Here is a 57,671-nt window from a genome sequence, read left to right as displayed (position 1 = left end):
CTCTATGCCGTTAAAGCAGAGATGGATGCTTTGTATGCCGATTACAATGATTCGAATGCCGACAAAATTGGAGAATTGCAAGTGCAGTTTGAAGAAATGAATGGTTGGAATGCCGATTCTGATGCCGCTGCAATGCTATCAAATTTAGGAATTACAGCCGATTATCATTATAATTTGATGGGCGAATTGGAAGGAAAACTAAAAGTTCGTGTCCTTTTAGCACAAGCTCTTTTTGGAAATCCTGATGTGTTGATTATGGATGAGCCTACCAACGATTTGGATTTTGAAACCATTGGTTGGTTAGAAAATTTCTTAGCTAATTATGAAAACACCGTTTTAGTTGTATCGCATGACCGTCACTTTTTAGATGCGGTTTGTACGCATGTTTCGGATATCGATTTTGGAAAAATTACGCATTATTCTGGAAATTATACATTTTGGTACGAAAGTAGCCAATTAGCCGCCAAACAACGTGCTCAACAAAACAAAAAAGCTGAAGAAAAGAAAGCAGAATTAGAAGAATTTATTCGTCGTTTTAGTGCCAACGTAGCCAAATCAAAACAAGCTACTTCCCGTAAAAAAATGATTGAAAAGTTAAATTTAGATGAAATAAAGCCTTCCAGCAGAAGATATCCTGCCATTATTTTTGACCAAGAGCGTGAAGCGGGTGATCAAATTTTGAATGTAGTAGGTTTGAGTGCATCGATGGAAGGTGAAATACTTTTCAAAAATGTAGATTTAAACATGGCAAAAGGAGACAAAGTCGTTGTTTTTTCTAAAGATTCAAGAGCTACCACCGCTTTTTATGAAATTTTAAACGGAAATTTAAAAGCTGATGCAGGAACTTTTGATTGGGGAATTACTACAAATCAATCCTATTTGCCAGCCGATAATCATGCTTTTTTTGAAAATGATTACACCTTAGTTGATTGGTTACGCCAATGGGCAAAAACGGAAGAAGAACGTGACGAAGTTTATGTTCGTGGGTTTTTAGGGAAAATGATTTTCTCAGGAGAAGAAGCTCTTAAAACCGGACGAGTTTTATCCGGTGGAGAAAAAGTACGTTGTATGATTTCTCGAATGATGATGCTTCGTGCCAACGTTTTAATGCTTGACGAACCAACCAATCACTTGGATTTGGAATCAATTCAAGCGTTCAATAACTCATTAAAAAACTTTAAAGGTTCGGTTTTATTTACGACACACGATCACGAATTTGCTCAAACTGTTGCCAATCGCGTTGTTGAAATTACACCAAATGGCGTGATCGATCGTTATATGACATTTGATGAATATTTGGAAGATGATAAAATCAAAGAATTAAGAAAGAAAATGTATAGCTAATTATAATTTGAATCCTGAGACTTTGTTTCGGGATTTTTTTTAAAATAAATCGTAAAAAATTATATCTTTACACACCAAACAACACAACCATGAGTCAAAAAGTATTGCTCACTTCCAAAGAAGTCAATATCATTCTCCATCGTTTGGCCTGTCAGCTGATTGAAAAACACCTTGATTTTTCGAATACTATTATAATTGGATTACAGCCTCGCGGATCTTTTCTAGCCAAAAGAATTGTTCAACTTTTACAAGAAGAATATCAAGTTAAAAATATAAAATTCGGATTATTAGACATCACTTTTTTTAGAGATGATTTCCGTCGTGGTGAAAAGCCATTAGAAGCCAATAAAACAGAAATTGATTTTATAGTGGAAGATAAAAAAGTCATATTTATTGATGATGTTTTATACACCGGAAGAAGTATTCGATCAGCTTTAACCGCCATTCAATCTTTCGGAAGACCAAGCGAAATTGAGCTTTTAGTGCTCATTGATAGACGATTTAGCCGTCACTTGCCCATTCAACCCGATTATCGTGGAAGACAGGTGGATGCTATTAATAACGAAAAAGTAAAAGTCTGCTGGACTGAAAATGAAGGCGAAGATACTGTATATTTAGTTTAAAAGGATATTAGATTACTGGATTTTTGGATTCTTAGAAAGTTCAAAAAATCTAACAATCCAAAAATCCAACAATCTCAAAATCGAACAATCGAATAATCCAACAATCGAAAAATCGAACAATCTAGAATGAAAGAATTAAGTGTTAACCATTTATTAGGCATCAAATACCTTCAACCCGAGGATATTCAACTTATTTTTGAAACAGCCGATCATTTTAAAGAAGTGATTAACCGTCCGATTAAAAAAGTTCCGTCTTTGCGGGATATTACAATTGCTAACATCTTTTTCGAAAACAGTACACGAACAAAATTATCATTCGAACTCGCTCAAAAAAGACTTTCTGCAGATGTGATAAGTTTTTCAGCAGCTCAATCATCCGTTAAAAAAGGGGAAACACTAATCGATACAGTCAATAATATTTTGGCCATGAAAGTGGATATGGTTGTGATGCGTCATGCTAATCCGGGAGCTGCTTATTTTCTTTCAAAAAATGTAAACGCGAGTATAATCAATGCTGGTGACGGAGCACACGAACATCCTACACAAGCGTTATTAGACAGTTATTCAATCAGAGAACGATTAGGCGAAGTAAGAGGGAAGAAGGTCGTAATTGTTGGTGATATCCTGCATTCCAGAGTGGCACTTTCTAACATTTTTGCCCTTCAAATGCAAGGAGCTGAAGTAAAAGTGTGCGGACCAAAAACGTTGATTCCAAAACACATTGAAAGTCTAGGTGTTTCGGTTGAACCAAATTTACGAAAAGCATTAGAATGGTGCGATGTAGCTAATATGCTTCGTGTTCAAAATGAACGAATGGATGTCAATTATTTTCCGTCAACAAGAGAATATGCTCAGCAATACGGTGTAGATAAAGCACTTCTTGATTCATTAAATAAAGAAATCGTCATTATGCATCCCGGACCAATTAATCGCGGAGTGGAAATTACAAGTGATGTAGCCGACTCCAAACAATCAGTTATTTTAGAACAAGTTGAAAACGGCGTAGCGATCAGAATGGCGGTTATTTATCTTTTGGCGTCAAAAATTAAGTAATGATAAAATCAAATGGTTTAAAATATTTTTTATCTTTTTTGATCCTAATTATTACCGCTATATTTTTACTTTTTTTTGAATTTCTTCGAGATGGTTCAGGTCCAGGTTTACTGATTTTTTCAATTTATATGCTGATTTTAATTACACTTTGTTTGATTTCAAATAGTGTTTATTTTTTTTCTCTCAGTAGTAAAAAAAAGCTTTCAATAGTTTCTTTTATTTATTTAATTTTTTGTTGTTTTTCATTTCTCAATGATGAATTTATTATTTTACCATTAATTATAATTGGCTTAATTAATGTTGCTATTTGTTATTTTTTTTATAAATTTAAATTTTATTAAAATAAATTATTCAAAATCTCAGACACTCAGACACTCAGACACTCAGAATCTCAGCAACTCAAAAAAAAATGAAAGTTGATCAAAAAGGACATACAACCATTCTAAAAAATACCCAAGGCGATTGTTTAGCTTTTCTTGAAAAAGTCACCACGCAGCACAATAGTTTTAAAAATCAGAATTTAATTTTAGACATGTCGATGGATAAAGAAGTAAAACTGAAACAAATAAAATTGTTCAGTGATTTATCTAAAACGCATAAAAAAGGAAAAAAGTCATTTGTCATGGTGGTTCAAGATATCGATTTTAATGATGTTCCAACCAAATTAACCGTTGTTCCCACACTTTTAGAAGCTCACGACATTATTGAAATGGAAGAAATTGAACGCGATTTAGGTTTTTAACCGATAACAGACAACAGACAACGGACAACTTCCTCATGAAACTAACCATCCTCGGCTGTTACGCCGCCACACCTCGCACCATTACCAATCCAACTTCACAAGTTTTAGAAATTAAAAACCGTATGTTTTTGATTGATTGTGGAGAAGGAACACAGGTTCAATTGCGGAAAAACAAAATAAAATTCTCAAAAATCAATCACATCTTTATTTCGCATTTACACGGTGATCATTTTTTTGGTTTGGTGGGATTGATTTCTACGTTTATGCTACTCAATCGTGAAAGTGATTTACATATTTACGGTCCAAAAGGCGTGAAAGAAATTATTTTGTTGCAATTACGGGCCGGAAATTCATATACAGGTTACAATCTTTATTTCCATGAATTAGAATCGAAAGAAAGTCAAGTTTTGTTTGAAGATGAAAGAGTGATCGTAAAAACCATTCCGCTCAAACATCGCATTTACACGAACGGATTTTTATTCCAAGAAAAAAATAAAGAACGCAAACTCAACATCGATAAAATTCAAAATCTCGGAATAGATGTCGTTTATTACCAAAAAATAAAATACGGTGGCGATATTACATTAGATAACGGAACAATAATTCCGAATCACGAAATTACTTTTAATCCTGAACACGAAAAAAGTTATGCTTTTTGTTCGGATACTATTTATAATGAAGATTTAATTCCGATAATTGAAAATGTAGATGTTTTGTATCACGAATCTACCTTCTTAGAAAAAGAATCGCATTTAGCCGAAAAAACAATGCATACAACCGCCAAACAAGCTGCCGAAATCGCTTTGAAAGCCAATGTCAAACATCTTGTGCTCGGTCATTATTCCACTCGCTACGAATCGATTGAACTATTTAAAACAGAAGCAGAAACTATTTTTCCAAATATTCTTTTAGCGGAGGATGGTAAAGAATTTGAGTTTTAAATTTTACTCAAAAGCAAAATTTAAACGAAACGCGAAACCTCAATCTTAATAAAATGTTATAACTGACAATTATCATTTCAAATTTCATTCATATTGATTAACTTTACTTGTGAGATGATGGGTGATGTATGATGGTCAGCCGAAAACCAACAACAGACAACCAATAGCAGAAAACCGAATAAAACTAAATATCATGAAACGTATACTATTCCCAACCGATTTTTCAGAGGCATCCAACAATGCTTTTGTTTACGCATTAAAATTAGCCGATGCAATGAAGGCAGAGTTAATAACCCTTCATGCTTATGAACTCCCGCAGTTACACATGGGAGGCATGCCTAACACACTCAAAGACGTATATGATAGTATCGAATTAGAAAACTTTGAAAACTTCAAAGATCAAATCCCACTACTTCGTGATATAGCAGAAAAATATAATTTAAGCCATGTCAAAATCAGTAACATTCTCAAACACGGCGATTTAATCTGGACCATCAAAAAAGTTACCAAAGACGAGAATATCGACTATGTGGTCATGGGTACAAAAGGAGCAACCGGCCTCAAAGAAACCTTTTTGGGCTCTAATACCGGAAGCGTAATGACAGAATTAGAAGCCTATGTCATAGGTGTACCACAAAATTCAGAATATGCTGGAATTCATAACATTGTCTTCACTACAAGATTCCGCGAAAAAGATTTAATAGCACTCCGAAAAGTAATAGAATTAGCAAAACTGTTAAATGCCAAAGTACATTGCCTTTACATACAAACCAAAAAAACAGATGTAAATCCGGTTGTAATTCAAGACTGGAAATTTCTATTTAAAGACGAAAAAGTAGTTTTTCACATTTTTGAAGATGAAAATGTTCAGCAAACCATACTCAATTTTGTCGATTCATATAATGTTGATATGTTGGCCATGCTTAATTATAAACGCGGATTTTTTGAAGAATTATTCAAACAAAGTCTCACACAAAAATTATCCTATCACGTTCAAGTGCCTTTGTTAGCCATTCATGAAAGTCGATTAGTTTAGGGCGTTCGGGCGGGCTTTCCGTTCCAACTCCTCACGAATAGACCTATTTTTTATCGGATTTTGTTGGGCTTCCGTTGGTCGCCCACAAACCCCGTAAAAAATTAGGCCTATTCGTTGCGGGGTTTCCACTTCAATCCCTAACGCAAATTCAGTGGCATTTAGTAGATTTCAGTCACAGTTCACCCCAATCTTGTCCTGAAGGAAGGATATTATAATAGCAAGTACATTAAATTCTACTTCACCTCTTTTTGGTTCCAAACCCTATGACCTTCAACCCCAAAACTTTGTGGCTTCCTTTCTTTGTGGCAAATCCTTAGTGGTTCTTTTCCATCACCAAGCAGTCAAACAACAGAAAACCAATAACAGCTTACTGATTACAAAAAAATTACTACATTAGTGCCATAAACAAACTAACTATATGGAAGAAAACTTACCTGTAAAAAAGGGTTTTGTAAACAAAGCCCTCGACTTTATTGAAAAAAAAGGAAATAAATTGCCCGATCCGGCCATTTTGTTTTTCAGCCTCATGATTGGAATTTGGATCATCTCAGCCATTTTATCCAATTTTACTTTTGATGTAATTGATCCCCGTTCGCAAGCACCAATACAAGTAATTAATTTACTAAGCGGAACTTCACTTGCAGCATTCTTGTCCAACATGGTCACCACCTTTACCGGATTCGCTCCATTAGGAATAGTTTTAGTAGCTATGCTTGGAGTTGGAGTTGCAGAACATGCAGGTTTCATCAACGCCGGACTTAAATCAATGTTGAGTATTACACCAAAAGCTTTATTAACACCAATGCTTATATTGGTAGCTATCGTGTCTCACACCGCTACTGATGCGGGTTACGTGTTAGTTATTCCACTTGGAGGGGTAATTTTCTATGCCGCTGGCCGTCATCCTTTATCGGGAATTGCAGCTGCTTTTGCCGGAGTTTCCGGTGGATTCAGTGCCAATTTTGTACCTTCCGGTATCGATCCGTTGTTGCAAGGATTCACTCAATCGGCAGCACAAATTATTAATCCTGCAATTGAGTTAAATCCACTTAACAACTGGTTTTTTACATCAGCTTCAACCTTATTAATTGTAATCATTGGTTGGTATATCACAGATAAAATAGTTGAACCTCGATTAAAATCGGTTTCTGTAGAAGTTAATGCAGACGAACAACCCACAATGGACAAGCTTTTACCAAAAGAGAAAAAAGCGTTCTGGGCAGCTTGTTTAGTCATGATTGTTTGTCTGTTAGCGTTATTTTTATGGGCAGCTCCTGCAGACTCTTCGTTGCGATCGGAGTCAGGTGATTTAGCAGCTCTTTCTGCACCTTTAATGCGTTCAATTGTACCATTAATATTCATTATTTTCTTAATTCCCGGAGTGGTTTATGGCTTAATGTCTGGAACTTTCAAAAAGTCAAAAGACATTATTGATAGCATGACAAAATCCATGAGCGGAATGAGTTATTATATCGTGATGGCTTTTTTCTGTGCTCTATTTATAGATGCTTTCACTAAATCAAATTTAGGAGCTTTGTTAGCCATCAAAGGAGCTTCTGGTTTAAAAGCATTGGCTCTAGCACCTGAAATTACAATCGTTGGAATTATTCTGCTGACAGCATTTGTAAATTTATTTATAGGATCTGCTTCTGCAAAATGGGCTTTGTTGGCTCCAATTATGGTACCAATGTTAATGCAATTAGGTATTTCTCCAGACTTAACACAAGCTTCTTATAGAGTAGGAGATTCGGTTTCAAATATTGTAACTCCGTTAATGCCTTATTTTCCTTTGGTTGTTGTGTATTGTCAAAAATATGTCAAGAGCACTGGAATTGGAACTTTGGTTTCAATGATGATTCCATACTCTATTGCTTTTATGGTTTTATGGACAATATTCCTTTTGATTTATTGGGCTTTAGGCATACCGCTTGGTTTGCAAGCTTCCTATGAGTATATTGCACCTTAATTTAATAAAAAAATCGCCAAACGTAGTTGGCGATTTTTTTATTATTATGACCTTGACTGGATTTTGCAAACAACATCCAACAAAGCTCTTCTTTGAAAATAGCAAAAACAAAAAAAACGCTCAAGCAAGCTTGGCGTTTTTTCTTTTTGTTACTATTTATTCGTGACCTCGACTGGATTCAAACCAGTAACCTTCTGAGCCGTAATCAGATGCGCTATTCAGTTGCGCCACGAGGCCTTAATGCGGGTGCAAATATAGTAATTTTTGCGTAACTTGCAAATCAAATTTACTTTAAAAATCACTTTTTTATGGCTTTAGAAAAATATATTCGTGACATTGTTGACTTTCCGAAAAAGGGTATTGTTTTTAAGGACATTACGCCGTTACTTGCAAGTTCAGAAGCGACTTCAGAATGCTTACAAGTTCTTTTAGAGAGTTTAAATAAACAAAAAATTGATAAAGTTGTCGGAGTTGAAAGTCGAGGTTTCTTCTTCGCAACACTGTTAGCACAAGAATTAAATGCCGGTTTTATTCCTGTGCGAAAACCGAAAAAACTTCCTTTTAATACGATTTCTGCTTCCTACGAATTAGAATATGGTTCAGATTCATTAGAAATTCACATTGATGCAATTCAAAAAGGAGATAAAGTTTTAATTCACGATGATGTTTTAGCTACCGGAGGAACAGCTAAAGCCGTTTGTGAATTAGTAGAAAAATTAGGGGGTGAAATTGTTCAGCTCAATTTTATAATGGAATTATCCTTTTTAAACGGAAGAGGAAAAGTAAAAGAATATCCTGTTTTTGCAGTGATAACATACTAATTATTTTTATCCAACGCTCTAGTTGTCACAAAATATCGCCAACCTATAATTGCCATTTGCCATTTTTTTGCTTTGGCTAAATCTAAACGTTGTTTGGTAAAACTAGGAAGTATAGCTTTGTTTAGTTTTTAAAAAAAATTATACTTTTTTAAAATTTTTATAAATGATAAAAGAAGCTTTCTCAATACTAAAATGTGAGACTGTTTTTTTTATTTGATTAAATTTTCATCAAAACTTAGTAATTTAAAAAAGTGTAAAATACCTATAAGCGGCAATTTTCTTTCTTAAATTGTGTGCTAAAGCCATTAATCCGAACTCTAATTCTGTTTTTTCGATTCCTTTTAATGAAAATCGTAAAAAAAAATGTTGTTATGTTTGAGTTGAGCGAATACGAGTTCTACATTGGCTGTGCGTTGTTCTCATTTTTGTAATCCTGTCTAGCTTGTTAGGAGTTCTCTTATTTTTTGTTTGTGTCTCTCAAGATTGAGGCTTCTCTCTATACTCCGATTTCCTTTTTTCGTTAAAGCATTGACCTTGTAGAGTACAACCATCGCAGTTTTTGGCTTGGCAATACGATAAATGTTGTACATATCAAGCTTCGGTAGTTTTTTTACTTTCGTTAATTATGTGTATTTTCTCACCCATCGAGCATGCATAATAATCTTCTTCTTGATTGTAATGAAGGTTTCTTTACTAAATGGTTTGTGTTTTTTTGATAATTTTTGTCTTGTCCTTTGTCAAAAGTATTGTATTCACATAAGCTGTTAAGCCTTGTTGTTTTAAATAATCAATCATTACAAAACCATATTGAACTATTTTGACAATAGAAGTACTATTGCTTAAGCAGGATCTTTTAATGCGAAAACAAGAGCCTTTACAAGCAAATTTACAGGGGACAGAAGTATAGAATTTTTCCTCTTTAGACTAACTAATTTATATGCTTAATAAGAGAGAAGTATTAAAAAGAAAAAAGCCTTGTATATCAAAAAGATTACAAGGCTTCTGCGGAGAAAGAGGGATTCGAACCCCCGGACCTGTTACAGTCAACAGTTTTCAAGACTGCCGCAATCGACCACTCTGCCATTTCTCCAATAAGCACAACCATTTTCTGATTGCGAGTGCAAATATAGAACGATTTTTGGTTTAAACAAACCTTTTTTTACTAAAAATCTATACTATTTAAAAAGTATCAACTAATCGTTTCATTATCTATGATTTAGATAGAAAGTTTATTTCAGAAAGACTTTAAAATCGGCAATTAATACTGTACGTATTCCATAATTTCCAAACCATAACCAATCATTCCGACTCTTTTTGTTTGTTCGGAATTTGAAAGTAATCGGATTTTTGAAATATCAATATCGTGCAGAATTTGGGCACCAATACCAAAATCTTTGGCATCCATTCTAATAGGTGGAGCTTTCATTTGTCCTTCTTCTTGTAATACTTTGAGTTCACCTAAGCGATTGAGCAATTCTATCGATGGAATTTCTTGGTTGATAAAAATTATCGCACCTTCACCTTCTTCATTAATACGATTGAACATGCTTTCCAAACGTTTATCTGAATTGTTGGTTAACGTTTCTAAAATATCATTATTCACTTGTTTCGAATTGATTCGTGTTAAAACAGCATCGCCATTATTCCAACTACCTTTCGTTAAAGCCAAATGTACTTGTTTATTGGTGGTTTGAAGATAAGCTCTCAATCGAAATGAACCAAAGCGAGTGTTGATTTCAAAATCTTCTTTTTTCTGAATCAAGCTGTCATGTTGCATTCTGTAAGCGACCAAGTCTTCAATAGAAACTAATTTTAAATCAAATTTTTTGGCAACTTCAACTAATTGCGGTAAACGAGACATCGAACCGTCTTCGTTCATAATTTCACAAATAACACCGGCGGGAGTAAATCCGGCAAGTCTAGCAAAATCGATAGCGGCTTCTGTATGGCCGGTTCTTCGTAAAACGCCACCTTGCTTAGCAATTAACGGAAAAATATGTCCTGGTCTTGCTAAATCAAACGGTTTTGTGTTTTCATCCACTAGAGCTAAAATGGTTTTTGCTCTGTCTGCTGCAGAAATGCCGGTAGAAACGCCATGCCCTTTTAAATCAATAGAAACCGTAAAAGCTGTTTCCATGTGATCGGTGTTGTTACTCACCATGGTATGAAGTTCTAATTCTTTGCATCGTCTTTCGGTTAGCGGAGCACAAATGAGACCGCGACCGTGTGTTGCCATAAAATTGATCATTTCCGGAGTTACTTTTTCGGCTGCCGCCAAAAAATCGCCTTCGTTTTCACGATCTTCATCATCTACTACAATGATTACTTTTCCTTGACGGATGTCTTCTATGGCTTCTTCAATCGTATTTAGTTGTATTTTTTGAGACATGATTAATTTTAGTTTTGTTCAGAAGAACGCTTTTTAAATAATTTTAAGATTGGCTGTAAAATAACATCCATATTAACCAATCCAATATCGTTAGTAGCTCTGTAGGTTAGTAAAATGGCAACCGGTGTAAGTATAATGGATGACATCCAAGCACCAAAGAAAGGTGTAATTGCATCTTCTTGGGCTAGTTTTTTTCCAAAAACATTAATAAAATGGTAAACAATAAAAACGACCATTGCAAAGACAATTGGTAAGCCTAATCCTCCTTTTCTAATGATGGCACCAATTGGTGCTCCGATAAAAAACATTAGCAAGCAAGCATAAGCAATCACAAATTTATCATACAAGGCTAACCAATGGTTGTTAATATTTTTTATTTTTCCTTCTAATTCAAATTTTGAACCTTCAATAGAAAATTTTGTATTTGCAATATTTGCTTTAGCAATATCATAAACACTGCTTTTTTGATTTGGTTGTAGTATAGTTATTAAATCTTTCACGTTACCATTTTTTTTAACTTTTTCTGCAACTGTCGTGTCTTTTCTACTGTATTTTGTAGGTTGAGCATAAAATGAAACATAACGTTGTTTCATATTTTCAGTATAAGAAATGATATCTTTTTTATGATTAATTTCTAATGAATCAAGCGTGTATCTCAGTTCATTGATATTAAGCATGTTATTGGTATTAGCAATTTGGTCGGCATCCATGTCTGTTTTTTGTAATGGAGCCAAATCAAAATTAATAATGTATTTTTTAAAGGCACTTTTTGCAAATGGAACTTTGTTCTTTTCCGCATAATTTTTTACAGGTACATCTTCATAATAATTTCCATCAAACAAAATTAATTGAAGAAAATTAGAGTTTTCGGTGCTAATTAACTCTCCTCGTTTTGCTTTGATAACCACATTTGTGCCTACTCCCAAATTAGATAATTTATGTATGGTAACATCGCGTAATAAATTATCGTTATCGCCATATTTTTCTGCTACTTTTATAGTATGATTTCCAACAGTGCTAAATTGACCTTCCGCAATTGCCATGGAAGGTTTTTGCTGAACAATGCTTTTACGAAGGTTAATGAATTTGAATTGAGCTTGAGGAATGATATTATTGGCAAATAAAAAAGCTACAAAGCTCAACCCTAAAATAAAAATAGTCAAAGAGTGCATAGCACGTCTCAGCGATATTCCGGAAGATTTCATTGCAGCAAATTCATAATTTTCGGCAAAATTACCGAAAGTCATTATGGAAGCCAATAATACCGAAAGTGGTAATACTAACGGAACTACGGTAGGAGAATAAAAGGTGAGAAATTTAATAATCAAATAGCTATCTAAATCTTTTCCGGCTAAATCGGCAATAAAAAGCCATATTCCCTGAAGTATAAAGATAAAAAAGAGGATAACAAATACCGTAGCAAATGTACTCAAAAATGAAGTCAGGATATAGCGATCGAGAATTTTCACCGTAAAAATTAGTCTATTCTATTGATGTAGTAATTTTTGAATTTACTCTCGTCAAAGGTAAACTGATTTTTTGATAATGGCTGATTGGTTTTGAAAGAATTAACAGTGAGTGTTGTTTTAGTTCCTTTTTTGCCTACTTCAATCAAATTGTAGATGTTTTTTGTTTGAACATCAATTCCCAAAAGAATTTCTTTTCGTTGATCTTTTGAACTAATTGGTACTAATTTGATGTATTGAATTTTTCTGCCTTTTATATCTTGAGGAATATCCCAATAATATTTATATCCTTCATTAAAAAAGGTTAACATTTTGGAGGGTGTAATGGCATTTTCATCTTTTTCATCCACTTTAGAAATTGTTACTTCTTCATCTTCCGGAACTATTGTGTAGGTTTTTTTTCCATCAAAAATCTTCGTTGTTCCCATGAAATTCAAGTGGTAAAGATTTCCTTTTAAAATTACATTTCCTTTACTACCCTGATTGATGTTTTCTTTGGTATTTTGAAGACTGTATTTAAAATCGATTGAAATGTTTTCGTAGCTTTTTACTTTAGCAGTTACTTCATCCAATAAATCTTTTGCTTTTTTATCCTGTGCTTGTACACTAAATACAGATAAAAACAGAATTGAAATCCAGATAAATTTTTTCATTTTAAGCATTGTTTTGTTCGTTGTTAAAAAATTCGTTTAACGAATTCAAGTCAGGAATATTCACCGATCGGGCTTTGCTTCCTTCAAAAGGTCCTACAATTCCGGCAGCTTCCAATTGATCTATCAATCTTCCGGCACGATTGTAACCTAGTTTTAACTTTCGTTGCAATAATGAGGCAGAACCTTGTTGTGCGGTTACAATCACCTCGGCAGCATCCCTAAACATTGAATCACGTTCGGATATATCTATATCAAGCATTGTGCCACTTTCTTCGCCAACGTATTCAGGAAGCAGATAGGCATTTGGATACGCTTTTTGCGAACCTATGAATTCAGTGATGCGTTCAACTTCCGGAGTATCAACAAAAGCACATTGCACACGAACCAAATCATTGCCATTTGTATATAGCATATCACCACGACCAATTAACTGATCGGCTCCTTGTGTATCTAAAATTGTTCGTGAATCGATTTTGGAAGTTACTCTAAACGCAATACGTGCAGGGAAGTTAGCTTTAATTAAACCTGTAATTACATTCACCGAAGGGCGTTGTGTAGCAATAATTAAATGAATTCCGATTGCACGAGCTAATTGTGCCAAACGGGCGATTGGTGTTTCAACTTCTTTTCCGGCGGTCATAATCAAATCGGCAAACTCATCAACCACCAATATAATGTAAGGTAAAAAGCGATGACCTTCGTTTGGATTTAGTTTTCGAGCTTTAAACTTATCATTGTATTCCTTGATATTTCTAACCATCGCATCTTTTAAAAGCGTATAACGGTTATCCATTTCAATACACAACGAATTTAAAGTATTGATAACCTTTGTGTTATCTGTAATTATGGCATCTGAATTATCTGGTAATTTGGCCAAATAATGACGTTCAATTTTATTAAAAAGTGTTAGCTCTACTTTTTTGGGATCTACCAACACGAATTTTACTTCAGCAGGATGTTTTTTGTATAATAAAGAAGTCAACACCGCATTTAATCCAACCGATTTTCCTTGTCCTGTAGCACCGGCCATCAAAAGGTGAGGCATCTTAGCTAAATCAACCACAAACGTTTCGTTGGAAATTGTTTTACCTAAGGCTAAAGGCAGTTCCATTTCGGCTTCTTGAAAACGAGAAGAACCAATGACCGATTTCATCGGAACCATCGTAGGATTTTTGTTTGGCACTTCAATACCAATTGTTCCTTTTCCGGGAATTGGAGCAATAATACGAATACCTAAAGCTGAAAGTGATAAGGCGATATCATCTTCTAAACTTTTAATTTTTGAAATACGAATACCGGCTTCAGGAACAATTTCATATAAAGTAACAGACGGACCAACAGTGGCTTTGATTTGAGCAATATCGATTTTATAGTTACGAAGTGTTTCTAAAATTCTGTTTTTATTTTCTTCTAATTCTTCTTGATTAATTGTAATTCCGCTTGAGCCATAGTCTTTTAATAAATCTAATGTTGGGAATTTGTATTTTGATAATTCTAATGTTGGATCAAATTCTCCAAAATCGGCCACTAATTTAGCAGCTAAATTTTCTTCAATTTGTTCTTCCTCAGGAGCTTTTTCTATTACAAACTGTTCATCATCCGTTTTTATGATTTCCGGTTCTCTGGAAATTGGAAGAGGATTTGGTTCTAATGTTTTAATCTTTGGTTCGAGATTAATTTCAGAAGCATTTTCAATAGTTGGTTTGAGATTTTCTTTATTTATTTCGAAGGATGAAGCAGGTTTTTTGATTGAAATTACACCATCTTCTAATTCTTCTTCCTTTTTAGTTTCAATAGGTTGATCAAATGGATTGATAGCAGCGGCTTCTTCTAAATCTTCTTTAATTTCATTTTTCTTTCTTTCAAATAATTTTTGAAACGTTTCAGGCGAAACATTTACTTTAAAAATCAAATAAATTAGAAAACTGAAAACCAAGACTAAAAGCGTTCCTGGTTTTCCCATGAAATCTTGAATATAGGAATTCATTTCAAACCCGACAATTCCGCCTAATTCAGGAATATAATTTGAAAAGAATCCAAACATTAAGGAGAAATTTACCATCGCAAATAAATCCCAAAACCATAAATTCTTTAATTTTTTTAGAGGAAGGCTCAGAATCATGTAGATTCCCGACATAAAAAACAGACGAACGAGTAGGAAGGAAGCTATTCCAAAACCTCTATAAAGAAACAAATCAGCTAAGTAAGCACCCACTTTTCCCAACCAATTTTTCACATCAACAGAACGGTTACTTATGCTGCTAACGGCACTCTGGTCTTCTTGCCAATGAATAAAAAAGGAAACCATCGACAGAAACAAAGCTACTGAAAAAAGCACCAAAAAACAGCCAAACAAGAATCGATGTTGTTTGGAAAATTTGAATATTTTTTTATTTTCAGATTTTGCTTCTGCTTCTTTTTTGGCAGAATTTGTCGAAGATGTTTTAGCCATTAACTCCCTTAATTTGTTGTAAAAGTAACTATTTTTAGATTATTTTCAATATAATTTGACAAGGTAAGGAACATAAATTATCATTCCTACAGCAATTGCCGTTAAAGCTGCAAAAAATACCGCACCGGCTGCAATATCTTTGATAAATCCGATTTTTTCATGATAATTGGGATGAACAAAATCAGCTACTTTTTCAACCGCAGTATTCAATCCTTCAATAGATAAAACCAAACCGATGCAAAGGGTTTGAATTAACCATTCGCTTTTTGAAATATCAAAATAAAATCCGGCAAGCGTAACAATAATTCCTAAAGAAAACTGAACCATTACGCTGTGCTCTGTTGACAAAAGTTTATATGCACCTTTAAAAGCGTAAACGATACTTTTTAAACGTCCGATAAAAAAACTATTGTCTTTTTGAAATTCCATAATTTATTTAAAGTGCAGCTAATGCCGTTTCATAATTTGGCTCGTCTGCAATTTCAGGAACTTGTTGAGAATGAGTCACCACTCCGTTTTCATCTACTACAATTACTACTCTTGAGTGAAGCCCGGCCAATGGTCCGTCTGTCATGGTTAAACCGTAATTTTTCCCAAAATCTCCTTCTTTGAAATCGGATAAATTTTCAACATTTTCAATTCCTTCTGCACCGCAAAAACGTTTTTGAGCAAATGGCAAATCGCGAGAAATGCAAAGCACTTTTGTATTCTCTAAAGTTGATGCTTTTTGGTTAAAAGTTCTAACGGAAGTTGCACAAACTCCGGTATCAACGCTTGGAAAAATATTTAGAACTAATTTACTTCCTGCAAAATCACTTAATGAAGCGACTGATAAATCTGTTTTTACTAATTGAAAGTCAGGTGCTTTTGAACCAACTTTTGGTAATTCACCATTGGTATGAATAGGATTTCCTCCTAAAGTAATTGTTGCCATGTTTTTACATTTTTTAAGATTTCAAAAATAGGAATTATTTAATAAAGTTTCTCTTATACCACCAACAAAAAAACGCTTCCCGAAAGAAGCGTCTTTAATAGGTATTTGTATGGAAATTATTTGTCTATTGAACCCAAAACCCGTTGCATGAAACTGTTTAATGCCTCTTTTTTCTCCATTCCGTTTTGTATGGATTTGTGCACTTCAAGAGCTCCGTACATATTTGAAATTAATTCACCAATTACATCCAATTCTTCGTCTTTTAGTGAAGGAACTTCGGTTAAAGCTTCCAAAACTTCGATGGTTTCAACGAGATAATCTTGATCGTTTTCCTCAATAAATTGAGTTAACTGTTTGATAACGGGTAGTTTCATTAGTTTGCTGAAATTTCTGAAACTAATTCAGCTAAAACTTCTGCTTTGTTGGTTTGGGTTTGATTCATTAATTTGCCATTTACAAATGTGGCAAATGTTGGTAAATTGGAAACATTTGCTAATTTTCTTGATTCTGGAGAATTTTCCGCATCAACCAGAACAAATGTAATTCCGTCGTTTTCTGAAGCCAATTTTTTAAATTTTGGTTTCATAATTCTACAATTTCCACACCAAGAAGCAGAATATTGAACCACTACTTTGTTGTTTTGATTGACTAAATCTTGAAGTGTATCTTCGGTTAAATCGATTAACATAAAAATTAGAATTTAGAGTTTAGAATTCAGAATTTTTAGTTTTGACTTAAATAAGCAGCAGTGCTTAAACGGTCAGCAGCCATTGCTTCTTTTCCTTCTTCCCAGTTGGCAGGACAAACTTCACCTTTGGTTTGAACGTGCGTATAAGCATCAATTAAACGCAAATATTCGTTTACATTTCTTCCTAACGGCATATCGTTTACACTTTCGTGGAAAATTTTTCCGGTTTCATCAATTAAATAAGTAGCTCTGTAGGTTACATTAGAACCTGAAATCAAATAAGTTTCAGTATCTTCATTATATTCTCCGGCTTCGATATCTAAAATTCCTAAAGCAGAAGATAAATTTCTCGTTGTATCTGCAATTAAAGGATACGTTACACCTTCAATTCCACCATTATTTTTTGCTGTATTTAACCACGCAAAATGTACTTCATTTGTATCGCAAGAAGCACCAATTACAATTGTATTTCTTTTTTCAAATTCAGGTAAAGCTGTCTGAAAAGCGTGTAATTCAGTTGGACAAACAAAGGTGAAATCTTTTGGATACCAAAACAAGATCACTTTTTTGTTGTTTTTAACCGCTTCGTCCAACACGTTGATTCTCAAATTGTCTCCCATTTCTGAAATTGCATCAACTGTAATGTTTGGAAATTTTTTACCTACTAATGACATAATTATTTATTTTTTTTAATTGTTAAATTCTGATGCAAATTTACGCTATTAAACGGGTGTGAACTATGATAAATGTCATTCAAAATTTTAATGAAGCCATTGATTTTATTGATGCTGACAGAGGATTGTATCTAAATCTTGCAAGTGTGCAATTTTAGTTTGCTTTTATTTATGTATTCGTAATTTTCTTATTAAACTATTGTATAATTAACAATTGTTAAAGTTAAATTAAAATAAAAAACTGCCGATTAAAGCAGTTTTTATGATTTATGATAGACAAACCTTATTTAGAAGTTAATTGTTTAATTTTAATGTTAAACGCAGCAAACAACAAAGTCATAAACGGACTAATGATGTTGAAGAAAGCATAAGGTAAATATGCCCAAGTTGAAACACCTAAAACACCTGCTTGATATGCTCCACAAGTATTCCATGGAATTAAAACGGAGGTTACAGTTCCTGAATCTTCTAATGTTCTACTCAGATTCTCAGGAGCTAAACCTTTATCTTTATAAGCTTTAGCAAACATTTTTCCAGGAACAACAATGGCTAAATATTGATCGGAAGCAGTTAGATTTAAAGCTAAACAACTGGCAACTGTACTGGCAAATAATCCCAATGTGGTATGAAAAAGTTTTAATAACGAATCTGTAATTCTTGTTAAGGCTCCAATAGCTTCCATAACGCCACCAAAAACCATAGCACAAAGAATCAACCAAATAGTTCCCAACATCCCTTTCATTCCTTTAGAAGAAAATAGATTTGAAAGCATTTCGTTTGTTGTTTCTATTGAAGTTTCTACTGTTATTGCATTCATAACTCCTCTGTAACCGGAAATGAAAGATAATTTATCACTTCCACCAATTTTCGCTACTAATTCCGGTTGAAAAACTAAAGCGAAAACTCCACCTAATAATGTTCCTATTAAAAGTGCAATAAGTGGCTCTGTTTTTTTTACAATTAAAAAAATAACGATTCCCGGAACCAAAAATAACCAAGGTGAAATGTTAAACGTTTCTTTTATAGAGCTTAATGTTTCAGCGGTATCGCCTCCGCCATTTGTGGTCTGGGCTAATCCTAGAAATATAAAAAGGATTAGTGATAAAATCATAGTAGGAACTGTCGTTAAAGTCATATACCGAATATGTGTAAACAAATCGGTTCCGGCCATGGCAGGGGCAAGGTTAGTTGTGTCTGATAAAGGAGAAAGCTTATCACCAAAATAAGCTCCTGAAACGACTGCTCCGGCAACCATTCCGAGTGGCATTCCAATTGTTGATCCAATACCAATTAGAGCAATTCCTACTGTAGCAGAAGTTGTCCACGAGCTTCCTGTTGCAATTGAAATTACAGCACATATAACCAAACAAGCCGGTAAAAATATTGCAGGATGAAGGATTTGAAGACCGTAATAAATCATCGTTGGAATTACACCACTCAATAACCAAGTTCCCGAAAGTGCTCCAACCATTAGTAGAATTAAAATTGCCCCTGAAGTAGATTTTACGTTTTTTGAAATGTCTTCCATCATAGCTCCATAAGAAACTTTGTTTCTAAACCCTACTATTGCGGCAATGGCAGCACCAATGATTAAAGCAAATTGATTAGGACCAGAAGTAGCACTGTCGCCGTAGGCATAAACATTATAACCTAAAATTCCAATTAATAAAAAAATAGGGAGAAGGGCTTCAAAAAGCGATAAATTTTTATTCTCAATAAGTTGTTCGTCTTTGGGATCGAATGGTTTGATGTCTTGACTTTCCATGTATTTTGTTTGTGGATGCAATATATAAAAAAATCATGAAAACAGAATTAAATTAAAAATCCGACTCGTTAGAGTCGGATTCAAAGTGTTTATACTTCTTGAAGTTCTTTTAAAACCCCTATTTCTTTCATGCAGGCTTTCATCATTTGATAGGTTCGCTCAATATCGTTATCTAAACCAATTGAAAAGCGAATTAAACCATCGGTTAAACCCATTTCTTTTTGTTCGTCAAGCGGAATTTCAGAAGAAGTGGAAGTTCCTGGAGCACTGAATAATGTTTTATAAAATCCTAAACTTACGGCTAAGTAACCTAAGTTTCTATTTTGCATTAATTCCATTAATTCGTTGGCTTTGTCTAGTGAACCCACATCAACCGTCATCATCCCACCAAAACCATATTCTTTATTAATCATTTTGGAATAAATTTCGTGACTTGGATGACTTTTCAAACCCGGATAAACCACTTTTAAGCCATCATTTTCAAATTTTTCAGCTAAATAATTGGCGTTGTGACTGTGTTGTTTCATTCGAATATGAAGCGTTCTCAAATTCTTTAAAATACTAGCCGAACGAAGACTATCCATTGTTGGTCCAAGTAACATACTTGCTCCGTTATTTACATTTTTTAAATCATTGATGAATTCTTGCGAAGCACAAACCACTCCACCAACTGTATCGCTACTTCCGTTGATGAATTTAGTTAAACTATGGATCACCACATCAGCACCCAATTTTGCAGGAGCTACAGAAAGTGGCGAAAAAGTATTATCAACAACCAATTTAATATTGTGCTTTTTTGCCAATTTAGCTAAGCTTTCAATATCAGCGACTTCTAATAAAGGATTACTTACGGTTTCACAATATAACACTTTGGTATTCTTTGTGATAGCTGCTTCAACTAAATCTAATTTTGTGATGTCAACAAAGTTGGTTTTGATGTTCCATTTTGGCAACATATTTTTCATAAAAGCATAGGTTCCGCCATAAATAGTTCTACTTGAAACAATTTCATCACCAGCAGCACACAATTGCATTAAAACCGGAGTAATTGCTCCCATTCCGGAAGCGGCAACATTGGCACTTTCTGTTCCTTCCATAGCGGCTAAAGCTTCACCTAAATATAAATTCATTGGCGAAGAATGACGAGAGTAGAGGTAACAACCTTCGGCATTTCCTTCAAACGTATCAAACATCGTTTTGGCAGAAAGAAAAGTATAGGTTGAACTATCAGAAATAGATGGATTTACACCACCAAATTCACCAAAATACTGCAGGTCTTGAATGTGATCTGCCGGATTAAATTGATTGTTTTTCATGTTTTTAGTTATACTATTAATAGTACAAATGAATAAATTAATAGTAAAAAAATCAACCTTATGAATAAAATTTAGATTATTTGTCTATTTAATTTAAATAATTTAGATTTTATTGTTATTTTTGATGTGATAAAGTAAATGATTTAGAAAAATATAAAATTTGAAAAAATGAGTTTAGATTCAATCGACAAAAAATTATTGATGCTATTGCAAGCAGATAGTAAAAAAACTACTAAAGAATTATCGATGAAATTGAATCTTTCCGTAACTGCAGTTTACGAAAGAATCAAGAAATTAGAACGTGAAGGAATCATCGAAAATTATGTTGCACTTTTGAATCGTTCAAAAATAAACAAAAGTTTTGTTGTTTTTTGTCATGTAAAATTAATTCAGCATACAAAAGAATATTTGAATACTTTTGAAAATGAAGTGATTCAGCTTCAGGAAGTTTTAGAATGTTTTCATGTGAGTGGGGATTATGATTATATATTGAAAGTTTGTTTGAGCAGTATGGAAGAATACCGAGAGTTCATGGTAACCAAACTCACTAATTTAAAACATATTGGTAGTACTCATAGTTCGTTTATGATTAGCGAATTAAAAAATAGTACACAATACGAATTGCTATAATGAATTGTAAAATCAATTTTTTAACGATTTCTTACCAAAAGCAAATGCTAAACGCAGTAACTTTGTTACACTAATTTTTATACATGAAAATAGCAATAGTTTGTTATCCAACGTTTGGAGGAAGTGGCGTGGTCGCTACAGAATTGGGGTTAGAATTGGCACAACGTGGTCATGAAATTCACTTCATAACCTACAAGCAACCGGTTCGATTAGCGTTACTTAATCCAAATTTACATTATCACGAAGTAAATGTTCCCGAATATCCACTATTTCATTATCAACCTTATGAATTGGCACTTTCGAGTAAGTTGGTTGATATGGTAAAACTGCACAAAATTGAATTATTGCACGTGCATTATGCCATTCCGCATGCTTATGCAGGTTACATGGCCAAACAAATGTTGAAAGCGGAAGGTATTTATATTCCAATGGTGACAACTTTGCACGGCACAGATATTACGTTAGTTGGAAAACATCCTTTCTATAAATCGGCAGTAACTTTTAGCATTAATCAATCGGATGTAGTGACTTCGGTTTCTCAAAGTTTAAAAGATGATACCTATAAACACTTTGCTGTTTCAAAAGATATTGAAGTCATTCCTAATTTTATCGAAATAAATAAAATCAAAATAGAAGAAGGAACGCCTTGTTACAGATCGCTCATGGCGAATGACGGAGAGCGTATCATTACCCACATAAGTAATTTTAGAAAAGTAAAACGAATTCCGGATATTATTAAGATTTTTTATAAAATTCAACAACAAATTCCTGCCAAACTAATGATGGTGGGCGAGGGGCCGGAAAAGGAAAATGCTGAATTATTATGTGAAGAACTAGGTATTTCTAACAAAGTTATCTTTTTTGGAAACAGCAATGAAATTGATAAAATTTTGTGTTTCACCGATTTATTTTTACTTCCATCTGAAACTGAAAGCTTTGGATTGGCAGCCTTAGAAGCCATGGCTTGCCATGTTCCTGTTATTTCCACCAATACTGGTGGCTTGCCGGAGGTTAATAGTGATGGTTTTTCCGGTTATTTAAGCAATGTAGGCGATATTGATGCAATGGCTGCCAATGCAATTAAAATAATTCAAGATGATTCAACGTTATCTACCTTTAAAAAGAATGCTTTTTCGATTGCAAAACAATTTGATATAATCAATATACTTCCGCTTTATGAGGCTGTTTATGAAAAAGCGATCAAAAATCAATTTAATTCTATTTCTAATTAAGATGAAAAAAATTATTGCCTTAACTTCTGTTTGTTTGTTATTGTTTTCATGTTCTACACAAAAAAATACAGATGAAAAACCACCACTTTATGAAATTTTAAAACAAAAGGAGATTGGCGGAGCAAATTTTCGTTTTTTTGAAATTATTACAGAGCAAAAAGAATTTAAAATGTTGTTGAATGATTCGGATTTGAAAAATAAAATCAAACCTTCGGATATCTACACAAGTAATTTTTTATTGTTAAATATGGGAGAGAAAAATTCCGGAGGTTATTCATTTTCAATTGAAAATGTAGAAGAAACCGAAAATGACATCATTATAACGATCAAAGAAAATGCACCAAAAGGAATGGCGACAACAGTAATGACTTATCCAATTTCAATAGTCAAGATTAATTCTAAAAAGAATATCATTATAAAATAAAAAAAAACGTCCCAAATTTGGGACGTTTTTAGTATACTAATTTTTAGAATTGATAACGAACACCTAAAGCGATATCCGGACCAAAATTTCTATCTCTATATCCATCTCCAACATAAACCTCAGGTCTAAAATCTAAAGATAATAATAGTGGAAAATCAAAATTATATTCAATTCCAATATCACCGGCTGCTAAAACATACGTTCCGCTATCTTTAAATTCATTGTTACCTGGACCTCTGTAATTATGGTTCCAACTTCCAACTCCGGCACCAACACCGGCATACCAATTAAATCCACCTTCAATGTTCCAAACCCATTGATAAAGACCAACTAATTTATAACCATCCCAATCTCTGCTGTTACGCCAGCCTAAATCGAATTCCAAACGATTGTTTTTCGAAAGTCCTCTTTGATAGGATATCTCACCGCCAAAACCATCGTTGTCACCAAGTCGTAAACCAATTGCATTTTTTGAGATTTCTTGAGCATTAGTACTCAAGACGAAGCCAAAAACCATGATGGCTGATAAAAGTACTTTTTTCATTTTTTGTTAATTTAAGATTTCTACAAAGATAACGCTCAATTTATAAAAATCGTATTTTAACAAGTTAAAGTATGTTAACAGAAACTTCTGTTAATGAAGCTATTTTTTTGAAAATAGCAATGAAGCAATAAGTTGTTCGCTAAGTTTGGTTTCCATTTCAAAGAAATCTTCTTCAATCATGTTAGAATCTTTGTCGTAGCGATATAATTTCCAACGCTTTTTGTTGTATTCCAAAGCGGTTAAATTTTCAACCCAATCACCTGAATTTAAATAGAAAGTAGTTCCTTTTTTATTGACTTTTCTAGTCATTTTTGGTTCATGAATGTGTCCGCAAATTACATAATCATAATGATTTTCAATGGCTAATTCTGATGCGGTTACTTCAAAATCTGAAATAAATTTCACAGCTTTTTTTACATTCGCTTTTATTTTTTTTGAGAAGGAGTAAGGCTCTTTACCCATTTTTTGAAGAATCCAATTCACAAATCGATTGGCAACGATTAATAAATCATAGCCCCAACCGCCTAATTTGGCAATCCATTTAGAATGTTGCACCGAAGCATCAAAAACATCACCATGAAAAATCCATGCTTTTTTTTCGTCTAATTCTAATACCAATTTATCAAGAATAGAAAAGTTTCCAATTTTTGTATCACTGAATTTCCGTAACATTTCATCATGATTTCCTGTGATGTAATATACTTCGGTTCCTTTGGAAGCTAAATCAATAATTTTTTTGATAACTTTTAAATGCGATTTTGGAAAATAAGATTTGCGAAACTGCCAAATATCAATGATATCACCATTTAAAACAAGAATCTTCGGTTTGATAGTAGAAAGATAGTGATAAAGTTCTTTTGCGTGGCAACCAAACGTTCCGAGATGTACATCGGAAATAACAACCACTTCAACTTTTCTCTTTTTAAGCATACATAAATGAGGTTTAGCAAATTAACATCCATTTTTTCGAGTTTGTTTTATCTAAAAGTTAACGAATTGAGGTTTCATATTATATTAATGTGAATTCAAATTAATTTTAATGACAATGTTTTATTGAAAAAACTTATTTTTGTTGAAACATCATCACACAATGGCAGGAAATAGCTATGGAACTTTATTCAGACTCACCACTTTTGGAGAATCGCACGGCGAAGCTTTAGGCGGTGTAATCGATGGTTGTCCTCCCGGAATTTCGTTAGATTTTGAAGCTATTCAACAAGAAATGATTCGGCGAAAACCAGGACAATCAGCAATTGTAACCCAACGAAAAGAACCAGACGAAGTTCAGTTTTTATCCGGAATTTTTGAAGGAAAAACAACCGGAACACCAATTGGTTTTATTATTCCAAATACGAATCAAAAATCGGATGATTATAGCCATATTAAAGAAGCATTCAGACCAAGTCATGCTGATTTTACGTATGAAAGAAAATACGGGATCAGAGATTATCGCGGTGGCGGAAGAAGTTCTGCACGCGAAACAGCCAGTAGAGTAGTGGCAGGAGCAATTGCAAAACAAATGCTTTCGGATGTAAAAATCAATGCGTTTGTTTCTTCTGTGGGTGATATTTTTATTGATAAACCCTATCAAGACTTAGATTTTTCTAAAATTGAAAATAATCCGGTTCGTTGTCCGGATGAAGTTACGGCAGCCAAAATGGAAGAATTAATTCGTTCTATAAGAAAAGACGGTGACACAGTTGGCGGAACGATAACCTGCGTGATTCAAAATGTTCCAATTGGTTTAGGTGAACCTGTTTTTGATAAATTGCATGCTGAATTAGGAAAAGCCATGTTGTCCATCAATGCAGTAAAAGGTTTTGAATTTGGAAGCGGCTTTTGTGGAGCAAGAATGAAAGGAAGCGAGCACAACGATTTATTTAATGAAAACGGAACTACAAAATCCAATTTATCTGGAGGAATTCAGGGCGGAATTTCTAACGGAATGGATATCTATTTTAGAGTAGCATTCAAACCTGTTGCCACCATCATGCAGAAACAAACAACAATTGATAAAGAAGGAAATTCTGTTGATTTAGAAGGAAAGGGAAGACATGATCCGTGTGTGGTGCCAAGAGCTGTTCCCATCGTGGAGGCAATGGCAGCTATCGTATTAGCAGATTTTTACTTATTACAAAAAACTTATAAATAAAACTATGAAACTAGCTTTACATTGGAAGATTCTTATCGGAATGATTCTTGGATTGGTCTTTGGGTATCTAATGAAAAACATGGAACTCAAAGAAATTGTTGTCGATTGGATAAAGCCTTTCGGAACAATTTTTATCAATTTATTAAAAATGATAGCAGTTCCGTTGATTGTTGTTTCATTGATAGTCGGACTTTCTGACTTAAAAGACATTTCAAAATTATCTAAACTTGGAGGAAGAACGGTTGCTTTGTATTTATTTTCAACTATTTGTGCCGTTTCTATTGGATTAGTTTTAGCAAATTTAATTAGACCTGGTGATTATATTAATGATGAATCTAGAAAAAGTTTATTAGATAATTTTGCCGGTGATGCAGCTCAAAAAATTGAATTGGCAGAAAAAGCAAAAAACAGTGGTCCTTTACAACCTTTGGTAGATGTGGTACCGGATAATTTTTTTATGGCGATGACAGACAATGCCTCAATGTTACAAGTCATTCTTTTTGTAATTTTAATTGGAATAGGTTTAATTTTAATCGACGAAAACAAAGCCAAGCCTGTTGTAGATTTTTTCAAGGGTTTGAACGATGTAATCTTAAAAATAATAGACATCATCATGCTTGGAGCTCCAATAGGTGTGTTTGCTCTAATGGCCGCATTAATGGTAGAGATTCCTGATTTTTCTACTCTAAATGCACTTTTGATTTATGCGTTAACAGTTGTGCTTGGACTTTCTGTGATGGTTTTTGTTTTATATCCAACTTTGTTGATTGTTTTGGCGAAATATTCTCCGGTTAAATTTTTTAAAGCTATTTCTCCAGCTCAATTATTAGCATTTTCAACGAGTTCAAGTGCTGCAACTTTGCCTGTTACAATGGAGAGAGTGACTGAACATGTAGGTGTTGATGAAGAGGTTTCCAGTTTTGTTTTACCATTAGGAGCCACTGTAAATATGGACGGAACTAGTTTATATCAAGCTGTCGCCGCTGTATTTATTGCTCAAGCAATGGGAATTCCGTTGGATTTACAAACACAATTAATGATTGTGGTTACAGCCACTTTGGCATCCATTGGTTCTGCTGCTGTGCCAAGTGCCGGAATGGTAATGCTCGTAATTGTTTTGGGACAAGCCGGAATTCCTGAAGCTGGATTGGCTTTGGTTTTTGCAATTGACAGACCTTTAGATATGTGTAGAACCGTAGTAAATGTAACGAGTGACGCAACAGTTGCTACGGTTGTTGCAAGTTCAGTTGGGAAAATTAATACATAAAAATATAATAATTAAAAAATAAATGTTATTTTCGTGGAATAATTTTTAAATAAATAATCTTATGAAAAAACTACTACTTACATTTTCTTTGTTGTTTTCATTAACAACTTTTTCTCAAATAACTATTTTTGAGGACAGTTTTGAAGCTTATGATGATTTTTCTACAAATGCTTTTGGCAACTGGACTGGATTGGATTTAGATTTACTAAACACATATCTTCCTTCTGGAATGCCTGATGGTGTTGAGTTATGGGGTACTGCTGGAGATCCTCAATCATTTATGGTATTTAATCCTACAGCAGCACAAGTAACTAATTCTACAGAAGCTTGTGCGACCGACACTGAAGACAGAAATTTTAACCCAAGAACAGGTAGCAAATATGCTGGATGTTGGGCTGGAATTCCAAATTCAAACGATCAAGTGGGTGTTGGAGCTAATGATGATTGGTTGGTGAGTCCGGCTATTCAACTTGGTAGTGCTGGTAACGTTTTGAGATTTTGGATTAAAGGACTTTCAACTTGTTATGGTAATGAAAAATATAGAGTTGGTATTTACGTTGGAAATGGTACACCAACATCAAGTAGTGATTTTACTGTGATATCAGGAATTCCTATTTTGCAAACTACTACTGATTGGACAGAGCGTATTATTAACATTAATCAAACTTATGCTGGTCAAGTTGTTAGATTTGGTATTAGATGTATATCTGATGACAGATACTTTTTTATGGTTGATGATTTCAAAGTAACTGCAACAACTTTAGGAGTTAATGATGTATTAAGCTCTAAATTTGCCGTTTATCCAAATCCTTCAAATTCTTTCGTAACAATTACCAACAACGATTCAATTTTATTAAGTAATGTATCGTTTACAGATTTAAATGGAAGAACAGTTAAGAACCAAGATTTCACTGGCGTTAGTTCTGCAGAAATTAATGTGTCTGACTTAACAACTGGAATTTATTTCATGAATGTTAACACTGATCAAGGTATGGTAACTAAAAAGTTTGTTAAAAACTAAACAAGTTAGTATAAAATATAAAGCCTTTCTAAATTATTAGAAAGGCTTTTTTATTTTGAGTTATTTTTTTTCTATTCAATTCTAAAACCATCCGGTAAAACAGCACCTTTTTTAACCACAATAATACCTTCTTTAATTGTGTACAATGGTGTGTTACTATCTTCTAAATGTTTTCCACCGTTTAAGTAAACATCATTGCCAATTCTACAATTTTTATCCACTATGGTGTTGTTGATGTAGCAACGCTTTCCAATCCCAATATTTTTGATGTTACTAGCAATATTTTGATTCAATTCATCTAAGTTTTGATAATAATCGCTACCCATTACATACGAATTTTTGATTATTGTACCTTCATCCACACGAGCACGAATTCCAATAACAGAATGTTCGATAATGGCTGAATTCAAAATACAACCTTCTGCTACAATAGATTTTTCAATAGTTGTTTTTCCTAATGTTTTTCCAGGAGGTAAAACCCTTGCACGAGTGTAAATTTTACTATTATTATCAAATAAATTAAACTTCGGAATATCATCGGTTAAACCTAAATTGGCTTCAAAAAACGAATCTATATTTCCAATATCTGTCCAATATCCTTCGTATTGATAACTTAGTATTCGTTGATTTCCAATAGCTTGAGGAATAATTTCTTTGCCAAAATCTTTCGTGTCCGGATTTTTCATCAAGTCAATCAATAAATCACGATTGAAGATGTAAATTCCCATTGAAGCCAAATAATGTCTACCTTCATTTTTCATTTCATCACTCACATCAGAAGTCCATTGTGGTAGTAATTCTGCAGAAGGTTTTTCTATAAAAGATGAAATAAAACTGTTTTCATCGGTTTTTAAAATTCCAAATTCAGGAGCTTCTTTAGCTGAAACCGGTAAAGTAGCAATCGTAATTGATGCACCACTTTTTTGATGAGCATTAATCATTTCATTAAAATCCATTTGATACAATTGATCGCCGGATAAAATCAGAGCATAATCGAATTCATGATTCAAAAAGTGCTGCATACATTGACGAACCGCATCGGCCGTTCCTTGAAACCAAGTAGGATTATCCGGAGTTTGTTCAGCGGCCAAAATATCGACAAAAGCAGTACTGAAATAACTAAAATGATAGGTATTTTTGATGTGTTGATTTAAGGAAGCCGAGTTAAATTGCGTCAATACAAACATTCGTTTAATGTCTGAATTAATACAATTTGAAATAGGAATATCCACTAAACGATATTTTCCTGCAATCGGAACAGCCGGTTTCGAACGACTTTCGGTTAATGGATACAATCGTGAGCCTTGTCCTCCTCCTAAAATAATGGCTAATACTTCTTTTTTCATGTTTTAATTTTTTAATGATTGGTAAACATCGATATATTCTTGTGCAACTTTATCCCATGAATGGTCAATTTGCATGATCGTTTTTCTGGTTGAGTCAAAAAGTTTCGTATAATTATATAGATCAATCGCTCTCGTTATCGAATGATTAACGTCGTAAACGCTGGTTTTATCGTGGCAAATTCCAAATCCGCCATCACCAATGTCTACTACGGTATCTTTGAGTCCGCCTGTTCTTCTCACAATCGGAATTGTGCCGTATCGTAAAGCATACAACTGATTTAATCCACACGGTTCAACTCTCGAAGGCATCAATAAATAATCTGCTCCGGCATAAATAATGTGAGCTAATTTTTCGTTGTAACCAATATAAGCATTGTAATTTCCGCTGTAAAAATGGGTTAGTTGCGTCAAACTGTTTTCCACATTCGAATCGCCTGAACCTAAAATTAAAATGTTGATTTCGTTTGGATTTCGACTTAATGCAATGCTACAAATTTCGGGCAATAAATCAGCTCCTTTTTCGCCAACTAATCTTCCAATAAATGTGAAAAGTGGTTTGGTTGGATCTAAATTAAATTGTTCGCAAAGGAACTTTTTGTTCTTCTCTTTTCCTGCTTTTAGATTTTTTACATCATAATTAAATTCAAGCATTTCGTCAGTTTTCGGATTCCAAACTTCATTGTCAATTCCGTTTAAAATTCCGAGGCATTTTGGTCGTTCAAAACGTAATAAATTTTCTAAACCATTTGCTTTTTCGCTCATTTCATCTAAATAACTTGGCGAAACGGTGGTGACTTTCCAAGCACATTTTATCGCTGAAGCAAGCGGATTGATGATTCCATTCCATTCTAAAAATCCTAAACGAGAAGAACTCACTTGCGGCAAATAATGCAATTTATCAAAACCAAACCATCCTTGGTATTGGCCGTTATGAATAGTTAAAACCGTTGGAACACGATTCAAATGTTGATAAATTGGTGCATGCGACATCATAAACGGAATCAATCCAGTGTGATGATCGTGGCAATGAATGATATCAGGAACTTGATTGGTTTCTGTTAGCCAATTTAGAAATGCCACTTGAAACGCTGTAAATCGTTCCGTATCATCTTGATAGGAATAAACATTAGGTCGGTCAAATAATTCAGGAATGGCTATCAAATACAATTCAAATCCAAGTTTATTGGTTTTTTCTTTTAGAATTGTATATGAAAATTGAAACCATCCCAATCGCAATTGACCTTGATGAATAGTTTCAAATTCGTTTTCATTGGTAAATTTATTATCATAACCAGGTACAACCACTTTGGCATGTTGACCTAATTTGTTTAAATATTTTGGTAAAGCACCCACCACATCGGCTAAACCGCCCACTTTTGCCACCGGATAACATTCGGCACTAATATGAATAATTTCCATTTATTTTTTCCATTTAATATTACATCCGATACTTGGCTTTTGATTCGGGTTGACGGTTCTGTTATACAAAACACTATCAATAGCTCCCCTTAAATCGTTTCCGCTTAATGGGATGCCGTTGCCGGGACGTGAATCGTCTAATTGTCCGCGGTAAACCAATTTGTCCTGATTGTCAAAAAGAAAGAAATCGGGCGTGCAAGCTGCTCCGAAAGCTTTGGCAACTTCTTGTGTTTCATCATACAAATACGGAAATTCAAATTTATTTTCAAAAGCAAATTCAGTCATTAATTCCGGACTATCTTCCGGATATTGTGTCGCATCATTGCTTGAAATGGCTACGATTCCGATGCCTTGTACACGGTAATCATTGGCAACCAAAATAATTTCATCTATCACATGATGCACAAACGGACAATGATTGCAGATAAAAAAAACTAACGTTCCTTTTTCGCCTTTGCAATCTGAAAACGTGAAAAAATCATTGGAATTGGTGTCTTTTAAATGAAAGTTTGGAGCTAAAGTTCCTAAAGAAATCATGCTTGATTCTGTTCTTGCCATTACTGCGGATAATTTTTTTAAGTTAATGCTTAAAGTTAAGAATTTTTAGATTGATATTCTTATTTTTGAGTTTAAATTTTTAAGAATAAATTATTATGTTGAGTTGGGAAGAATTTGAAAAGATAGAAATGCGAATTGGAACTATTTTAGAAGTAAATGATTTTCCTGAAGCTCGAAAACCTGCCTATCAGTTAACAATTGATTTTGGAGATGAAATTGGAATTAGAAAAACATCTGCTCAAATTACGAAACGATATAGTAAAGAAGAATTAATAGGAAAGCAAATTGTAGCCGTCGTGAACTTTCCAAAAAAACAAATCGGGAAATTTATGAGTGAGTGTTTGGTACTCGGTTCTGTAGGAGCAGAGAATGATATTATCTTGCTTTCTTCTGACAAGAAAGTTGAAAATGGCTTACGAATTGGATAAAAAAAATCCCTTCGAAAAGAAGGGATTTAAGTTTTAAATATCGTCGAAATCAATGTCGGTAAAACTCGCTTTTGGAGCATCTTCACTTTCAACTGTTTCAGAAGTATATTCTTTTTTGAAATCTTTTTGATGTCTTTCTGAAATAACTTCTTCACCTTTATGGTCTAAAACATAGGCAGTCATATCGTCTAGAATTTCTTTAAAAGCGACAAAATCTTCTTTGTATAAATAAATTTTGTGTTTTTTAAAGTGGAAAGAACCATCTTCTTCTGTAAATTTTTTACTTTCTGTGATGGTAATGTAATAGTCGTCTGCTTTGGTTGCTCTAACATCGAAGAAATAGGTTCTTCTGCCTGCTCTTAAAACTTTAGAAAAAATTTCGTCTTTTTCTAACATTTCGTTTTCTCTCATAATCTTTCTGTCAAATTTAGTGTTGAATGTAGTAACCAAAAATCTAAAAAATAATTGAATTATCAAAAAATTACGACAATTCTTTTTCAGAAAGTTGTTTCAAATACAATTCTTTATAATAACCTTCTTGATTTAATAATTGAAAATGAGTGCCTTGTTGTATAATTTCTCCTTCTTCGAGGATGATAATTTTATCTGCATTTTTAGCTGATGAAACACGATGGCTGACAATTAGTGTAGTTTTATTTTTACAAATCTCAAATAAGTTATTCAGAATTTGTTCTTCCGTTTCTGTATCAACGGCAGATAAGCAATCATCAAAAAGCAAAATTTCAGGATCTTTTATAATTGCTCTGGCAATTGAAACCCGCTGTTTTTGTCCTCCGGAAAGTGTGATTCCTCTTTCACCTAAAACAGTATCATATTTATTTTTAAAGTTGATGATATTGTCGTGAACGATGGCTTGTTTAGCCGCTTCAATAACTTCCTCATCTGTGGCATCTTCTTTTCCGAATTTGATATTATTTTTGATGCTATCCGAAAACAAAAAGGCATCTTGCGGAACAATTCCAATGCTGTTTCGTAAATCATGCAGATTTAAATCGGCCAATTTTTTTCCATCCATAGTAATCGAACCTTTTTCCACATCATATAATCTGCAAATCAAAGAAAGAAGTGTAGATTTTCCTGAACCTGTTTTTCCTAAAATAGCTAAGGTTTCACCTTTCTTCACTTCAAATGAAATATCTTTTAAAGCTTGAATATTAGTGTCTTCATAAGTAAAACTCACATTTTTAAAAGCTATGGAACCTTGAATCGTATCGTTATTTGGATTATGGTTTTTAATTTCCGGTTCAATTTTTAAAAATTCGTTGATACGTTTTTGAGAGGCTTCGGCTTCCTGAACCAATGACGAAACCCATCCGATAGATGCAACTGGCCAAGTAAGCATGTTGACATACAAAATAAATTCGGCTATAGTACCAATGTTTTCAATAGTTCCGTCTACATACATCATTCCGCCGAAATAAATCACAACTAAGTTGCTCAATCCAATCAACAAAATCATTAATGGTCCAAATAATGAATTTACTAATGCTAAACTCATATTCTTATCACGACTTTCTTGTGCTAAACCGTTAAATTCTTTTTTGTTTTGTCCTTCCAAAGCATAGGCTTTTATCACTCTAATTCCGGAAAACATTTCCTGTGAAAAACTGGAAAGTGTAGATAGATTTTCTTGATAAATGCGACTTCTGTTATTGATTTCCACACTCAATTTAAAAATGAAGTAGGAGAGAAGCGGCAATGGGAGAATAGTATATAAGGTCAGTTTAGGTGAAACATTATACATATATATAATCACAATGGCAAAGCGGATGAAGGTGTTGATGGTGTACATAACGGCCGGACCAACATACATACGGACTTTACCCACATCTTCCGAAATCCGGTTCATTAAATCTCCCGTTCGGTTTCTTTTGTAAAAACTTTGCGATAAACGTTCATATTGTTGAAAAACTTCATTCTTCAGGTCGAATTCAACATGGCGAGACATTACTATCAAAGTTTGTCGCATTAAAAACGTCAAAAATCCTGCAATTACAGTTGCTCCAATGATTAATCCTAAACTAATGAGCAGTTCTTTTTTGATTAAACTGGTGTCGCTAATTGGGTTTTTAATATACGCATCAATAATATTCATTGATTTACTTACTAGTTTTGGAATAAATAGTGAGAATATTTGTGCAACAATTGTAATGATAATACCTAACAAAAAACGGTATTTATATTTTATGAAATATTTATTTAAATAATGTAGTTCTTTCATGTTATTTAATTCAGATGAGAGGCTATGGGTTAAAAAGTGTTAAAAAATTGAGAATTGTGTTATTTTAAAATTATCTTCAATTCGTGTTTGTTATTAACAGATTGCTAAAATTATTAAATTTTATTGCGTTCTTTTGATTTTAGTGCTACTTTTGTTATGTCTTTTTGACAAAGTCATAATTTTACCAATTAAATATTCAACTATGATAGCAGAAGTAACAACTCCTAAAGAACTTCAAAAAATGGATCCGGTTTTTGGACAAGTATCCTTTGATAATCATGAGCAAATTGTTTTTTGCAATGACAAAGATACTGGTTTAAAGGCAATAATTGGAATTCATAACACAGTTTTAGGACCAGCATTGGGTGGAACAAGAATGTGGAACTACACCAATGAATGGGAAGCTTTGAACGATGTTTTACGTTTATCACGCGGAATGACTTTTAAATCTGCTATCACAGGATTAAACCTTGGCGGAGGAAAAGCAGTGATTATTGGTGATGCTAAAACGCAAAAAACACCGGAATTAATGCGAAAGTTTGGTGAATTCGTTCATTCATTAAGCGGAAAGTATATTACTGCAGAGGATGTAGGAATGCAGACCGAAGATATGGATACTGTGAGAGATGTAACACCTTACGTAACCGGAATTTCTGAATCAAGAGGTGGATCAGGAAACCCCTCTCCCGTAACTGCTTTTGGTGTTTACATGGGAATGAAAGCAGCTGCAAAATATAAATTTGGTTCAGAATCATTAGCCGGAATCAAAGTTTTGGTGCAAGGAATTGGCCATGTTGGCGAAACTTTGGTTGATTATTTAACAAAAGAAGGTGCAATTGTGACCATTTCTGATATAAATGAAGCTCGTTTGAAAGAAGTTGGTGCTCATTATGGTGCAAAAGTTTTCAATGGTTCTGATCTATATGCAGCCGATGTTGACATTTATGCTCCTTGTGCATTAGGAGCTACCATCAATGATGATACAGTTTATAAATTGAATGCCTCTATTGTAGCCGGTGCAGCCAATAATCAATTAGCAAATGAAAACATTCACGGAAAAATTCTTCAAGAAAGAGGAATTTTGTATGCTCCCGATTTCTTAATCAACGCCGGTGGAATCATAAATGTTTATGCAGAAATTGAACATTATGACAAAGCAGAAGCAATGAGAAGAACGGAAAACATCTACAATACAACGTTGGAAATCTTTGATTATGCTGTGAAAAACAATATCACAACGCATCAAGCAGCTTTAACAATTGCTCAAAATAGAATAAATCTACGTAAAAAAGAAAGCGGGAAATAAATTTTTCCGATAAATAATACTATTTTTGTGACGTCCTACGGGGCGTCACTAATTTTTTAAAAAGTTCTTACAACGTGTTAAACAGGAGACATATTCGGGTAAAAGTATTGCAAACCATTTATGCAATGCATCAGAGCGGTTCTGATCAATTGGAAAAAGAAGAAAAATTCTTATTCGCAAGTATCGAAAGTATTCAGGATTTATATTTGATTGTGGTTTCTGCCTTAGTTGAAATCAGAAAAAAAGAAGAAGATTTTTTGGAGAAAGCTTCCAAGAAACATTTAGCCACTGAAAAGGACTTAAAGCCAAACAGAAAATTTATTACAAATCGTGTCTTACTTGCTTTGGAAGAGAATAATTCGCTTTCCATCGCTTTAGAAAAACGAAAAATCAACAATTGGAGTCAAAATGATGACCTTATTTTGATTCTATTGGAAGACATCAAAAAGAGTTCGCTTTATCAAAATTATTTGTCAGACAAGACAGATTCGTTTGAAAACGATAAAAAATTCTTGGCAGATATGTTCACTGAGTTAGTTGCATCTAACGAAAAATTGTATGATTATTTAGAAGATTATAAACTCACTTGGGTGGATGATATTCCGTTGGTAAACACAATGATTCTTAAGCAATTGAAACATATTGACGAGGGTGTTGAAAAATCGTTTGCTGTTTTACCATTATATAAAGATGCCGAAGACAAAGATTTTGCTCGCGATTTATTCAGAAAAACAGTTTTAAACGAAAATGAATTAGCTAAAGAATATATCGATAGAACGCCAAATTGGGATCCGGATCGTATTTCTGAAGTTGATACTATCATGTTGAAAATGGCTATTTGTGAGTTTTTGCGATTTCCATCTATTCCCGTTAAAGTAACTATAAACGAGTATTTGGAGATAGCGAAAGAATATGCCACACCAAAAAGCAGTATTTTTATAAACGGAGTTTTAGACAACTTAGTCAAAGATTTCCAAAAAGCAGATAAATTAAAGAAAACCGGAAGAGGTTTAATGTAATTTTTAAATTCAACTAACTATGTTAAGAAAATCAATTTTTGCGATGTTCGTTTTTGCATCATTACTTTCTTGTAAAAAAGAAGATGCACTTTCTAAAATCGATCCAAACAGTAAAGATATTCCAATCAATGAATATGTTGGAAATCCACAAGCAACACCAGCACAAGAAAATCCGGTTAAACAAAATACAAATCCGGAGACAAATCAAGTAACTCCACCACCGGCAGACGGTAAATATCCGGTAATGACGTTCAACAAAAAAGAACATGATTTTGGTGTAATAAATGAAGGTGCTAAAGTAGAAACAACTTTTACTTTTACCAATACAGGAGAAGCCGACTTAATTATTGCTAATGCTTCAGGATCATGTGGTTGTACTGTTCCTGAATTCCCAAAAGAACCAATTAAACCAGGCAAAACAGGAAAAATGAAAGTATCTTTCGACAGTAACGGAAAACCTGGAATGCAACAAAAATCGGTTAACATCACAGCTAATACAGCTTCCGGAAAAGATGTTTTAACCATCAAAGCAAACGTAACACCAAAACCAAAAGCAGATGCTCCTGCTGTAACTAATCAATAATATGGAAAATATTCAATCGTTATTACCGTTTTTATTAATGTTTGTGGTCATTTATTTTTTTATGATCAGACCGCAACAAAAACGTGCAAAACAAGAAAAAGAATTTGAAAGCAGTTTAAAAGTAGGCGATAGAATTATCACCAAAAGCGGACTTCACGGAAAAATTGCAGAAGTATCAGAAGGTACAGTGGTGATTGAAACCATGTCCGGAAAATTAAAAATGGAACGCTCAGCTATTTCTATGGAAATGAGTGCCAAATTAGTAGAAAAGAAATAATTATTTTCGATACTTATCATTTAAACCGATGTTTGCCAAAAGCATCGGTTTTATTTTTTCAAAACGGTCGTGTTTTGTTTTTTCCTGTTTGGCAGAATCAATGTATTCGATGAATTCTTTTTGTTTAAAGGGTGAAAAAGCATTGAATTTTTCAACCAAAGTGGTATCTTCATTCAATTTTGAAAGAAAAAAATCAGACGGTTTTACTTCTTTTTTTTCCGGCTTAATCGAAAGTCCGTTTTTTTCATTTTCAATGGCTTGATTGACGTAGTGAAGAACTAATTTTTCGTTTACTTCTTCTTTTGATGTAAATCGCCATTGTCGTAATCCTTTCGTAACACCTTCTCCGGCATTCACCAACACATTTTTTTCATCTGAAAGAAAGACACCATTAAAAAACCAAATCGTAAAATAGTCTTTAAATCCGCCAATTCCAATGATGTTGCGGTTGTTCCAAGTATAAACAATTCCGCCCCATTTGGTGGTTTCTACTAAATCGGTTTTCACGATGATGGATTTGAGTAATTCAATTTCTTCAAGCCATTTTTGATTTCTGTTCCAAGTTTTTTTGTCTTCCATAATTGTAAAAATAAAAAGCCTCTGATTTACAGATTAAAAATAAATAAAATCAGCAAATCAGCGGCAACTTAAAATTCGATTTATCTATGATAATTTTTTTTCTAAAAATTCGTGAGATTCGTGAAATTCGTGGCAAAAAAAAAGCCACTGATTACTTCGTCTGTTCAACCTTCGGTTTCGGGTCACAGATTAAAATAAATAGAATCAGCAGATCAGCGGCAACTTGAAATTAGTAGCAAAAAAATAGCCACTGATTCGCTGATTAAAAATAAAAATAATCAGCGAATCAGCGGCTATAAAAAGTATAATTTATTTCTTCTCCGCAGTTAATTCCGCAATTTTCACAATTACTTCCACCGCTTTTTGCATACTTTCCACCGGAACATATTCATATTTCCCGTGAAAGTTGTGTCCGCCCGCAAAAATATTCGGACAAGGCAAACCTTTATAGGATAGTTGACAACCATCTGTTCCGCCACGAATAGGTTTGATAAGCGGTTTGATGTCTAACTTTTTCATTGCTTTTTCGGCAATTTTTACAATATGAAAAACCGGTTCTACCTTTTCTTTCATATTATAATATTGGTCTTTGATTTCGATAATGGCGATATCATCACCAAATTGTTTTTTAAATTTTTTATTGAATTTAGCCGTTAAATCATGCAAAAACTCTTTTCTTTTTTTGAATAATTTTTTGTCATGGTCGCGAATAATTAACAAAACCGTGCTTTCTTCAATGCTTCCTGTAATTCCGGTTACGTGAAAAAATCCTTCATAACCTTTGGTTTCTTCCGGCACTTCTTTTTTTGGTAATTTGGATATGAATTTGGAAGCCAACAACATCGAATTAATCATTTTTCCTTTCGCATAACCCGGGTGAACGCTTTTTCCTTTGAAGATAATTTTTGCTCCGGCAGCATTAAAGTTTTCATATTCCAATTCGCCAATCTGACTGCCATCCATCGTATAAGCCCAGTCGGCTCCAAATTTTTCTACATCAAAATGATGAGCACCACGACCAATTTCTTCATCGGGCGTAAAACCAACCCGAATTTTTCCGTGTTTGATTTGAGGATTCTTGATTAGAAATTCCATTGCGGTAACAATTTCGGTAATTCCGGCTTTGTCATCGGCACCTAAAAGAGTAGTTCCGTCTGTTGTAATGATGGTTTGTCCTTTGTACTGCAACAAATCGCTAAAATAGGAGGGAGACAACACAATATTTTGCTCGGCATTCAACACAATATCTTTGCCATCATAATTTTGGATGATTTGCGGTTTCACATTTGCACCCGTAAAATCCGGCGTAGTGTCATAATGCGAAATAAAACCAATCACCGGAACTTCATGTTCTACATTGCTTGGTAAAGTAGCCATGATATAGCCTTTTTCGTCCATCGTTACATCATCCATGCCAATGTCTTTCAGTTCTTTGACTAAATTATTGGCTAATACTAATTGTTTTTTTGAACTTGGAGTGGTTTCTGAATTCGGATCAGATTCGGTGTCAATCGTTACATAGCTGATGAACCGGTCGATGATATGTTGCATAAAAATAAATAATTTGTGGTCATTAATGGATAGCAAAGATACGGATTGATTTAAAAAGAGGGCGATAAGATTTAGAAACGTAGTTGTTCTATTTTTTTGCGGGTGGGAGAATACTCCGTACGGTTAGAAGAATACAGCGTGCAGGTGGAGTAATACTCCGTGCGGATGGGAGAATTTAAAAGGCGGGTGAAAGAATTTTATTTGCTAAGAAATAGAGATATTTTGTAGAGGGGGGGGGTATTTTTTGGATGATTACTGCCAACGTTTGGCCGCTAACCGAAGTTGCCGATGAAAGCGAACTGAGTTCTCTCTGCCAAGATAATGTTTCTTCATGAAAAGCTTCCGGCTGCCGAAAATCGGCAATTTTGGTTAGCGGCGGTTGTGCTACGTTCATATATTTTTTCTAACTATTATTTCGTGTTTATAGTTGCCTTTTAAAATATTCATAATACGTTTTTCAGTGTAATTACTAATATTTCTGCCAAGGATAATTTCTTGCAAAGATTCTTTATTAAATCTTATTCCGCCCGATTGAAGTTTAATTAATCTTAATTCTTCTTCAAATTTATATTTTGAAAGTTTGCTTAGAAAATTGATTTCTAATTCTTTTTCCAAAATGGGATTTGAATAATCAGGTTTTGGAAGTTCTTTATAATATTTTACTTCCTCCAATTCTCTAAAAAATGCATTATCATTTTCAGTTTCAAATCCTAAACAAAACCCAGTTTCATTCTCAGCAAATTCATTCCACATTTTTTTATTGCTAGGCTTTCCTGTGAAACAAGTTATTCCGATACAATTTTGTTTGAAGTTTTTAAACAAATTTTCAAAACTTCGATCGTCTGGATTTTGCATGGGCAAGATAAGACCTTTTGGAGGAGTTAAATGTTTTATTACTTCGATGGAATAATTATTTAAGTCAGTTTCAAATTGATTGACGATTTGAATAGTTGGAATTTGTTTATGAGGTAAATTAGAATCTAAGTTATCATCGAAATTATTTGGCGATCTAAACCATAATTCACTTTTTACAAGATTTGTCAGATGATTTCTTTTAGGCGGACAGTATTTGTAGATTTTCATTTGGACGATAATTTTGACGAATGTCGCACAACTTATTTATATGTCTGACAAAATCAGACTTATCTACCCCAAATTGGGTGTATATGTCTGATGATCGTTAGATTTATTTTCTCAAATTTAATAAATAAATCTTACAAATCATCAAAACGGTTTTATTCACGTATTTTTATTTTGAAGCACAATTTTCTAGCCCCGATTGCAGCGGAAAGCCTTTTGTGAAGAAAATCTATTTTTTCTTGGTGTGGCAGAGCGACCAACGGAAGCTCCTGCTGAACCTTAGAAAAAAAGGTTTTTGAGCAAAAGCTTGTAGCGGAAAGCGGGATTAGCTTCTCTTCTCCTCTTTATATTCCAAAATATCACCCGGTTGACAATCTAACGCATTACAAATAGCTTCCAGAGTAGAGAACCGGATTGCTTTTGCTTTTCCTGTTTTTAGAATAGAAAGGTTGGACAACGTGAGATCAACTTTTTCGGATAGCTCATTAAGCGACATTTTTCTCTTTGCCATCATGACATCTACATTTACTATAATTGGCATGGCTTAAACGGTTAAATCATTTTCTTCTTGAATTTCTACACCTCTTGCAAAAATGGTGGCAATAACATACACAACTGCCGCCATGAGAACAAACGCCTGACTATCTGCCCAAAATGGGTTTAAGGTGTCTATTTGTAGACCATAGTGTTCAAGGTTTTTAACGATTCCTTGAGCGATGTAACTGATGAGTCCTATTGATAGTGTTAAGTAGCTAATTTTTGTGATTTTATTGGATACATAAGTGCTGAATGGTTTAGACAAATCAATTTTCATCAAAAGCATGATAACAAGATAGAATAGATAGGCTTTGAGAATCGAGATGAAAAGGATAAAACCATACACACCAAAAAAAACGGGTTTACTATTTTCATACATTTCACTTAAATCTAATTTTTGATATAAGTTTTGTACGACTTCAGGTTTGAAAATACTGAAAACAAAATTGACTACTAAACCGCCGACTTCAATACACAAGCCAACGAAAATGATCCAAGCAACGATGTGCAGAACTGTAAACACGAAATTATTCTTTTTTGACATAACTATTTGAGTTTAATATTATGGTGCAATAATATAAAATATTTATTGAATAGCAATAAAAATATGTTGTTTTTTATAAAATATTTGTTTTAATGTAAAAAACATCAATGACAATTTCAGATTATTTTTAATTTCCTGTTTGTAAAATTGGAGGTATAGTTGAAAAAAAGCTTATAAAGAGGAGGAAAGACTTATATAAAAAAACAGAAAGGCCATCATTGCTGATGGCCCTTCCATAACTATTGGTTTGAAAAATGCTTAGTTTTTCACAAACTTTTGATTAAAACTAAGATCGTTGAGGGTTGTATTCAAGATATACATACCACTATTTAAATCGCTTACGTCAATGTTGTTAGGGTCTGAAACGGTTTTAACTTGTCTTCCGCTTAGGTCGTAAATCGTTGCTTTGAAATTTTCGTAGTCAAAAGGAATGGAAAGAGTAATGGTTTCTCTTGCCGGATTTGGATATAACGAAACGGAATTCAAATCAAAATTATTTACACTTAAAGGTATTTGCGGTAGCGGAATTAAATTGCCACCCGAAGCCAAAGCAACCCAAAGTCCAAAAGCAGGTCCATTACTATTTACAGAAGGATCAAGGAAACCACTTGCTAACACAGTAATAGCTGCACCGTCTAATCCTAATGTTTGAAGTGGAGCTTGGTAAGAAGCCACAGTTACTGTTCCGGTTGCATCACGAACATCTAACGTGAAATCAAGATTTGGTAATTCTAAATAACCTTGAAATTCAGGAAAAGAAATATTATCAACAATTGTTCCGGCTGGTACAGACGTTTCAACTACATCAACAGTTGGTGCATCCGGTGAACCGTGATTTACTAAAACATCTGTATTTGTTGCAACTGAAGCCGCTTCACGACCTTGAGCAAACACATTGATGGCAAAGTTTGGCTCTACGGAATATCCTGTTGGACTCACAATTCCATTGGCAACCAAAATATACGTTTCACCTTCGGTTAAAGTAGCTGTTAAATTATATAAGCTTTCCGCAGAAGAAGTACTGGTTGACGGAGCAACGTCTATACTTAATTCAACTCCGGCAGGCACATCGATAAATGGTGTTGCAGTTCTGAAAGCAAAATCGTTTAGTAATAATTCATCATTCACATACACATCCACTAAAGCCGCAGCTAAATCAGGAGAGTTGTGAATAGCTTGCAAACGTGCAGTTGGTGTTTCTACTAATGGCAGCGGAATTAAATCACCACCCGAAGCCAACGCTACCCATAATCCGAATGCTGGACCATTGCTGTTTACAGATGGGTCAAGGAAACCGCTTGCTAAAACTGTGATGGCAGCACCTTCAAGACCTAATGTTTGTAAAGGAGCTTGATAAGAAGCTACGGTTACTGTTCCGGTTGCATCACGAACATCAAGTATGAAATCAAGATTTGGTAATTCTAAATAAGGAGAATATTGAGGATAAGAAATATTATCTATAAGTGTTCCGGCTGGTAGGGAGGTTTCTACCACATCAACTGTTGGAGCATCCGGTGAACCATGTACAACTATCACATCTGTATTGGTTGGAACCGAAGCCTCTTCTCTGCCAATTGGCAATGCATAAAGTTCAAACGGTTGGTTTGGAGAATAGCCTGTTGGCGAAACGATTCCGCTCGCTACAATAATATAAGTTTCTCCTTCTTCAAGCGTTGCTGTTATGTTGTAAAGACTTTCTGCAGAAGAAGTACTGGTTGAAGGAGCAACATCGATGGTTAATTCTACTCCGGCTGGAATATCAATAAATGGTGTTGCAGTTCTGAAGGCAAAATCATTTAAAAACAATTCGTCATTTACATAAATATCTACTACAGCAGCTGCTAAATCAGGGGAGTTATGAATAGCTTGAACGCGAGCCGTTGGAGTTTCCACTAAAGGTAACGGAATCAAATCTCCACCTGAAGCTAACGCCACCCATAGTCCAAAAGCAGGTCCATTACTATTTACTGATGGATCTAGGAAACCACTTGCTAACACTGTAATTGCTGCTCCATCTAATCCTAAAGTTTGAAGCGGAGCTTGGTAAGAAACTACTGTTACAGTTCCGGTTGCATCACGAACGTCTAATGTAAAGTCAAGATTTGGTAATTCTAAATAGCCTGCAAAATTAGGGAAAGAGATGTTGTCTACGATTGTTCCTGCAGGTAAAGAAGTTTCAACCACATCAACGGTAGGAGCATCAGGCGAACCGTGGTTTACTAGAACGTCAGTATTGGTTGTAACAGAAGCAGCTTCACGACCTTGTGCAAATACATTAATGGCAAAGTTTGGTCCAACAGAATATCCGGTTGGACTCACAATTCCGTTAGCAACTAAAATGTAAGTTTCGCCATCTGCTAAAGTAGCTGTTAGATTATATAAACTTTCGGCAGAGGATGTACTTGTTGACGGAGCTACATCAATACTTAATTCTACACCGGCAGGAACATCAATAAAAGGTGTTGCCGTTCTGAAAGCGAAATTGTTTAGTAACAGTCCACCATTCACATAAACGTCAACCTGAGTTGCAGCCAGATCCGGTGAATTGTGAATAACTTGAACTCTTGCAGTCTGTGCTATACTAATGTTGCTTAAAAACACTAGGCTTAGCCAAAGTAATTTAGTAATTTTTTTCATAGTCTTTATGTTTTTTGTTTAATGTTATAAAATTAATAATAAACAAAATGTAAAATATAAATTTAACTTTATTTAGCATGTTTTTAACAGTTGTTTTTTGATTATAAATACTTGTTAAATAGGTGATTAGTTAAATATTGTTTGGCTTTATAAGAGGTGATTGGACTATTTTAAATTCAAATTTGTTTATTATATTTATTAAATAATTAAACAAAATATAATATTTTTATTTGACAGCCATTTTTTGTAGGTTTTTTTAAAATTTATATTATAAAATATTGGTAATGAGTTCATAATTGACTTTTAAACGATTTTTTTTACTTTTTACAAGCAAATCGCTTACTTTTCCCAATAAAATCATAACTTTCGAAGCTTTTTAAGCTGTACTTGTTTGTAGCCCCAAATACTACACACAATTTTTTATGGATTAGATAAGGTCGTATATATGACACCTGAAGAAAAATTGAACATAATTAACCGTTTGAATGCTCTTGAACTTCAACAGAAGAAAAACCTGGATGAGATTGGAGCTTTAAAAAAATACCTCGAAGAAAATCCGAAACTCATTGCGAGTTGGATGGATTTAAATGAGGTAAACGGCTTTTATATTGATAGTTTCTCAAAAATTGAAGCCTACGAAAATCGTCCCGTAAACGAAGAAAACAGAAATGTTTTTGTTACAGAAAATCAAGCAAAGTCTGCGTTAGCAAAAGCTCAGTTAGCACAATTACTAAAATCCTATTTTAGTGGATGGAGTAATCAATTGGATAATTACGCTATTTTTCCGCAAATGAAAGACGGTGAATTTACTCCTTATTATGGTATTGCAGTTCTTCCTCAATTTTTAGCTTTTAGATCCCGAGAAAAAGCCCAATTGTTTTATGAACAACACAAAGAACTGATTCACATCTATTGGTCTGAGTTTTTAGAATAAATTTTAGTATATTTATTCGAAAATTAAGCGATGTCTCGAATTTTGATACTCTTCTTATTAGTTATATCTTCTTCTTTTAGTCAAGAATTAAATGAAATTTCAACGACTCGAACTGTAAATGATTCCGTTTTTGTTAATCTAAAAGATTATTCAAACGATTTTGTTTATGATATGCGTTATGCCACCGAAAACAATTTTCTTAAAGCCAAAGTATATGATTGTGCCGAATGCTATTTGCGTTTTAAAACCATCAAAAAATTGGTGGAAGCAAATCAGAAATTTATCAAGTTAGGTTATAAAATTAAAATTTTTGATTGTTATCGACCTTTGGATGTTCAAAAGAAAATGTGGGCGATTGTTTCAAATCCATCATATGTTGCCAACCCAAGCAAAGGCTCAATTCACAATCGAGGTGCGGCAGTTGATATTACGTTGGTTGATTTTGATGGGAAAGAATTAGATATGGGAACCGATTTTGATCATTTTGGGAAAGAATCTGCACATTTATACCAAGATTTATCGGAAATTATTTTAAACAATCGAAAATTGCTTCGAGAAGTGATGGAAGACTCATCCTTCAAAATCATTAAATCCGAATGGTGGCATTATGATTTAGTAACAGAAGAAAAATACAAAGTATCAAATTTTACGTGGAATTGCAATTAATTTTCCACACAATGCAAGTAATCCATAAAATAATTTTGCGGACGACTAAATTGGTTTAATAATTCAGATTGTAATTCTTTTTTAATGAGATAATCAACCGATTCAGTAGTATATTTCACTCGCATCGAAACAACAGGACTTGATTTCAATTCGTCATAATTATTTTTAAGAAACAAAAAATTTGCCGAAAGTATTCTTATATTTCGTTCATCATTTCGCATAAAGCTTCCGCAATTTTCAACATCAGTATGAAGCATCGTAATAATTTTTCCGTTTTCTAACTGAAGATATAGTTTTGTTTTCGCATCAATGCAATACGCTTTGATGAAATCACTGTTTTTATGAACCAATTGAAAATTTAAAACCGGCGTTCCATTATCGTTTGAAAGCGAAAAAAAGACATAGCTTTCATTGTTGCCAAACTTTCTTTCGTGCATTAAAAATTCTTTAGTGGTTTTTAGAGTACCGATGCTGTCATTCACTTCAACATCATATTCGCATCTTTTTTGGGCAGTGGAAGGGAGAAAATATAAAAATAATAAGCAGAAAAGTAAGAATCTCATGAGGTTATTTAATTTTGGTGCAAAGTAACACAATTTTGTTGTTTTTTTGTTCTGTTGTAAAGAAAGTATATAAATTTCCACCTTCTTTAATTTTCCATTTTTTTCTAATATTGTCAACACTTTCAGGGAAATTCCGGGTAGTAATGTTGGCTTTTTTGTTTTCTAAATGCAATTTCATTTCGTTTTTTTGGTACGGAATTACGTTTGTAATTTCAAAAACTCTGCCACAAAAATCTATTTTTTCATCAGAAGTATATAAATGTGAATGCGGATGAAGTTTATTCAAATTAAATTGAATAGCAACTTCATCAAAACCACCTGATTTCATGATGGCAGCATTTGGTTCATAGAGGAACTTTTCCGGTTCACCGAAATTAATTTCAACGGAAGATTTACCTAACTCAAATTCAAATTTTTCTTCTTTATTTTTGGTAAGATTGACCGTTTTAATTGTCGGATTTCCTTCAAAACCTTGATGAATTTCCCACAGCAATTCTTTTACTTCATTTTCTAATGCTACGATATGAATGGCAAAAACATTTCTTAATTCTTTTAATCCAGCCGTTAAATCGAGTAGTGGAGCAGTTTTGATAAGGATTTTGGAAGAATAATTAAAATAAAAATCCAATAAATCAGGAACATTTGGTTCGCAATCACGCAACATAAAAACTTTTCCTTTGGAATCATTTCTTCTGGATGGATCAATGTAAATCCAATCAAATAGTTCATTGCTAGATTTTAAAATTTCTTCGCTTTCGCCTGAAACACATTGAATGTTTTCAACTTTTAATTGACTAAAATTATGTTTTACAATTTCAGATAATTCCGAATTGTGTTCACAATGAATAACTTTTGAAAACTGTTTGGAAAAGTAAAAAGCATCTACACCAAAACCGCCAGTCAAATCGATAATTTTTCCTCCTGAAATAAGTTTTGATTTGTAAAGAGCTGTTTTTTCTGAAGAAGTTTGCTCAACAGAAATTTTACTAGGAAAAATGATGTTTTCAGCATTAAACCAAGTAGGAAGTTTATCTTTTGCCTTTGATTTTGCTTCAATTTGATTGAGAATTTCTTTCCAATCTAACTCGGGAAAAGGATTTTTTTGTAAAGCTAATTTTGAAATAGTTTCATTTAAATTAGTTTCTATAAAATCTTGAACCTCCTTTAATGCTAAAAAATCAAAATTTTTCAAGGTTAATTTATAAATTTCGGGTAAGTACTTGAACGATTTTATATTGAGGGAAAAATTCTTTAGCAATCACTTTTATAATTGTATAAAGTGGTACTGCTACAATCATCCCAATAATGCCTGAAATAAAACCGGCTGTCAAAATGACCAAGAAAATTTCTAATGGATGCGATTTTGTACTGTTTGAAAAAATTAATGGTTGGCTAATGTTGTTATCAATTAGTTGAACTATATAAAAACCAAGTAAAACATATAAAGCAGTTGGTAAAATTTCGGTTTGAAAATCACCGCCAATTCCTCCAATCATTGTTAACGAAGCTGCCAAAACACTTCCAATTAATGGTCCTATATATGGAATGATATTTAAAATAGCACAAATAAAAGCTATAACAAATGCATTTTCAATACCAAAAATAAGCAAAACAATAAAATATAAAATAAAGCAAATTAAAAGTTGAAAAATTAGACCAATAAAGTAACGAGATAGCAAATCATTGATTTTTGTAATCGAGTTTAATGTTTCGGCTTCATGATCATCCGGTATAATTTTTTTTGCTCCAACTAAAAAAATGACTTTATCTTTCAGAAAGAAGAAAGTTATAAATAAAACCGAAGCAACGCCAATTCCAATTGAACTGATGGTCGATAATATTCCATTGAAAATAGAAGGTAAAAAGTTCATATTCAAGTAGGAACCAATATCGGTGTCTTTAAAAACATCTTCCATGAGAATGCCATGGTCTAATAAATACAAATTCAAATCATAATAAAGCAACATGATTTTTTCTTCAATTGATTCTGTATTTAAAAGCGACAAACTTTTTGCTTGCGAAGAGATTAACGGAACAAACATCAGAATGAACAATGCTACTAAAATCAGAAGCAAAATCATCGTCGTTATAACGGCCCACGTATTATTAAATTTACACTTTTTCTTTAAAAATTCAACAACCGGATTACAAATTAAGGTTAGAATTAAGGCAATAAGCAGATAAATTATAATCGACTGAATGGCATACAAAAACCAACACCCTAACGCAATTAAGACTAATGTTCCAATTGCTCTTAAAATTCCGGATGAAATGGTTTTTGAAGTCATTTTAATTTTTTTATAAAAATAGGAAAATTTAATTTACAAATACGTAATGAACTAAATTGGCTCCCATTTTAAGAGCTTTTTCTCTAACTTCTTTCGGATTATTGTGTACTTCTTCGTCTTCCCATCCATCGCCTAAATCGGTTTCAAAGGTGTAAACTAAAGCCAGTCTTCCTTCTATGAATATGCCAAACGCTTGTGGTTTTTGCTTTTCATGTTCATGGATTTTTGGTATTCCATTTGGGAAAGAGAATGGTCCTTGAAAAATTTTGTGTGTAGATGGAATTTCAATTAACTCATTATTCGGAAAAATTTTCTTGATTTCTTTTCTGATGTATTTGTCCATTCCGTAATTATCATCAATGTGTAAAAATCCTCCGGATGTTAAATAATCTCTAAGGTTTTTCACTTCATTATCATTAAAAACCACGTTTCCATGTCCGGTTAAATGCACAAAAGGATACGAGAACAAATCAGAACTTCCCGGTTCAACCGTAGCCGGTTTTAGTTTGATTTTGGTATTGATATTTTGATTGCAAAACTTTATCAAATTTGGTAATGAAGTCGGATTTCCATACCAATCGCCGCCACCGCTGTATTTTAAAAGGGCGATTTCTTGGGCGTTAGAAGCAAAGAAAATCAAAAAGAAAATTAAAGAAAGTATATATTTCATTAAGGATATTATTTTTTGATCATTTTAAAAGTTTGACTTTTATTATCAGTGCTTATTTTGAAAAAATAAACTCCTGAATTTAAATTGTTTAAGTTAACAGTGTTGTTTCCGTTGATTAATTCAAAACTAGTAATCTTTTGACCTAAAACCGAGTAAACTTCTAGATTAACATTTGTATTATTATTTATGATTGTAACATTATTTAAAAATGGATTTGGAGAAATTTGGAATGAGTTAGTATCAAAATTAGTCAAATTTAAGCTTGATATTGCTAAAATTGCAAATCGTTGTGTTGTAGACATTCTACTTTCGCATCCATTAACTGTTTGGCTGGCATAATAAGTTGTATTGTTTTCTAATAAAGTTGTTGAAGGTAATAAATTTCCGCCTTCGGGTTCGTCATACCAATTAATATTTTCACCGACTACAATCAAATCATCAAGTGTTTGTCCTTCAGTAAAAGATTGAACTGGCTCACCGTTTGGTGGAGCAATATTTGGCATAGCAGAAATTTCAAATGGCTTTACATATATACATCCACTCACATAATCTTCTATTGCCATGTAAATTGTTTGGTTAGAGTTGAAAAAAACATACGAACTTGGATTTTGTATTTGGTAAGCTAAATTTACAGCTTCATCAAAAGAAAGATGATAGCTAATTTGAAACGCCAGCGGATTTAAATTTGAAATAATAAATTCATTAATTGTTAAATCTACGGTATAAAAACCATCATTTTGATTACATAAGACTATGTTTTCAGGCTCTGGAATCACTGGCATAGGAATTACTGTGGAGTTTTGTGATGTTGTAATTTCACTTATGTTATCAGGAGAATGATTATATATAATTGTCGCAGTATAAGTATCGGAAGGTGAGTTTTCATTTAAATCACAATCTATCATTGGGTTTTCATTGGTTAAGAATTCTCCATTTTTATACCATACCAACTCTGTTATTGATTCTCCTGATGGAGTAAATCGCCATGATTCGTCAAATGCTGACCATGAACCGGTATTTCTATTAGGTGGACTAAAACCCAAATTTCCTGCTATATTTTGGATGCCTATTAATCCATTTCCACTATTCCAATTTGTGCATGGAACTCTTCTTACTATATTAACATCAATAATGTTTGTTGTTTCATGTAACACAATCTGTGAAGTCTGACCTTGATTTTGATATTGACAAACATAGAAACCCATTTCGTAGAAAGTATAAACAGCTTTTCGATTTGGATATGAACCTATCATTTTGAAAGTTAAATTAGGATAGTCATTAGTTTCAGGATTGGATATTTGTGGGTTCAAATCTTGATAAACACCGTAAATAGCATTTTTAATTGGAAAATTAGTATTTGGTATGGTGGTTTGAAATTGCCATGGACAATCTTCATCTATTTCCACCTCGTTAAAAGTAATTAATCCATTTGCTCCAATTGATATAGCAGAATAAGTGTTTCCGAAAAAAGTAAAATCAAACGGTAAATTCAACGTTTTATATTTATCATCAAGTAAATTGTAAGAGTTTATTAATGAACTTTGATCAACAAAATAATATGGAATAGAAGAGACTTCATATTCACTAGTAGAATATAATTCGGTATAATTTGCTGTTAACGTTTGACATTCAGTGTTGTAATCACAAACGTTGTAAGGTTGCTCTATTGTTAATGAGGCCGTTGGAGCTGTTTGTGCTTTCAGTAAAAAGAAAGAAAAAATTGAAACAAACAAAGTAATTTTTCTCATATAAAAATGTTTTTATTTACAAATATAAGTATTATTCATTCATCAAAACCACCGTATGACAAGCCACCACAGCAGCCGTTTCCGTTCGCAATCTTGTATTGCCTAAAGATATAGGAATAAATTGTTTTTCTAACGCGATTTCAATTTCTTTAACAGAAAAATCACCTTCGGGACCAATTAAAATAGTGCAATCTTCACTTAATTTCAAAACAGATTTTAGTGTTTTTTTATCTGTTTCTTCGCAATGAGCAATTAATTTTTGTCCGTTAAATTGTTTTTTTGCAAATTCTTTAAATGTTATTGGTTCATTCAAAATCGGCAAAAAATATTGGTTGGATTGCTTCATCGCAGAAAGCAAAATTTTATCAAATCGTTCCGTTTTGATAACTTTTCTTTCGGAATGATCGCAGATAATCGGCGTAATTTCATGAACGCCAATTTCGGTAGCTTTTTCTAAAAACCATTCGTAACGGTCATTCATTTTAGTAGGAGCAACCGCTAAATGCAAATGGAATTTTGGCTCTTTTTGTTTTTCAAATAAAATGATATTTACAGTGCATTTGGAATCAGAAGCAATTACAATTTCAGTTTTAAACAAAAACCCTAAACCATTGGTAACAAATAAAATGTCACCTTCTTTCTTACGTAAAACTTTAGCAATATGTTTGCTTTCTTCTTTATCAAAAGAAAATGAAGCTGAATGTTCGTTTATATCTTTATAGTAAAATAATTGCATTATAATTCAATTCGAGCTTTTGAAACTACCGCTGCATTTTCAAATTGGTTGTGTAAATATTTTTGATAACCCACAATGCCAATCATGGCTGCATTATCGGTGGTATATTCAAATTTTGGAATGTATGTTTTCCAACCATATTTTGCTTCTGCCTCTTTTAATGTTTGGCGTATGCCGGAATTGGCAGAAACTCCACCACCAATTGCAATTTGATTGATTCCCGTTTCTTCAACAGCTAACTTAAGTTTATCCATTAAAATTTTAATGATAATATTTTGAACAGAAGCACAAATATCGGCTTTATTTTCTTCAATAAAATTGGGATTTGCGGCAACATTTTTTTGAACAAAATACAGAATTTGTGTTTTCAAACCCGAAAAACTGAAATTCAAACCTTCCACTTTTGGTTTAGTAAACGGAAAAGCTTTTGGATTTCCTTCTTTTGCAAATTGGTCAATCAACGGACCGCCAGGATAGGGAAGACCAAGAATTTTGGCTGTTTTGTCAAATGCTTCGCCCACGGCATCATCGGTGGTTTCGCCAATTACTTCCATGTCAAAAAAGCCGGAAACTTTTACAATTTGTGTATGACCTCCAGAAATCGTGAGTGCCAAAAATGGAAAAGTCGGTTTATCAAAACCTTCTTCATCAATAAAATGGGCCAAAATATGAGCCTGCATGTGGTTTACGGCTATTAAAGGAATTTCCAATGCCATGGATAATGATTTGGCAAAAGAACTTCCTACAAGTAACGAACCCATTAAACCCGGACCTTGCGTAAAAGCAATTCCGCTCAATTGGTTTTTGGTAATTCCGGCTTTTTTAAGAGCCATATCAACCACCGGCACAATATTTTGTTGATGAGCTCGCGAAGCTAATTCCGGAACAACACCACCAAATTCCTCATGAATGCTTTGTCTGGCAACTAAATTGGAAAGTACTTTATCATTTTTTAGCACCGCAGCAGCTGTGTCGTCGCACGAACTTTCGATAGCTAAAATATAAACGGAATCATTTGACATAAAAGGCACGAATTTTGAATATATTTGTTTCAATTATTTTAGCGTTATAGAATAGGATTTTACAACGTTAAAATAATTATTTTTGTTTCGTGTAAAAGTATGCTTTTTCACTAAAACACTGCAAATTTATAACATTTAAGGGTATCAAAAAATTTAAAAAAATAGTATTGCGTTCGGTGGTGGTAATCCTACTATTATTGCTTTTTCTCGGCATACTACTTTCTTTACCCGCGGTTCAAACCAAAATAGGCCAGTATTTAACCAACTCTATCAATGAGGATTTTGGTACTGATATTAATGTAGAACAAGTAACTTTCAACATATTTGGTGGCGTAAAACTCAAAGAAGTTTTAATCCGAGATCACCATAAAGACACACTTATTTTTGCTAATCGAATAAAAACCAATATTTTAGACTTCAATCGTTTGCTAGATGGTGATTTGCTTTTTGGCAATGTCAATGTTTCATCCTTATTTTTTAATTTGAAACAATACAAAGGAGAAAAATTCACCAATCTCGATAAATTTATCGAAGCATTTGACGATGGATCGCCTTCATCGGGTAAATTTTTAATGACCGCCGAATCAATGCAACTCACAGAAAGCCGATTTTTAATGGAAGATCAAAATCAGAAAAATGCCAAAGTTGTTGATTTTTTACACATTAATGCTACATTGAATGATTTTAAAATCAAAGGATCGGATGTTTTTACCACAATTTATAAAATGAATTTTAAAGATTTTCGTGGTTTGCAGATACAAAATGTAAAAACTCAATTTACTTATACCAAGGATAATATTTTGTTGGAAAAGTTAGAAGCAAAAACAAAAAAATCGATTATAAATGGTAATGTTGCTTTGCGTTATAAACGTGAAGACTTTTCAGATTTTAATAACAAAGTTGTTTTTGATGCCAAAATTGATTCAGCTTCGGTGGCTTCCAATGATATTCGTTATTTTTATGATGAATTAGGAAAAGATAATCAATTTGTTTTTAAAACAAATTTGTTGGGAACACTAAATGATTTTACAACACAAAATCTCTTTCTAGAAGATGTAAACGGAACTCAAATTATAGGCGAAATTAATTTTAAAAATATTCTTTCTAAAGAAAAAAGTTCGTTCTACATGAAAGGTGATTTTGAAAAAATGACTTCTAATTATGATGATTTAGCTTCTATTTTGCCGAATATTCTTGGTAAATCGTTGCCAACTTCACTAAAGAAATTAGGCCAATTTAATATCGAAGGAAAAACAGAACTTACCTTACAAACCATAAAAACAGATTTAATAATGAATTCGGCTTTGGGTAATCTTCAAACGAATTTAATTATGAATAATCTTCAAAACATTGATAATGCTTCTTATGAAGGCGTTGTTGTGTTAGATAATTTCAATGTTGGTGCATTAATTAATCAAAAGGATATTGGCCTAGTTTCCATGAATGTAGAGGTAAATGGAAAAGGTTTTACTGAAAAATTGATTGATACTAAAATCAAAGGAAAAGTTAGCCGAATTCAATACAATAAATACAATTATCAAGGAATTATTGTAGACGGAAGTTTAAAAAATCCAATATTTAAAGGGAAAGTAAACATCAATGATCCTAATTTGTTTATGGATTTTGACGGGATTGTAGATGTTTCGAAACGCGAAAACGTTTATAAATTTGATGCTCTAGTTGATTATGCCAATTTGAGTAAACTCAATTTTGTTAAAAACGATAGTGTTTCCATTTTTAAAGGCAAAATCTATAGCAATCTGACGGGAAATAGTTTAGACAATTTGCATGGTGATGTTTTGGTTGAACAAGCATCGTATCAAAACAATCGGGATATTTATGTTTTTGATTCGTTTAGTATAAATTCTTCTTTTGATGAAAATAGAGAACGAACCATTGCAATTAATTCACCGGATATTATTGAAGGAAAGCTGGTTGGTAAATTCGATTTTAATCAATTGCCATTCATGTTAGAAAATTCATTGGGGAGTATTTACGCCAATTATAATCCCAATAAAATTAAAAAAGGTCAATATCTTCGATTTAATTTTTCAATTTTTAATAAAATTATTGAAATTTTTTATCCTGAAATCACCGTAAGCACTAATACATTTATTAGAGGAAGTATAAATTCTGATAACAACGACTTTAAACTCGATTTTGATTCGCCTGAAATTATTGCTTTTGATAATAAGTTTGAAAAAGTTGATATTCAAGTCGATAATAAAAACCCGTTATTCAATACTTACGTTAGCATTGATAGTGTGAAAACGAAGTATTACAAAATTTCAGATTTCAATTTGATTAATGTTACAAAAAGAGATACATTGTTTTTTAGAACAGAGTTTAAAGGAGGAAATAAAGCAGATGATTATTACAACATTGATGCTTATCACACCATCGACGAAGAGAAAAACAGTGTGGTTGGAATTTTTAAATCGGAATTGAATTTCAAAGATTATTTGTGGTATATCAATAAAGAGAATAACAACGAAAATAGAATTGTTTTTGATAAAAAGTTCTCCAATTTTGTTTTTGAAAATTTTTCAGTCACACATGATGAACAAAAAATCAACTTTTTAGGAACCATCAAAGGAAAAGACTATAAAGACTTAAAACTGAATTTTAATCAAGTTAATATTGGTAAAATTATTCCAGAAATTGAAAATTTTGTAATGGAGGGTAATATGAATGGTGAAATCAATTTCAAGCAAAATGACCAATTATACGAACCATTTGCATCCATTAAGGTTGACGACTTGAAAGTAAATAACATTGATTTTGGCATTTTAAACCTGGATGTTAAAGGAAATGAAGATTTAAAAACATTTGCAGTAAACGGAATCATTAAAAATGATAATTTAGAAAGTTTTATAACCGAAGGAAATATTTCCTTTGAAGGTGAAAAACCATTCATGAATTTAGATTTACGATTAAATAATTTCAACATTGGAGCTTTTAGCACGATGGGTGGCGATGTTATTTCAAATATTCGCGGATTGGTTACCGGTAATGCTAATTTTAGAGGAACAATTTCCAATCCAGAAATCAACGGAAGATTATTCTTAAATGATGCCGGTTTAACAGTTCCTTACCTTAACGTTGACTATAAATTAGAAAAAAATGCCGTTGTTGATCTAACAGAAAGACAATTTTTATTAAGAAATATTGAACTAACCGATTCAAAATATAACACAAGCGGAATTCTAAACGGAAATGTAAGACACACTAATTTATCCGATTGGAAATTAGATTTAAAGATAGATACGGATAATTTAATCGCACTAGACACGCAAGATAGCGACGAAGCCTATTATTATGGAAAAGCATTTATTGCAGGAAATGCAACGATTAGCGGACCAACAAATGCGTTGCTAATTTCGGTTAATGCAACTTCTAAAAAAGGAACAGCAATTAAAATACCAATTTCAAATGTGCAATCGGTAGGAGAGAAGAGTTACATTCGTTTTATCACACCGGAAGAAAAGTATAACTACAATACCAATCTAAAAAGTCCGACCAGAAATTACAACGGTTTAGAACTCGATTTCGATTTAACCTTAACAGAAGATGCAGAAATTGAAGTGATTTTAGACAAAGAAACCGGACATAATATGAAAGGTAGAGGAGTGGGTATCATCACCATGCAAATCAATACCTTTGGTAAGTTCAATATTTTTGGGGATTATCAAGTGTATGAAGGAATTTACAATTTCAAATACCGTGGTTTAGTAAGTAAACGATTTGATGTAAAAAAATACGGTAGTATCATTTGGGAAGGAGATCCGCTACGAGCTCGTTTGAATCTTGAAGCGATATACAAAACCCGAGCCAATCCGGGAATGTTATTAAACAATACGACTGTTAACCAAAAAGTTCCTGTTGAAGTGGGTATTGCCATCAACGGAACAATTAGTAATCCGGAACCCGATTTCAATATTAATTTTCCAACAATTAGTTCAGTTTTAAAGTCTGAAATTCAAACAAAATTAGATGACAGAGATACCCGTCAAACGCAAGCTCTCTACCTGCTGGCCTCTGGAAGCTTCTTGAGTCCAGAAGGTGCATTAGGTCAAAATGCATTGTACAACAATTTATTTGAAACCGTTAGCGGTGTTTTTGACAATATTTTTAATGATGAAGACAGTAAGATTTCAATGGGTGTAAATTACGTTGCTCCTGATACAACTCCCGGTCGAGAAGCCGATGGGAATGTTGGTGTAACTACATCTTTTAATCTAAATGAACGCATTTCTGTAAACGGAAATTTAGGAGTTCCTGTTGGAGGAATTAACGATGCAGCTGTAGTAGGCGATGTAGAAATTTTATACCGTGTAAATGAAGATGGAACACTCAATATGCGTGTTTTTAACCGTGAAAGTGATATTAATTATGTTGGAGAAGGAATTGGTTATACGCAAGGAATTGGTGTTTCTTATCAAGTAGATTTTGATACGTTTAACGAATTGATTACCAAAGTTTTTAAAAATGCTAAACTAACAGAGGATAAAAGTACAAACGACGATATACCCGATTCTGATTATGCTCCTGAGTTCATCAAATTCACAGAACGAAAAAAAGCAAAAACAGAGAAAAAAGTACAAACTCCACCTGAAACCGAAAATATTCCTGAACAATAATCAGAAAAGCTAGGTTTTTTTCTTCTTTTTGCATACAAATCAAAAACTTATCAACGAAAACGTTTGATTTTTGGTTAATATGTCAATTACTCAAAAAAGCACTATTTTAAGTCGCTAATCTTTGCTAACTTTACATTATAAACATAAAAAAATGAATAATACAAT

The 57,671-nt window shown here is 33.3% G+C and carries 56 protein-coding genes and 2 tRNA genes (2 of these 58 cut by a window edge); 23 read left to right on the top strand and 35 right to left on the bottom strand.

What is annotated here, in order from left to right:
- The 7 genes from M0M57_RS16395 to M0M57_RS16365 form a co-directional block, all read left to right on the top strand.
- Positions 1-1,344 carry the 3' portion of an ABC-F family ATP-binding cassette domain-containing protein gene (locus M0M57_RS16395; RefSeq protein ID WP_248434177.1) on the top strand. Its footprint begins 273 nt before the window's first position, so 1,344 of the gene's 1,617 nt are visible here — the last part of the coding sequence; the start codon falls outside the window, past its left edge; its stop codon occupies positions 1,342-1,344.
- 89 nt (positions 1,345-1,433) lie between these two features.
- A complete protein-coding gene (gene pyrR, locus M0M57_RS16390) occupies positions 1,434-1,967 on the top strand; it encodes a bifunctional pyr operon transcriptional regulator/uracil phosphoribosyltransferase PyrR (protein ID WP_248434176.1) in 534 nt (177 codons plus the stop codon).
- Positions 1,968-2,093: 126 nt separating this feature from the next.
- A complete protein-coding gene (locus tag M0M57_RS16385; RefSeq protein WP_248434175.1) occupies positions 2,094-3,020 on the top strand; it encodes an aspartate carbamoyltransferase catalytic subunit in 927 nt (308 codons plus the stop codon).
- A gap of 409 nt (positions 3,021-3,429) precedes the next feature.
- Positions 3,430-3,762 (top strand): ribonuclease Z, encoded by a 333-nt coding sequence (locus tag M0M57_RS16380; protein WP_248434174.1) that lies wholly within the window; start codon positions 3,430-3,432, stop codon positions 3,760-3,762.
- Between the two features lie 35 nt (positions 3,763-3,797).
- Positions 3,798-4,703, top strand: coding sequence for a ribonuclease Z (locus tag M0M57_RS16375; protein ID WP_248434173.1), 906 nt, complete (start codon positions 3,798-3,800; stop codon positions 4,701-4,703).
- Between the two features lie 193 nt (positions 4,704-4,896).
- Positions 4,897-5,739: a universal stress protein gene (locus M0M57_RS16370; protein ID WP_248434172.1), complete on the top strand. Its 843-nt coding sequence runs from the start codon at positions 4,897-4,899 to the stop codon at positions 5,737-5,739.
- 418 nt (positions 5,740-6,157) lie between these two features.
- Positions 6,158-7,705 (top strand): AbgT family transporter, encoded by a 1,548-nt coding sequence (locus M0M57_RS16365; protein WP_248434171.1) that lies wholly within the window; start codon positions 6,158-6,160, stop codon positions 7,703-7,705.
- A 163-nt stretch (positions 7,706-7,868) separates the two neighbouring features.
- Here the strand turns inward: M0M57_RS16365 and M0M57_RS16360 are convergent.
- A tRNA-Arg gene (locus M0M57_RS16360) sits at positions 7,869-7,942 on the bottom strand.
- Positions 7,943-8,013: 71 nt separating this feature from the next.
- Between M0M57_RS16360 and M0M57_RS16355 the strand changes: the two genes are divergently transcribed.
- Positions 8,014-8,526: an adenine phosphoribosyltransferase gene (locus M0M57_RS16355; protein WP_248434170.1), complete on the top strand. Its 513-nt coding sequence runs from the start codon at positions 8,014-8,016 to the stop codon at positions 8,524-8,526.
- Here the strand turns inward: M0M57_RS16355 and M0M57_RS16350 are convergent.
- The 13 genes from M0M57_RS16350 to M0M57_RS16290 all read right to left on the bottom strand — a co-directional run bounded on the left by M0M57_RS16350 (position 8,523) and on the right by M0M57_RS16290 (position 20,863).
- The gene (locus M0M57_RS16350) at positions 8,523-8,639 is read right to left on the bottom strand and encodes an SsrA-binding protein (protein WP_248436772.1); all 117 of its coding nucleotides are present in this window, start codon (positions 8,637-8,639) and stop codon (positions 8,523-8,525) included. The two genes, M0M57_RS16355 and M0M57_RS16350, sit on opposite strands and share 4 nt — an antisense overlap.
- 892 nt (positions 8,640-9,531) lie before the next feature.
- Positions 9,532-9,616, bottom strand: a tRNA-Ser gene (locus M0M57_RS16345).
- A 168-nt stretch (positions 9,617-9,784) separates the two neighbouring features.
- On the bottom strand, positions 9,785-10,915 hold the full coding sequence (gene ribB, locus M0M57_RS16340) for a 3,4-dihydroxy-2-butanone-4-phosphate synthase (protein ID WP_407647446.1): 1,131 nt from the start codon (positions 10,913-10,915) through the stop codon (positions 9,785-9,787).
- An 8-nt stretch (positions 10,916-10,923) separates the two neighbouring features.
- Positions 10,924-12,384 (bottom strand): LptF/LptG family permease, encoded by a 1,461-nt coding sequence (locus M0M57_RS16335; protein ID WP_248434169.1) that lies wholly within the window; start codon positions 12,382-12,384, stop codon positions 10,924-10,926.
- An 8-nt stretch (positions 12,385-12,392) separates the two neighbouring features.
- Positions 12,393-13,034, bottom strand: coding sequence for a LolA family protein (locus tag M0M57_RS16330; protein ID WP_248434168.1), 642 nt, complete (start codon positions 13,032-13,034; stop codon positions 12,393-12,395).
- A 1-nt stretch (position 13,035) separates the two neighbouring features.
- Positions 13,036-15,486, bottom strand: coding sequence for a DNA translocase FtsK (locus M0M57_RS16325; protein WP_248434167.1), 2,451 nt, complete (start codon positions 15,484-15,486; stop codon positions 13,036-13,038).
- A 45-nt stretch (positions 15,487-15,531) separates the two neighbouring features.
- The gene (locus tag M0M57_RS16320; protein ID WP_248434166.1) at positions 15,532-15,915 is read right to left on the bottom strand and encodes a diacylglycerol kinase family protein; all 384 of its coding nucleotides are present in this window, start codon (positions 15,913-15,915) and stop codon (positions 15,532-15,534) included.
- A gap of 7 nt (positions 15,916-15,922) precedes the next feature.
- The gene (gene tpx, locus M0M57_RS16315; RefSeq protein WP_248434165.1) at positions 15,923-16,420 is read right to left on the bottom strand and encodes a thiol peroxidase; all 498 of its coding nucleotides are present in this window, start codon (positions 16,418-16,420) and stop codon (positions 15,923-15,925) included.
- Positions 16,421-16,536: 116 nt separating this feature from the next.
- Positions 16,537-16,794 carry a DUF6952 family protein gene (locus tag M0M57_RS16310; RefSeq protein ID WP_248434164.1) on the bottom strand — a complete coding sequence of 86 codons (258 nt, stop codon included), beginning with the start codon at positions 16,792-16,794 and terminating at the stop codon, positions 16,537-16,539.
- Positions 16,794-17,108: a thioredoxin family protein gene (locus M0M57_RS16305; protein ID WP_248434163.1), complete on the bottom strand. Its 315-nt coding sequence runs from the start codon at positions 17,106-17,108 to the stop codon at positions 16,794-16,796. Before M0M57_RS16305 ends, M0M57_RS16310 begins: the two co-directional genes overlap by 1 nt.
- Positions 17,109-17,143: 35 nt before the next feature.
- Complete coding sequence (locus M0M57_RS16300; protein ID WP_248434162.1) at positions 17,144-17,782, bottom strand: peroxiredoxin; 639 nt, start codon at positions 17,780-17,782, stop codon at positions 17,144-17,146.
- Positions 17,783-18,065: 283 nt separating this feature from the next.
- Positions 18,066-19,547: a Na+/H+ antiporter NhaC gene (nhaC, locus tag M0M57_RS16295; protein WP_248434161.1), complete on the bottom strand. Its 1,482-nt coding sequence runs from the start codon at positions 19,545-19,547 to the stop codon at positions 18,066-18,068.
- Positions 19,548-19,636: 89 nt separating this feature from the next.
- The gene (locus M0M57_RS16290; protein ID WP_248434160.1) at positions 19,637-20,863 is read right to left on the bottom strand and encodes an aminotransferase class I/II-fold pyridoxal phosphate-dependent enzyme; all 1,227 of its coding nucleotides are present in this window, start codon (positions 20,861-20,863) and stop codon (positions 19,637-19,639) included.
- A 168-nt stretch (positions 20,864-21,031) separates the two neighbouring features.
- On the opposite strand from M0M57_RS16290, the gene M0M57_RS16285 reads away from it, so the two are divergent.
- The 3 genes from M0M57_RS16285 to M0M57_RS16275 all read left to right on the top strand — a co-directional run bounded on the left by M0M57_RS16285 (position 21,032) and on the right by M0M57_RS16275 (position 23,149).
- On the top strand, positions 21,032-21,493 hold the full coding sequence (locus M0M57_RS16285) for an Lrp/AsnC family transcriptional regulator (RefSeq protein WP_248434159.1): 462 nt from the start codon (positions 21,032-21,034) through the stop codon (positions 21,491-21,493).
- Between the two features lie 83 nt (positions 21,494-21,576).
- Positions 21,577-22,725, top strand: coding sequence for an N-acetyl-alpha-D-glucosaminyl L-malate synthase BshA (bshA, locus tag M0M57_RS16280; RefSeq protein ID WP_248434158.1), 1,149 nt, complete (start codon positions 21,577-21,579; stop codon positions 22,723-22,725).
- Position 22,726: 1 nt separating this feature from the next.
- Positions 22,727-23,149, top strand: coding sequence for a protease complex subunit PrcB family protein (locus M0M57_RS16275; protein ID WP_248434157.1), 423 nt, complete (start codon positions 22,727-22,729; stop codon positions 23,147-23,149).
- Between the two features lie 43 nt (positions 23,150-23,192).
- Here the strand turns inward: M0M57_RS16275 and M0M57_RS16270 are convergent, their stop codons facing one another.
- Positions 23,193-23,693: a hypothetical protein gene (locus M0M57_RS16270; protein WP_248434156.1), complete on the bottom strand. Its 501-nt coding sequence runs from the start codon at positions 23,691-23,693 to the stop codon at positions 23,193-23,195.
- Positions 23,694-23,792: 99 nt separating this feature from the next.
- Positions 23,793-24,623 carry a UDP-2,3-diacylglucosamine diphosphatase gene (locus M0M57_RS16265; protein WP_248434155.1) on the bottom strand — a complete coding sequence of 277 codons (831 nt, stop codon included), beginning with the start codon at positions 24,621-24,623 and terminating at the stop codon, positions 23,793-23,795.
- Between the two features lie 160 nt (positions 24,624-24,783).
- On the opposite strand from M0M57_RS16265, the gene aroC reads away from it, so the two are divergent.
- From aroC to M0M57_RS16250, 3 genes are all read left to right on the top strand, one after another.
- Complete coding sequence (aroC, locus tag M0M57_RS16260; protein ID WP_248436770.1) at positions 24,784-25,845, top strand: chorismate synthase; 1,062 nt, start codon at positions 24,784-24,786, stop codon at positions 25,843-25,845.
- A gap of 4 nt (positions 25,846-25,849) precedes the next feature.
- Positions 25,850-27,112: a dicarboxylate/amino acid:cation symporter gene (locus M0M57_RS16255; protein ID WP_248434154.1), complete on the top strand. Its 1,263-nt coding sequence runs from the start codon at positions 25,850-25,852 to the stop codon at positions 27,110-27,112.
- A gap of 61 nt (positions 27,113-27,173) precedes the next feature.
- The gene (locus tag M0M57_RS16250) at positions 27,174-28,133 is read left to right on the top strand and encodes a T9SS-dependent choice-of-anchor J family protein (RefSeq protein WP_248434153.1); all 960 of its coding nucleotides are present in this window, start codon (positions 27,174-27,176) and stop codon (positions 28,131-28,133) included.
- Between the two features lie 71 nt (positions 28,134-28,204).
- Here the strand turns inward: M0M57_RS16250 and M0M57_RS16245 are convergent, their stop codons facing one another.
- From M0M57_RS16245 to M0M57_RS16235, 3 genes are read right to left on the bottom strand one after another with little or no spacing between them, the layout of a single operon-like run.
- The gene (locus M0M57_RS16245) at positions 28,205-29,479 is read right to left on the bottom strand and encodes a glucose-1-phosphate adenylyltransferase (RefSeq protein ID WP_248434152.1); all 1,275 of its coding nucleotides are present in this window, start codon (positions 29,477-29,479) and stop codon (positions 28,205-28,207) included.
- Between the two features lie 3 nt (positions 29,480-29,482).
- Complete coding sequence (locus M0M57_RS16240; protein ID WP_248434151.1) at positions 29,483-30,898, bottom strand: glycogen synthase; 1,416 nt, start codon at positions 30,896-30,898, stop codon at positions 29,483-29,485.
- Complete coding sequence (locus M0M57_RS16235) at positions 30,899-31,456, bottom strand: thioredoxin family protein (protein WP_248434150.1); 558 nt, start codon at positions 31,454-31,456, stop codon at positions 30,899-30,901.
- 95 nt (positions 31,457-31,551) lie between these two features.
- Between M0M57_RS16235 and M0M57_RS16230 the strand changes: the two genes are divergently transcribed.
- Entirely contained in the window at positions 31,552-31,884 is a 333-nt protein-coding gene (locus M0M57_RS16230) for a tRNA-binding protein (RefSeq protein WP_407647445.1), read from the top strand.
- 33 nt (positions 31,885-31,917) lie between these two features.
- On the opposite strand, the gene M0M57_RS16225 is transcribed toward M0M57_RS16230, so the two are convergent.
- A complete protein-coding gene (locus tag M0M57_RS16225) occupies positions 31,918-32,295 on the bottom strand; it encodes a PUR family DNA/RNA-binding protein (protein WP_248434149.1) in 378 nt (125 codons plus the stop codon).
- A gap of 70 nt (positions 32,296-32,365) precedes the next feature.
- Positions 32,366-34,126, bottom strand: a complete 1,761-nt coding sequence (locus M0M57_RS16220) for an ABC transporter ATP-binding protein (protein WP_248434148.1) — start codon at positions 34,124-34,126, stop codon at positions 32,366-32,368.
- Positions 34,127-34,328: 202 nt separating this feature from the next.
- Here M0M57_RS16220 and M0M57_RS16215 point away from each other — a divergent pair, with 202 nt between their 5' ends.
- The 4 genes from M0M57_RS16215 to yajC all read left to right on the top strand — a co-directional run bounded on the left by M0M57_RS16215 (position 34,329) and on the right by yajC (position 37,311).
- Positions 34,329-35,432, top strand: a complete 1,104-nt coding sequence (locus tag M0M57_RS16215) for a Glu/Leu/Phe/Val family dehydrogenase (protein WP_248434147.1) — start codon at positions 34,329-34,331, stop codon at positions 35,430-35,432.
- Between the two features lie 125 nt (positions 35,433-35,557).
- Positions 35,558-36,451: a transcription antitermination factor NusB gene (gene nusB, locus M0M57_RS16210; protein WP_248434146.1), complete on the top strand. Its 894-nt coding sequence runs from the start codon at positions 35,558-35,560 to the stop codon at positions 36,449-36,451.
- A 19-nt stretch (positions 36,452-36,470) separates the two neighbouring features.
- Entirely contained in the window at positions 36,471-37,034 is a 564-nt protein-coding gene (locus M0M57_RS16205) for a DUF1573 domain-containing protein (protein ID WP_248434145.1), read from the top strand.
- Between the two features lies 1 nt (position 37,035).
- Complete coding sequence (gene yajC / locus M0M57_RS16200; RefSeq protein ID WP_248434144.1) at positions 37,036-37,311, top strand: preprotein translocase subunit YajC; 276 nt, start codon at positions 37,036-37,038, stop codon at positions 37,309-37,311.
- Here the strand turns inward: yajC and M0M57_RS16195 are convergent, their stop codons facing one another.
- From M0M57_RS16195 to M0M57_RS16165, 7 genes are all read right to left on the bottom strand, one after another.
- Positions 37,312-37,890 carry a YdeI/OmpD-associated family protein gene (locus M0M57_RS16195; RefSeq protein ID WP_248434143.1) on the bottom strand — a complete coding sequence of 193 codons (579 nt, stop codon included), beginning with the start codon at positions 37,888-37,890 and terminating at the stop codon, positions 37,312-37,314.
- A 309-nt stretch (positions 37,891-38,199) separates the two neighbouring features.
- Positions 38,200-39,441 carry a peptidase T gene (pepT, locus tag M0M57_RS16190; RefSeq protein ID WP_248434142.1) on the bottom strand — a complete coding sequence of 414 codons (1,242 nt, stop codon included), beginning with the start codon at positions 39,439-39,441 and terminating at the stop codon, positions 38,200-38,202.
- A 175-nt stretch (positions 39,442-39,616) separates the two neighbouring features.
- Positions 39,617-39,835 carry a hypothetical protein gene (locus M0M57_RS16185; RefSeq protein ID WP_248434141.1) on the bottom strand — a complete coding sequence of 73 codons (219 nt, stop codon included), beginning with the start codon at positions 39,833-39,835 and terminating at the stop codon, positions 39,617-39,619.
- Entirely contained in the window at positions 39,832-40,524 is a 693-nt protein-coding gene (locus M0M57_RS16180; protein WP_248434140.1) for a DUF2971 domain-containing protein, read from the bottom strand. Before M0M57_RS16180 ends, M0M57_RS16185 begins: the two co-directional genes overlap by 4 nt.
- A gap of 322 nt (positions 40,525-40,846) precedes the next feature.
- The gene (locus M0M57_RS16175) at positions 40,847-41,062 is read right to left on the bottom strand and encodes a helix-turn-helix domain-containing protein (RefSeq protein WP_248434139.1); all 216 of its coding nucleotides are present in this window, start codon (positions 41,060-41,062) and stop codon (positions 40,847-40,849) included.
- A gap of 3 nt (positions 41,063-41,065) precedes the next feature.
- Positions 41,066-41,602 carry a DUF2975 domain-containing protein gene (locus M0M57_RS16170; protein ID WP_248434138.1) on the bottom strand — a complete coding sequence of 179 codons (537 nt, stop codon included), beginning with the start codon at positions 41,600-41,602 and terminating at the stop codon, positions 41,066-41,068.
- Between the two features lie 258 nt (positions 41,603-41,860).
- On the bottom strand, positions 41,861-44,239 hold the full coding sequence (locus M0M57_RS16165) for a DUF4397 domain-containing protein (protein WP_248434137.1): 2,379 nt from the start codon (positions 44,237-44,239) through the stop codon (positions 41,861-41,863).
- Positions 44,240-44,702: 463 nt separating this feature from the next.
- On the opposite strand from M0M57_RS16165, the gene M0M57_RS16160 reads away from it, so the two are divergent.
- Both M0M57_RS16160 and M0M57_RS16155 read left to right on the top strand, forming a co-directional pair.
- The gene (locus tag M0M57_RS16160; protein ID WP_248434136.1) at positions 44,703-45,173 is read left to right on the top strand and encodes a hypothetical protein; all 471 of its coding nucleotides are present in this window, start codon (positions 44,703-44,705) and stop codon (positions 45,171-45,173) included.
- Between the two features lie 30 nt (positions 45,174-45,203).
- Positions 45,204-45,839, top strand: a complete 636-nt coding sequence (locus M0M57_RS16155) for a M15 family metallopeptidase (RefSeq protein ID WP_248434135.1) — start codon at positions 45,204-45,206, stop codon at positions 45,837-45,839.
- On the opposite strand, the gene M0M57_RS16150 is transcribed toward M0M57_RS16155, so the two are convergent.
- Genes M0M57_RS16150 through tsaD form a run of 7 tightly spaced genes read right to left on the bottom strand, consistent with a single transcriptional unit; the run spans position 45,836 to position 52,866 of the window.
- Positions 45,836-46,402: a hypothetical protein gene (locus tag M0M57_RS16150; protein WP_248434134.1), complete on the bottom strand. Its 567-nt coding sequence runs from the start codon at positions 46,400-46,402 to the stop codon at positions 45,836-45,838. The genes M0M57_RS16155 and M0M57_RS16150 overlap by 4 nt on opposite strands.
- 4 nt (positions 46,403-46,406) lie before the next feature.
- Positions 46,407-47,594, bottom strand: coding sequence for a class I SAM-dependent methyltransferase (locus M0M57_RS16145; RefSeq protein WP_248434133.1), 1,188 nt, complete (start codon positions 47,592-47,594; stop codon positions 46,407-46,409).
- A gap of 7 nt (positions 47,595-47,601) precedes the next feature.
- Entirely contained in the window at positions 47,602-48,690 is a 1,089-nt protein-coding gene (locus M0M57_RS16140) for an AI-2E family transporter (protein WP_248434132.1), read from the bottom strand.
- Between the two features lie 28 nt (positions 48,691-48,718).
- A complete protein-coding gene (locus M0M57_RS16135; protein ID WP_248434131.1) occupies positions 48,719-49,360 on the bottom strand; it encodes a DUF4159 domain-containing protein in 642 nt (213 codons plus the stop codon).
- Positions 49,361-49,368: 8 nt separating this feature from the next.
- Entirely contained in the window at positions 49,369-51,108 is a 1,740-nt protein-coding gene (locus tag M0M57_RS16130; RefSeq protein WP_248434130.1) for a T9SS type A sorting domain-containing protein, read from the bottom strand.
- A gap of 31 nt (positions 51,109-51,139) precedes the next feature.
- Positions 51,140-51,844, bottom strand: a complete 705-nt coding sequence (locus M0M57_RS16125; protein WP_248434129.1) for a 16S rRNA (uracil(1498)-N(3))-methyltransferase — start codon at positions 51,842-51,844, stop codon at positions 51,140-51,142.
- A complete protein-coding gene (gene tsaD / locus M0M57_RS16120) occupies positions 51,844-52,866 on the bottom strand; it encodes a tRNA (adenosine(37)-N6)-threonylcarbamoyltransferase complex transferase subunit TsaD (RefSeq protein WP_248434128.1) in 1,023 nt (340 codons plus the stop codon). The genes M0M57_RS16125 and tsaD overlap by 1 nt, the downstream gene beginning before the upstream one ends.
- Before the next feature lie 176 nt (positions 52,867-53,042).
- Here tsaD and M0M57_RS16115 point away from each other — a divergent pair, with 176 nt between their 5' ends.
- Both M0M57_RS16115 and pfkA read left to right on the top strand, forming a co-directional pair.
- Positions 53,043-57,506 carry a translocation/assembly module TamB domain-containing protein gene (locus tag M0M57_RS16115; RefSeq protein ID WP_248436768.1) on the top strand — a complete coding sequence of 1,488 codons (4,464 nt, stop codon included), beginning with the start codon at positions 53,043-53,045 and terminating at the stop codon, positions 57,504-57,506.
- A gap of 151 nt (positions 57,507-57,657) precedes the next feature.
- Positions 57,658-57,671: the 5' end (the start) of a 6-phosphofructokinase gene (gene pfkA / locus M0M57_RS16110; protein WP_248434127.1), read on the top strand. It continues 973 nt past the right edge of the window; 14 of the gene's 987 nt are visible here — the first part of the coding sequence; it begins with the start codon at positions 57,658-57,660; the stop codon falls past the right edge of the window.

It is taken from the genome of Flavobacterium azooxidireducens (genome assembly GCF_023195775.1).
Classification (GTDB): domain Bacteria; phylum Bacteroidota; class Bacteroidia; order Flavobacteriales; family Flavobacteriaceae; genus Flavobacterium; species Flavobacterium azooxidireducens.
The sequence above is the reverse complement of the archived record's forward strand: the minus strand, read 5'-3'. Positions and strand labels throughout refer to the sequence as shown.

What these genes read in the sequence shown, in the direction of transcription:
- pyrR (WP_248434176.1), top strand. Translation starts at nt 1,434, where the DNA reads ATGAGTCAAAAAGTATTGCTCACTTCCAAAGAAGTCAATATCATTCTC.
- M0M57_RS16385 (WP_248434175.1), top strand. Translation starts at nt 2,094, where the DNA reads ATGAAAGAATTAAGTGTTAACCATTTATTAGGCATCAAATACCTTCAA.
- M0M57_RS16380 (WP_248434174.1), top strand. Translation starts at nt 3,430, where the DNA reads ATGAAAGTTGATCAAAAAGGACATACAACCATTCTAAAAAATACCCAA.
- M0M57_RS16375 (WP_248434173.1), top strand. Translation starts at nt 3,798, where the DNA reads ATGAAACTAACCATCCTCGGCTGTTACGCCGCCACACCTCGCACCATT.
- M0M57_RS16370 (WP_248434172.1), top strand. Translation starts at nt 4,897, where the DNA reads ATGAAACGTATACTATTCCCAACCGATTTTTCAGAGGCATCCAACAAT.
- M0M57_RS16365 (WP_248434171.1), top strand. Translation starts at nt 6,158, where the DNA reads ATGGAAGAAAACTTACCTGTAAAAAAGGGTTTTGTAAACAAAGCCCTC.
- M0M57_RS16355 (WP_248434170.1), top strand. Translation starts at nt 8,014, where the DNA reads ATGGCTTTAGAAAAATATATTCGTGACATTGTTGACTTTCCGAAAAAG.
- ribB (WP_407647446.1), bottom strand. Translation starts at nt 10,915, where the DNA reads ATGTCTCAAAAAATACAACTAAATACGATTGAAGAAGCCATAGAAGAC.
- M0M57_RS16330 (WP_248434168.1), bottom strand. Translation starts at nt 13,034, where the DNA reads ATGAAAAAATTTATCTGGATTTCAATTCTGTTTTTATCTGTATTTAGT.
- M0M57_RS16325 (WP_248434167.1), bottom strand. Translation starts at nt 15,486, where the DNA reads ATGGCTAAAACATCTTCGACAAATTCTGCCAAAAAAGAAGCAGAAGCA.
- M0M57_RS16320 (WP_248434166.1), bottom strand. Translation starts at nt 15,915, where the DNA reads ATGGAATTTCAAAAAGACAATAGTTTTTTTATCGGACGTTTAAAAAGT.
- tpx (WP_248434165.1), bottom strand. Translation starts at nt 16,420, where the DNA reads ATGGCAACAATTACTTTAGGAGGAAATCCTATTCATACCAATGGTGAA.
- M0M57_RS16310 (WP_248434164.1), bottom strand. Translation starts at nt 16,794, where the DNA reads ATGAAACTACCCGTTATCAAACAGTTAACTCAATTTATTGAGGAAAAC.
- M0M57_RS16305 (WP_248434163.1), bottom strand. Translation starts at nt 17,108, where the DNA reads ATGTTAATCGATTTAACCGAAGATACACTTCAAGATTTAGTCAATCAA.
- M0M57_RS16300 (WP_248434162.1), bottom strand. Translation starts at nt 17,782, where the DNA reads ATGTCATTAGTAGGTAAAAAATTTCCAAACATTACAGTTGATGCAATT.
- nhaC (WP_248434161.1), bottom strand. Translation starts at nt 19,547, where the DNA reads ATGGAAAGTCAAGACATCAAACCATTCGATCCCAAAGACGAACAACTT.
- M0M57_RS16290 (WP_248434160.1), bottom strand. Translation starts at nt 20,863, where the DNA reads ATGAAAAACAATCAATTTAATCCGGCAGATCACATTCAAGACCTGCAG.
- M0M57_RS16285 (WP_248434159.1), top strand. Translation starts at nt 21,032, where the DNA reads ATGAGTTTAGATTCAATCGACAAAAAATTATTGATGCTATTGCAAGCA.
- bshA (WP_248434158.1), top strand. Translation starts at nt 21,577, where the DNA reads ATGAAAATAGCAATAGTTTGTTATCCAACGTTTGGAGGAAGTGGCGTG.
- M0M57_RS16275 (WP_248434157.1), top strand. Translation starts at nt 22,727, where the DNA reads ATGAAAAAAATTATTGCCTTAACTTCTGTTTGTTTGTTATTGTTTTCA.
- M0M57_RS16270 (WP_248434156.1), bottom strand. Translation starts at nt 23,693, where the DNA reads ATGAAAAAAGTACTTTTATCAGCCATCATGGTTTTTGGCTTCGTCTTG.
- M0M57_RS16265 (WP_248434155.1), bottom strand. Translation starts at nt 24,623, where the DNA reads ATGCTTAAAAAGAGAAAAGTTGAAGTGGTTGTTATTTCCGATGTACAT.
- aroC (WP_248436770.1), top strand. Translation starts at nt 24,784, where the DNA reads ATGGCAGGAAATAGCTATGGAACTTTATTCAGACTCACCACTTTTGGA.
- M0M57_RS16255 (WP_248434154.1), top strand. Translation starts at nt 25,850, where the DNA reads ATGAAACTAGCTTTACATTGGAAGATTCTTATCGGAATGATTCTTGGA.
- M0M57_RS16250 (WP_248434153.1), top strand. Translation starts at nt 27,174, where the DNA reads ATGAAAAAACTACTACTTACATTTTCTTTGTTGTTTTCATTAACAACT.
- M0M57_RS16245 (WP_248434152.1), bottom strand. Translation starts at nt 29,479, where the DNA reads ATGAAAAAAGAAGTATTAGCCATTATTTTAGGAGGAGGACAAGGCTCA.
- M0M57_RS16240 (WP_248434151.1), bottom strand. Translation starts at nt 30,898, where the DNA reads ATGGAAATTATTCATATTAGTGCCGAATGTTATCCGGTGGCAAAAGTG.
- M0M57_RS16235 (WP_248434150.1), bottom strand. Translation starts at nt 31,456, where the DNA reads ATGGCAAGAACAGAATCAAGCATGATTTCTTTAGGAACTTTAGCTCCA.
- M0M57_RS16230 (WP_407647445.1), top strand. Translation starts at nt 31,552, where the DNA reads ATGTTGAGTTGGGAAGAATTTGAAAAGATAGAAATGCGAATTGGAACT.
- M0M57_RS16225 (WP_248434149.1), bottom strand. Translation starts at nt 32,295, where the DNA reads ATGAGAGAAAACGAAATGTTAGAAAAAGACGAAATTTTTTCTAAAGTT.
- M0M57_RS16220 (WP_248434148.1), bottom strand. Translation starts at nt 34,126, where the DNA reads ATGAAAGAACTACATTATTTAAATAAATATTTCATAAAATATAAATAC.
- M0M57_RS16215 (WP_248434147.1), top strand. Translation starts at nt 34,329, where the DNA reads ATGATAGCAGAAGTAACAACTCCTAAAGAACTTCAAAAAATGGATCCG.
- nusB (WP_248434146.1), top strand. Translation starts at nt 35,558, where the DNA reads ATGCATCAGAGCGGTTCTGATCAATTGGAAAAAGAAGAAAAATTCTTA.
- M0M57_RS16205 (WP_248434145.1), top strand. Translation starts at nt 36,471, where the DNA reads ATGTTAAGAAAATCAATTTTTGCGATGTTCGTTTTTGCATCATTACTT.
- yajC (WP_248434144.1), top strand. Translation starts at nt 37,036, where the DNA reads ATGGAAAATATTCAATCGTTATTACCGTTTTTATTAATGTTTGTGGTC.
- M0M57_RS16195 (WP_248434143.1), bottom strand. Translation starts at nt 37,890, where the DNA reads ATGGAAGACAAAAAAACTTGGAACAGAAATCAAAAATGGCTTGAAGAA.
- pepT (WP_248434142.1), bottom strand. Translation starts at nt 39,441, where the DNA reads ATGCAACATATCATCGACCGGTTCATCAGCTATGTAACGATTGACACC.
- M0M57_RS16185 (WP_248434141.1), bottom strand. Translation starts at nt 39,835, where the DNA reads ATGAACGTAGCACAACCGCCGCTAACCAAAATTGCCGATTTTCGGCAG.
- M0M57_RS16180 (WP_248434140.1), bottom strand. Translation starts at nt 40,524, where the DNA reads ATGAAAATCTACAAATACTGTCCGCCTAAAAGAAATCATCTGACAAAT.
- M0M57_RS16175 (WP_248434139.1), bottom strand. Translation starts at nt 41,062, where the DNA reads ATGCCAATTATAGTAAATGTAGATGTCATGATGGCAAAGAGAAAAATG.
- M0M57_RS16170 (WP_248434138.1), bottom strand. Translation starts at nt 41,602, where the DNA reads ATGTCAAAAAAGAATAATTTCGTGTTTACAGTTCTGCACATCGTTGCT.
- M0M57_RS16165 (WP_248434137.1), bottom strand. Translation starts at nt 44,239, where the DNA reads ATGAAAAAAATTACTAAATTACTTTGGCTAAGCCTAGTGTTTTTAAGC.
- M0M57_RS16155 (WP_248434135.1), top strand. Translation starts at nt 45,204, where the DNA reads ATGTCTCGAATTTTGATACTCTTCTTATTAGTTATATCTTCTTCTTTT.
- M0M57_RS16150 (WP_248434134.1), bottom strand. Translation starts at nt 46,402, where the DNA reads ATGAGATTCTTACTTTTCTGCTTATTATTTTTATATTTTCTCCCTTCC.
- M0M57_RS16140 (WP_248434132.1), bottom strand. Translation starts at nt 48,690, where the DNA reads ATGACTTCAAAAACCATTTCATCCGGAATTTTAAGAGCAATTGGAACA.
- M0M57_RS16135 (WP_248434131.1), bottom strand. Translation starts at nt 49,360, where the DNA reads ATGAAATATATACTTTCTTTAATTTTCTTTTTGATTTTCTTTGCTTCT.
- M0M57_RS16130 (WP_248434130.1), bottom strand. Translation starts at nt 51,108, where the DNA reads ATGAGAAAAATTACTTTGTTTGTTTCAATTTTTTCTTTCTTTTTACTG.
- M0M57_RS16125 (WP_248434129.1), bottom strand. Translation starts at nt 51,844, where the DNA reads ATGCAATTATTTTACTATAAAGATATAAACGAACATTCAGCTTCATTT.
- tsaD (WP_248434128.1), bottom strand. Translation starts at nt 52,866, where the DNA reads ATGTCAAATGATTCCGTTTATATTTTAGCTATCGAAAGTTCGTGCGAC.